We start from the raw sequence: 53,032 nt of genomic DNA, 5'->3' as shown, positions 1-53,032 counted from the left end.
AGCCGCAGATAGGGGCGCGCAGCGGTCGGTGCGTAGCGGTCGACCCAGTTGCGCGAATAGGCGTCAGCGACGCTGCCGTCGTCCTGCGGCTCTGGCGGAGGGGCGTGGTCTTGCATATATCGGCCTCATGGACGCGAAGATCAGGCTTTATGTAGAGCACCCTTTGGGGGAGGCGCAAACGGTTCCTCTGGACCGCGCGCAGGCGCATTACCTGTTTGGCGTGATGCGTCAGACGGTGGGCGCGCAGGTGTTGCTGTTCAACGGTATGGACGGCGAATGGCGCGCCGAGGTGGTCGAGGTGGGCAAACGCGGGGGCACGCTGCGCTGCGCGGCGCAGACACGGGCGTTGCAAATGCCCCCCGACCTGTGGCTGTGCTTTGCCCCGATCAAGAAGGCGCGCACGGATTTCATTGTCGAAAAGGCGACCGAAATGGGGGCCGCGCGCATCGTGCCCATGCAGACCGATTTTACAAACGCGGGCCGCATTCAACGCGACCGCCTTCAGGCCCACGCGGTCGAGGCGGCAGAGCAATGCGGCGGCACCTTTGTGCCGGAGGTGGCGGAACTGGTGCGCTTTGCCGCCCTGCTGGACCGCTGGGAGCCGGCGCGCCGGATCATGTTCTGCGACGAAGCGCTGGTGAGCGCGCCTGCGGGGGTGCGGGCGGATCCTGGCCCCTGGGCGATTTTCATCGGCCCCGAGGGTGGGTTTTCCGATGCAGAGCGGGCCCGGTTGAGGGCGCAGGATCACGCACAGGCGGTCTCCCTGGGTCCGCGGATCCTGCGGGCGGATACGGCGGCGGTGGCGGCGTTGACGGTCTGGCAGCAGGCGCTGGGGGATTGGACATGAGCGGCGCGCGCGGAGTGCGGTCGGGATTTAGGTATTTGGAAAAGGGTGCAGGGGGCCATGCGTTTTCACATGTGACCCTGGCGCGGAGGGATGGCGATGTTTTTCAGACCTGAGGCGAAGGCTGCGCTTTGGCGTTGGCGCGAAGTGCTGGTTGCGGGAACGCTGGTTTTGTTGGGTCTGTGGTGGCTGTTGGGGCCCGGTGGGCTGTTGATGCTGCCGGGCGCGGCGCTGCTGATTGCGGGGATTGCTTTGGGCGTTGTCGGTGTGCAGCGCGGGCGGTTTCGGGGCACCGGTGACGGTGCGGGCGCGGTGCAGGTCGACGAAGGGCAGGTCGCGTATTTTGGTCCGCTCACCGGCGGCGTCGTGGCGCTGCGCGATCTGGAACGGTTGAGCCTTGACCGGCGCGGCAGCCCTGCGCATTGGCGGCTGGACGCCGCCGGGCAATCGCCCGTGATGATCCCGGTGAATGCCGCCGGGGCGGATGCGCTATTTGATGCGTTTGCCACACTGCCCGCCTTGCGCACCGAGCGGATGCTGACCGAATTGCGGGGCGGCACCGCTCAAGCGGTCGTGATCTGGGAGCGCACCCCCTTGCGTCCGGCCCACGCCGTCCTGCATTGACGGCCCAGCGATTCTCCGCAAGGTTGCGGACGAGCCGCCGAACAGACAGGAGCCTACCACATGTCCATTCCCCAGTCCGGCGGCGGCCCGATCGAGCGACGCGAACAGCTGGCCGAGTTTCTGGCCGACGGCTGTAAGCCCAAGGCCGACTGGCGTATCGGCACCGAGCACGAGAAATTCGGCTATTGTCGCGACACCCACAAGCCTCTGCCCTACGAGGGGGAGCGGTCGATCCGGGTGATGCTGGAAGGGCTGCGGGACCGCCATGGCTGGGCGCCGGTCGAGGAGGCGGGCAAGCTGATCGGCCTCGAGAAGGAGGGTGCGAACATCAGCCTTGAGCCCGGCGGGCAGCTGGAGCTGTCGGGCGCGCCATTGGAGACGATCCACGAGACCTGCGACGAGGTGAATACCCACCTGCGGGAGGTGCAGGATGTGGCCGACGACATCGGCGTCGGCTGGATCGGCCTCGGCGCCGCACCCGAGTGGACGCACGATCAGATGGATCTGATGCCCAAGGGCCGCTACAAGCTGATGAATGACTACATGACCAAGGTTGGCACCATGGGCCGGGTCATGATGCGCCGGACCTGCACCGTTCAGGTGAACCTCGATTTCGGATCGGAAGCCGACATGGTGCAAAAGATGCGCGTTGCTGTGGCCTTGCAGCCTTTGGCGACCGCGCTGTTTGCCAATTCGCCGTTCTTTGAGGGGAAGATCAACGGGCATAAATCCTGGCGGTCGCGCGTGTGGCGCGATCTGGACGACGCGCGCACGGGCACGATCCCTTTCATCTTCGAGGACGGGTTCGGGTTCGAGCGCTGGGTGGAATACGCGCTCGATGTGCCGATGTATTTCGTCTACCGCGATGGCAAATACATCGATGCGCTTGGCCTGTCGTTCCGCGACTTCCTCGACGGCAAGCTGTCGGCCCTGCCCGGCGAGACGCCGACGCTGAGCGATTGGGCGGATCATCTGACGACGGCCTTCCCCGAGGCGCGCATGAAGAAATACATCGAGATGCGGGGCGCCGACGGGGGGCCGTGGCGCCGCCTGTGCGCATTGCCCGCGTTCTGGGTGGGGCTGATGTACGATCAATCCGCGCTCGACGGCGCGTGGGATCTGGTCAAAGGCTGGGATGCGCAGACGCGCGATGAGATGCGCGTCGCGGCTTCGGTCGACGGGTTGCAGGCACAGGTGGGCAAGGTGAACATGCACGATCTCGCCCGCGAGGTTCTGGCGTTGTCAGAGGCGGGGCTGAAGGCGCGTGCGCGCACTGGCGCGGGCGGGCTTGTCCCGGATGAGACGCATTTCCTCAATGCGCTCAAGGAAAGCGTCGAGACCGGCCGCGTGCCCGCCGATGAGCTGCTGGCGTGCTACCATGGCGAATGGGGCGGCGATCTGAGCAAGATCTACGACGCGTTTTCTTACTGACCTCAGGCTGAGGCGGCGGGTTTGAGAACACGGGAGCGGTAGTAGTCCGAGATTTCTTCCTTGCGGGCCGCCTGCATTTCCGGCGTCACGGGGCGGTCCTGATCGAACAGGACGGCGTAGCCTTGCATGGCTTTTGCATAGGGATCATCGGCCCGTTTGCCGCGCAGGGGTTTGGCGATGCTCCGCCCGATTGGTGAGCCGTGCACGGTGGTGCCGTTCTGGCCAGGCAACGCGCAGAGTGCGAGGAGCACGAGGCCACCGATGCCCGGAACCATATTGACGAGCACCCAGAAGCCCGAAAATCCGGCGTCATGCAGGCGGCGGACCGTGAGGCTGAGCAGGGGCAGGGCAAAGACGACAAGCACCCATGTGGCTGTAAACGCGGTGAAATCGATCATTGCAACGGCATTTGCCCCGTAGGTCTCAACGAGCGCCATCACCGTCATCGCGTCATAGGCAGCGGCCCCCGAAACGCACAAGACGTAGGCCAGAAAGACCCACCAGAATTCTGACCGCGTGGCGCGCCCGGAAAATTTCACAAGCTGGGTAAAGGCGAGGTTCAATGCGCTGAAGGGGCCGGTCATGGGAAACTCCTGTGGTCGGTTCAACCATAACGTGCCGCTGGTCTGTGGCCCCGGTGCGGGCGGATTGCGGCGAAAGCGCGAAGGAGAGGAAACACTGTGTTTCTGCTGGCGAAACAGGCCCCCGAGGGGGCCTGCCGCAGCGTCAGGCCGCTTTGGCGCCCGCGTCCTGCATCAGGGCGCGCAGCACGTGCACGGCGTGGGTAAAGCCCAAGCCCAGACAGAGGGCGGCCAGCCCGGTGATGCCGAGGAACCCGGCAAAGGGGACATTGGCCAGCAAGGGCAGCCCTGCGCCAATCAGGATCACCCCGCCGGTGCCGATGGCGGCAAAACCGGTGGCGATGGTCACGGCTGCGGCGCGGGCGGTTGCGCGGCTTTGCGGGCAATCGCCCAACATGGTGCCGATGCGCAGGATCATCGCGGCCAGTGCGGCAACGCCGCCAAGGGTCAGCACAATGTAGAGAAGGGCAAAAAGGGTCATGGTCGTCTCCTTTCAAAAGACTGAGGGGGAATTAGGCAAGGCGGGGAGTGGCGTAGAAATCCCGCCGCAGGCGTCGGTAGATCACACCGAAAAAGTAGGCCCAGGCGGGCGCGAAAATCATGCCGAAGCCGCTGTAGAACATGCCGAGGCCAAAGAGATCTTCGTTGCCGGTGACAAGGGCTGCGAGGATGGCGGCCAGCATCCCGACCACCATAGTCTTGAACGCGAGCCAGCCCAGATCGCTGGGATCCCCTTCGTTGTGGCGCAGGTGCCACATCAGCAACGGGGTGCCCAGCAGCAGGTACACCGGCCCCCCCATTGCCAGCGCAAAGATCGGGACGAACAGCGCCCAGAAGCTGAACAGGGTGAAGATGACCGGTCCGCCGATCAGCGCGACGGCAAAGGCCACGGGATCGATAAGGAACCGCAGGCGGCGGTCAGGGGGGCGCAGGATCAGCATTTCTTTTCCTTTCCGTGGGTAAAACGATTGTAGAGCAGGGCAAAGATTGCCGCCCAAAGCGGCGCAAGAACGGCACCGAACATCATCAGTGTGGCCGATATCCACATTGCGTCCCGGTCTCCGGTAAACAGCCAGAACAGCGGTGCGGCGGGGATCAGGATCAGCAAAGACACTAGCGCGATCAGCGCAGTCTTGAAGGGATCGGCGGGCTGTCGCCGCAGGTACCAGATCAGCGTCGGCGTCCCGATCAGCAAATAGATCGCGCCGCCAAACACCAGCATCACATAGACGACTATTAACAGCGTGTTGAGCGTGGGGATGGCCAGTGACACCAGCAGCAGCGGGCCAAGGGTCACGACGGGCGGCAGCAAAAGACTGGCGATGAAGGCGCGCCAATGAAGTGTGCGCCGTTCTGTTATTTTTGGTATTTCTGTCATGGGAGAAATCCTTGGTCAAAATTTTTAGTCGTCTTTGCCCTTCGGCAGGAAGCGGGCGATGCGCCCGCCCAGTCGGATCGCGGCCATTTGCACGCCGCGCGGCAGGCGCGACACATCGCGGTACCAGCCGTCAAACATCTGCATCGTGTCGAGTGTTTCCTTGATGCGGCCTTTGACGGCCTCGGGGGTTGCGTCCTCCTCCGCCTCGCGCTGCACGGCTTCAAGTGCGCGCAGGGTGGGCAGGTATTCGCGTTCCCGGCGGCTTTCGATCACGGTGGTGGTCAGCTCGAACATATCGCGGATCGAGGTGAAATGATCGCGCCGATCGCCCAGCTGGCGTTGCGATTTGACCATGCCAAGGCTTTGCAGTTCTTTCAGCCCGTTGGACACATTCGAACGCGCGAGGTTCAGCAGATCGCAGATCTCATCCGCCGCCAGCGGCTCGGGCGAGATGTGCAGCAGCGCGTGGATCTGCGCGACCGAGCGGTTAGTGCCCCATTTCGCACCCATGTCCCCCCAATGGAGGATAAAGCTTTGCATGGCGGGGGTCAGGTGCATGGTGGCGCCTCAGTCATTAATTTCTGTAAAGACAGAAATATCAGAAACGACAGTCTTGGCAAGCTGTTTCTTTGGCGGCGTCTCGGGCGCATAGCCCAGCACGAAGGCGATGACCTTTTCGGCGGGCATCTCGCAGGGGGCCAGCTGTGCGCCGGCGCTCAGATCATAGAGGTTGAGGCTGATGTAGTCCGATCCATCCAGCGCCTCGGCCACCAGCTTATGCGCGCGCCCGCCGCTGAAGCTGCTGCGCGTCGCGGTATAGCGCCGGTGATTGTAACTGCCGAAACTCGTGCCGAGGGGGATCATCGCCAACCGCTCGGTAAAACCGGGCGGCGCGGGTGCTCTCACCCCTTTTTGCCGATGCGCGGCTCGGTGCCTGCCTTGATCCGCGCGATGTTTTCGCGGTGGCGCCAGAACACCAGCAGCGTCAGCACAATCCCCATCACCAGACCGTGCCCGGCGCCCAGAACCACCATTAGAATTGTCGAGGATGCGGCGGCCAGCAGACCGCCCATCGACGACATGCGCGACAGACCCGCGCCCACCAGCCAGGCCAGACACACGGCCAGCCCCACGGGCCAGGCGAAAGCCAGCAAAATCCCGATGAATGTCGCGACCCCCTTGCCACCCTTGAAGCCCAGCCACACCGGGAAGCAATGCCCCAGCATCGCCATCACCGCGGCCAGCTGTGCCGCGTCCTCCCCAGTGAGCGCGCGGGCCAGCAGCAGCACAACCGCACCCTTGGCGCCGTCCAGCAGCAGCGTCGCAATCGCCGCAGGCTTGGACCCGGTGCGCAGCACGTTCGTGGCCCCAATGTTGCCCGATCCGATCTCGCGCAGGTTGCCCAGCCCCATCATGCGCGACACCAGCACGCCAAAGGGGACCGACCCCAGCAAATAGCCCGTCAGCGCCCAGAGGATCAGCAGGCTGGTCGAGGTTTCGATCAATGGCATGTCAGGCGCTCCACCGGGTTATTCATAAACGCAGGTCCCGCCGACCCATGTCGACAGCACCTTACCCTCCAGCCGCATCCCGTCAAACGGCGTATTGCGCGATTTCGACCGTAGCGTCGCGCGGTCCAGCACGAAGGGCGCGAAAGGATCAAAGAGCACCAGATCCGCGGGCGCCCCGACCTCAAGCCGCCCGGTATCCAGCCCCAGCCTGCGCGCGGGGTTCAGTGACATCGCCCGCCACAGCGTCGGAAGGTCGATCATCTCGCTGTGCCACAGGCGCAGGGCGGCGGGCAGGAAGGTCTCAAGCGCCACGGCACCCGAGGCGGCTTCTTCGAAAGGCAACCGCTTGCTTTCCTCGTCCTGCGGGGTGTGCATGGAGCTGATGATGTCGATCACGCCGCGCGCCACGGCGTCCACAACCGCCAGCCGGTCGTCCTCGTCGCGCAAGGGCGGCTTGAGCTTGAAGAACGTCCGGTAATTCGCCACATCGAGCGCGTTCAGCGTCAGGTGGTGGATGCCCACGCCCGCCGTCACGTCCAGGCCGTTGGCCTTTGCCCGCTCCAGCGAGGGCAGGGCGCGGGCGGTGGTGATCTGGTCGGCGTGATAGCGCGCGCCCGTCATCTCGACGAGCGCCATGTCGCGGTCCAGCGCCATCCGCTCGGCCATGGGCGACACCGCCGGCAGCCCGCGCAACGAGGCGAACTTGCCCGAGGTCGCCGCCGCGCCACGGCTCAGCCCCGGATCCTGCGGATGCGCGATCACCAGCGCGCCGAGGCTGCGCGCGTAGGTCAGCGCGCGTTGGAACACCTTGGTATCGGTCACCACGTGATCGCAATCGGTAAAGGCCACGGCGCCTGCGTCCATCAGGAACCCGATTTCGGTCATCTCGCGGCCCGCGCGCCCCTTGGTCAGTGCGGCCATGGGCAGCACGTGCACCGGGGAGGCCTCATTGGCGCGGCGGGTGACGAATTCCAGCGTCTCCGGGCTGTCGATGGCAGGATCGGTGTCGGGCCGGGTGATCATCGTGGTGACACCGCCCTTGGCGGCGGCCAGCCCGGCAGAGCGATAGCTTTCCTTGTGCCGCTCACCGGGTTCGCAGACCTTGACGCCAAGGTCGACAATTCCGGGCGCGAGGTATTTGCCCCCGCAATCGATGATCCGCCCCTTGGGGTTGGCCAGATTGCCCGGCGTGACCGCGCTGATCCGACCCTCATCGACCGACAAGGAGCCAAGCGTTTCGGTCCCGGCCTGCGGATCCAGCAGCGTCGCGTTGGTGAAATGCAGCGTCATGGTCTCGCCCCCGAAAGTCTGCGCTTAGGTGCCGGGTTTTGCCCGCCGGGTCAATCGCCCGTGGGCGGATGCATCCGGTCCGCCGCGCGCCGGATATGCGCCGCGACCTGCACGGGATCGGAAAGATAGGGCATCGCCAGCCGCAGGCCCGACGCCATGACCACCACGACACGCCCCCCTGACCGCTCCAGCACCTTATCAATGGCAGCGAGGGGGACGGGCGTCTCCCCTTCGCTGTCCTGTACGTTCAGATGAGTGTCGGTAAGCTGCCAGCGCAGCCCGCGCACCGCGCGCCACTTTTGCGGATCATCAACCGCAAAATACGCAATCACGAGGATCGGGCCGACCGCCATCGCCTGCCAATACCCCGTGACTGTGCCGATCCCCCAGCCCGCCAGCGCCACGATCACAGCCGTCAGCGCCGTCACGATGAACGCGCGTTTCACAAAGGTACGCAGATCGGGTCGGAAAAGCGCGAGCGGCGTGTTCATCCGGCAAAATAGACCATGCAGAACGCCAGGATAAACAGCACCAGCAGCGCTATCGTCGCCACACGGCCGGACATCTTGGGATCGGGTTTGGGTTCTTTCATGACAGGCTCCACCAGAGAAGAAGAAGGCATAGGGCGACGATCAGGACGACCCCGGCGCGCACGAGGGGCGCGCGGCGGGCAGGCTCAGACGGGGCCGTTGCACCGGAATAGGGGGCCGCGGCCTCCGACGGGAAAGGCGCTGCCGTCATGTCGGCGCGCGGCTCGCCATAGGTGGCAATCAGCGTGAGGTCCGGGTCGGGGCGCAGCGTCACGGCTTCTTGCGCCGCCACGCGCGCGTGCAAGAGCAGCACGTAGCCATCCAGCGCCTCCAGACGCGCGCGATCGCGGCGCAGATCCTCGCGGGAAATATCGTAGCCCTCGGAAAGGTAATTCGCCAGGCCAAGCGTGCCCAGATCGCTCAGCGGAAAGATCTCGATATCCCGATCGGTTACGGGATGGTTCAGGAGTGCGGTGCCCAACTCTGCCCGGTCGCCCTCGCGCAGCGCCTTGGCCACCTCGGCAATGGGGCGCGAAATTGCAAAGACGCGGATCACGCCATGCTCGCCCCTTTTCATCTCAATCTGTGTCATCTGCTTCCGTCCGTCTGTGTGCCCTTTGGTATCTAGAACGCCGTACCAAGTTGACAGCCCCTAGCCCGGCACCGGACTGGTGCGCAGTGCATCCGTCAGCGCGCCGCTATCCTGGATATATTCGAAGCCGAATTCTATATTTTTTTCATTGTCTTGCTGTACAAATATAATGCTGTTCGGCAGGGTCGGCAGCCGCCGCGGTGCGATCATCTGATCGGCGCGAAAAGCCCGCGCACGGGTCTCGTCCCCGTCTATCCGAAAGAAAAGCGCGCGCCGGTCGGTCAGCGCATACCGCGTCTGAAGCAGGACGCGCCGTTGCCGCAATGTGGTGCGCACCGGCAGCAGGATCAGCAGCGAGGCCGCCGCAAACACCCACAGCTCTGCCCCCGGTCCACGGGTCACAATCGCGATCAAAGCGGCGAGCGACAGCCCGAGTGTCGCCATCGGCGCAGGCCCGTAGAGGCGCCAGTTACGCCAATGCAGACGGGGCTGCGGGCGCCCGGTCCAAAGCAGTGTCTCGCCGGGCTCCAGCACATCCTGCCAGAAATCATTGCTCATACCGCGTGCGGCATCCGGTTGCGTGCCAGAAGATCCATCGCGGCCATGCGCACGGCGACGCCCATCTCGACCTGCTCCTGAATGACGCTGCGGTTGATGTCATCGGCAAGCGTGCCGTCAATCTCGACCCCGCGGTTCATCGGGCCGGGGTGCATCACGATGGCATCGGATTTGGCGTGGGATAACTTTTCCGCATCCAGCCCGTATCGATGGTAATACTCCCGTTCGCTGGGGATAAAGCCGCCATCCATGCGCTCTTTTTGCAAGCGCAGCATCATCACCACATCCACTTCACGCAGGCCCTCGCGCATGTCGTCGAACACCTCGACCCCGAATTCCGCGATCTGCGAGGGCATCAGCGTGGGCGGGCCAATGAGGCGCACGCGGTTTTCCATCTTGCCCAACAGGATGATGTTCGAGCGCGCCACCCGGCTGTGCGCAATATCGCCGCAGATCGCGATGGACAGACGGTGCAGGCGACCCTTCTTGCGTCGGATGGTCAGCGCATCCAGCAACGCCTGCGTGGGATGCTCGTGACGCCCGTCGCCCGCGTTCAGAACCGCGCAATTGACCTTTTGCGCCAACAAATCCACCGCGCCCGATTGCGGATGCCGCACCACCAGCAGATCGGGATGCATCGCGTTCAGCGTCATCGCCGTGTCGATCAGCGTCTCGCCCTTTTTGATCGAGGATGCCTGCATCGCCATGTTCATCACGTCCGCGCCCAACCGCTTGCCCGCGATCTCGAAACTGGCCTGTGTGCGGGTGGAGTTTTCAAAGAACATGTTGACCTGCGTGAGCCCCGCGAGGGTATCGCGGTGCTTGTTTGGCTGGCGATTGAGCGTTGCGTAATCATCGGCCAGATCCAGCAGTGTCGTGATGTCGGCCGGGCCCAACGGCTCGATCCCCAGAAGGTGACGGTGCGCAAACGACATGGGCAGGCTCCGGTGCTGTTTGCGGGCTTATAGGCACGCAGCGGGGTCCGGGCAAGGCGGGGCATTCAGCTTGGCGCGTGCAAGGCGTATGGTCGCTGCATGGAATCACTTACCCCCCATACGGCGCGTGACATGCTTGCCTGGCAGATCGAGCTTGGCGTGGATGAGTGTATCGGCGACGCACCCGTCAACCGCTACGATTTGCCCGATAAATTGGCCAAGCCTCAGGCGGCGGGCAAAGTCGGCGCCGCGCCGCCGGTGATCGCGGCAGACGATCCGGTATCGGTGGCCCGAACTGCCGCAAAAGGGGCGGGTAGCCTTGAGGCGCTCCGTGCCGCGATGGCAGCGTTCGAGCACTGCGATCTCAAGCGCGGCGCGCGCAATCTGGTGTTTTCCGACGGGATCGCGGGCGCGCCCGTCATGATCGTCGGCGAGGCGCCGGGGCGCGAGGAAGACCGCCAGGGCAGGCCCTTTGTCGGTGCGGCGGGGCAGTTGCTGGACAGGATGTTCGCGGCCATCGGCATGGGGCGCGATCGCGCCGAGGCGCCGATCTATATCACCAACACGCTGCCTTGGCGTCCGCCGCAGAACCGTGATCCCAAACCCGAAGAGATCGCGATGCTCAAACCCTTCTTGATCCGCCATATCGAGCTGGCCGATCCGAAGGTTGTGGTTTTGATGGGCAATTGGGCGTGTCAGGCCTTGCTGGAAAAACGCGGCATCACGCGGCTGCGCGGCGGCTGGACCAAGGCTGTGGATAAACCTGCCTTGCCGATGTTTCATCCGGCATATCTGCTGCGGAATGCTGCCGCAAAGCGAGAGGCTTGGAGCGATCTTCTTACGCTGAAAGACGCTGTGGATAAATGATTGATCCTGTTGTCCTGCTTGCTTTCATTCCGGCGGCGCTTGCATTGAATGCGACGCCTGGGCCGGACATGATGCTGTGTCTCGCGCAGGGGCTGCACAATGGCAGGCGGGCGGCGTGGCGGGCGAGCGCCGGTGTCTCGACCGGTGCAATGGTGCATGTCACCTTGGCGGGTCTGGGCCTTGGTGCCCTGATGAACGCCGTGCCGCAAGCATTTGATATTATTCGCTGGATTGGTGTCGGGTATCTGCTGTATCTGGCAGTGCAGGCGCTGCGCAGCCGTCGCACACGGCTTGACCCTGCCGCGCCGCGCCCTGCGCGGGCCTTTCGCGCGGGACTATTTACAAACCTCAGTAATATCAAGGTGATCTGGTTCGTTCTTGCGTTCATCCCACAGTTTGTCGATCCTGCCGCTGGGCCGGTATTCGCGCAGTTTCTGGCGTTTGGCGCGATGATTGCGGCGGGTGGGTTCGTGGTGAACGGCGCGGTCGGTGCCTCCGCCGGGCGCTGGGGGCGTGCATTGACCCGCAACAGCGGCGTGCTCGGCACCGTCACCGCCATTATCTACACCGCCCTTGCCCTGCGCCTTGCCGTGATGGAGTGAACATGAGCCGTATCGACGAAGCAATTGAATTCATTGCAATCCGTATTGCGATCCTCACCGTTTCCGACAGCCGCGACCTGACGCAGGATCGCTCCGGCGATACGCTGGTGGCGCGGCTGCAGGATGCGGGTCACACGCTGGCAGATCGCAAGATCCTCCCCGACGAGCGGGACCTTATCGCCGCACAGCTGCGCGACTGGTGCGCGGATCCGCGGATTGATGTCGTGATCTCGACCGGGGGCACGGGGCTGACGGGGCGCGATGTCACGGTGGAGGCGCACCGCGATGTCTACGAGAAAGAGATCGACGCCTTCGGCACGGTCTTTACCATCGTGTCGATGCAGAAAATCGGCACATCCGCGGTGCAATCGCGCGCCACCGGCGGGGTGGCCAATGGCACCTATCTTTTTGCCCTGCCGGGCAGTCCAGGCGCGTGCAAGGACGCCTGGGACGAGATCCTGAGCAAGCAGCTCGACTACCGCCACCGCCCCTGCAACTTTGTGGAAATCCTGCCGCGTCTGGATGAACATCACAGGCGCAAATAGAGGCAGCGCACAAAAACGCGTGATCTTGCGACGGAAACGGTTACGGGATGCGTATATGGTTTTGATGTGCGTTGCGCGGGAACGCGCTATGTATCCGGCAGGAAAACGATGAACGGGCGGTAGATGCGGTTTTTGCGACAAACCATGATCGGCTTTTTTCTGGCAGCGGTGTCGCTGGGCCTGCTGGTGTGGGCCGTGCAGATGATTGGCGGTGCGGTCCAGACGCGCATGGCCGACGCGCCCGCAGGCCCCCCCGCGCGCGAGCGTGTGTTTGCCGTCAACGTCGTCGCGGCCACGCCGGAAACCGCGACCCCGGTGCTGACCAGCTTTGGGGAAATCGGCAGTCGCCGCACGCTCGAGTTGCGCGCCGCCGCAGGGGGCCGCGTGGTGGAGCTTGCGCCCAATTTCGAGGACGGCGCGCGGGTACAGGTCGGCGAGGCGCTTTTGCGCATTGACCCTGCGGATGCGCAATCGGCGTTGGACCGCGCGCGCAGTGATGTGGCCGATGCCGAGGCAGAGGTCCGCGATGCGGACCGGGGTCTGATCCTTGCGCGGGACGAGCTGACGGCAGCGCAGGATCAGGCCGATTTGCGCGCCCGGGCCGAGCAGCGGCAGGCGGATCTGGCAGAGCGGGGCGTTTCTACAACCGCGGCGATCGAAACGGCAGAGCTTGCGACGTCGGCCGCACGGCAGGCGGTGTTGTCGCGCAGACAAGCGCTCGCGCAGGCCGAAGCCCGTGTCGATCTGGCGGCGACGCGTCTTGCCCGCGCTGAAATCGCGCTGGCGGAGGCGCAACGCGGGGTCGAGGATCTGACCGTTACCGCGCCTTTCACCGGCACGCTCAGCGCGCCCAATGTCGTCGCCGGTCGTCTGGTCAGCGCGAATGAGCGGTTGGCCGAGTTGATCGATCCAGATGATCTTGAGGTCTCGTTCCGCCTGTCGACCGCGCAATACGCGCGGCTGCTGGACGACAGTGGCAGCATCGTCAACGCACCGCTCACCGTGGCGCTGGATGTGGCGGGTGTCGACATCTCGGCGCAGGGGCGCATCACGCGCACCTCCGCGGCAGCCGGTGAGGGGCTGACCGGCAGGCTCGTCTTTGCCGCACTTGAGGCCGCGCCCGGTTTTCGTCCGGGTGATTTTGTCACCGTGCGCGTTCAGGAGCCGCCGCTGGAGAATGTGATCTCGCTGCCCGCAGGGGCCGTGGCCGCCGACGGGGGCGTGCTGGTGCTGGATGCGGAGAACCGGCTGGAACAGAGGCAGGTCGACATCCTGCGCACCCAGGGGGACAGCGTGCTGGTCCGCGGTGATATTGCCGGGCGCGAGGTCGTCGCCGCACGCTCGCCGCTGCTGGGCACGGGCATCTCGGTCCGTCCCATTCGCAGCGACGCCGCCCCGGCGCCCCAAGACCCGGAAATGCTTGAGCTGAGCGAAGAGCGCCGTGCCCGCCTCGTCGCCTTTGTCGAGGGCAATTCGCGCATGCCCGAGGAGGCAAAGGCCCGCGTGCTGGCCCGTCTGGCAGAGCCGCGTGTGCCCGCCCGCATGGTCGAGCGAATCGAAAGCCGGATGGGGGGCTGAGCCATGGCCCGCCCGATCCCCAAAAGTGCCAAGGGCATCCTGTCGTATTTCGTGCGTCACCGGACGGTTGCCAATCTGCTGCTGGTGCTGATGCTCGTTGCCGGTGCGGCCGCCGCGCCGAACATGCGCGCGCAATTCTTTCCCGATGTGATTCTCGACAGCGTCACCGTCAGCACGATCTGGGAGGGGCAGGTGCCGAAGATGTGGATGAGGCGATCAGCCAACAACTGGAAACGGCGCTTCTGGCGGTGGAAGGGGTGGAGAGTTCCGAGAGCACCTCGCGCGAGGGCTCATCGCTGGTCACGCTGGAGTTCGAGCCCAACTGGGACATGGCCCGCGCCGCCAATGACGTGCAAACGGCCGTCGACGCCGTCACCACCCTGCCAAGCGAGGCCGAGGATCCCGAAGTGCGCCGGAGTGCGTGGCGCGACAGGGTGACGGACGTGGTCATCACCGGACCCATCGGCACCGAACAGCTTGCCCGCTTTGCCGATGAATTTGTCACCCGGCTCTTTGCGGTTGGGGTCACGCGCACCACCATTCAAGGCGTGGCCGCACCGCAGACGCTGGTCGAGGTGCCCTCGGCCAAGCTGATCGCGAACGACATCACCATGGCCGAGATTGCGGCGGCCATTGCGGCAGAGGTCGATGCCGACCCCGCAGGCGATGTGACCGGCGCCAATGCCCGCGTGCGCACCGGCACCGCCAAACGGGATCCGGCGCAGATCGCCGGGATCACCCTGCGCTCCAATCCCGATGGGTCAAAGCTGCGCATCGGCGATGTGGCCACGGTGCGCGACGAGGGCGTGGACCGCGCGCGCAAATACTACGTCGGCGACGATCCGGCGATGTCGATCCGGGTGGATCGGTCAGACCGGGGCGACGCCATCGGCATTCAGGCGCAGGTCGAAACCGTCGCGGCAGAGCTGCAGGCGGGGCTGCCCGCTGGCACCACGGTCGAGCTGATCCGTACCCGCGCCGAGTCGATCACCCAACGCCTCGATCTGCTGATTGACAACGGCTTGATGGGGCTGGGGCTGGTCGTCTCACTGCTGTTTTTGTTTCTCAACGCGCGCACGGCGTTTTGGGTGGCTGCGGGCATTCCCGTGGCCATGGGGGCGGCGATTGCGTTCATGTATCTGGGCGGTCTGACGCTCAACATGATCTCGCTTTTCGGGCTGATCATCACGCTGGGGATCGTCGTGGATGACGCCATCGTGGTGGGCGAGCACGCCGATCACCGCTACCGGCTGGGCATCTACACCCCCGCCGAAGCGGCAGAGGGCGCGGCACAGCGCATGGCGATGCCGGTTTTTGCCGCGACGCTGACAACCGTGATCGCGTTCTTTGGCCTCGTCGCCGTGGGTGGGCGGTTTGGCGATCTGATCCGTGACATCCCCTTCACCGTGATTGCGGTGCTGATCGCCTCGCTGATCGAATGTTTCCTGATCCTGCCCCACCACATGAAAAACGCGCTGGCCGGCAGCGAGGGGCGCCGGCGGTTCTCCACTATGAAACTTGTGGTCGGGGCGGTTGTGAGTGCCGTTGCGGCGACGGCCGTGTCGCTCGCGCTGATCTTTGGCGCGATCTACGCGTGGCGCAGTTTTACGGGCGGCGATGTGACGACGATCACCAGCCTGATCGATGGTCGGGGCTATCTGCTGGTACTGCCGGTGGTGGTGGGGCTGGCAATTGTCCTGACACGCGGGCGCCGGGCGGTGCAGGCGCTGGGCACCCACGGGATCGACACACCCTCGCTCATAGTAAATGGCGGTTTTGTCTGGGTGCGCGAGCGGCTGTTCCGCCCGTTCATGGCGGGTGTGATTGCGGCGCGATATGTCGTTTTGGCGGGTGTTGTGGCGGTTCTGGCCAGCCAGATGGCGCTGTTCATTCGGGGCGACGTGCAATGGCGGTTCTTCAACGCACCCGAACGCGGCTCGGTCACCGGGAATTTCATCATGGCCGAGGGCGCCACCCGCGCCGACACGCTGGAAATGATGCGCGAGATGCAGCGCGCCACCAATGCCGTGGCCGAGCGGCTGCGCGCGGAGCATGGCACCAGCCCGCTGGCTTACGTCATCTCGGAGATCGGTGGCAACGGCGGGCGTGGGCTGTCGGCGGCGGATGGCAAGGATGCGGATTTGCTGGGCGGCATCTCGATCGAGCTGATTGATGCCGATCTGCGGCCCTATTCCTCGTTCGCCTTTGTTGCCGATTTGCAGGACGAGGTCGTCAATCATCCGCTGGTGGAAACCGTGAGCTTCCGCAGCTGGCGCTCGGGGCCGGGGGGCGATGCGCTGGACGTGCAGTTCTACGGCGCGGACACGCAAACGCTGAAAGCCGCGTCAGAGGCGTTGCAGGCGGCGGTCACTCAATTCCCCGAAGTCTCAGCGGTGCAGGACAATCTGGCCTACGACAAGGAAGAGCTGATCCTGGATCTGACGCCGCAGGGGCAGGCGTTGGGATTCACGATCGACGGCTTGGGCCGCACGCTGCGCAACCGGCTGGGCGGGATAGAGGCGGCGACCTATCCGCAGGGCCCACGCTCTGCTGCGATCCGGGTCGAGCTGCCAGAGGATGAGCTGACGGCGGATTTTCTGGAGCGGACGCAGATGCGCACGCCGGACGGCGCCTATGTTGCGCTGGGCGATATCGTGAGCGTCGAGCGGCGGACCGGGTTCAACACCGTGCGCCGCGAAAACGGCATCCGCGTGATTTCCGTCACCGGCGAGATTTCCGAGGACGACGCCGCCCGCGCGACCGAAATCAACGAGGCTCTCGCCGAAGAGATCCTGCCCACCATCGCCGCAGAGCAGCAGGTGGAGTACCGCCTCGCGGGCCTAAGCGAGCAGGAAGATCAGTTCCTGACCGATGCGCTGACGGGGCTGATCCTGTGCCTGACGGGTATCTTTCTGGTGCTGGCTTGGGTTTTCGGCAGCTGGACGCGGCCGCTGGTGGTCATGGCGATCATCCCTTTCGGGCTGGTCGGCACGATCTACGGGCACGCCGTCTGGGACGTCCCGCTCAGCATGTTCACCGTAGTAGGGCTTTTGGGCATGACCGGCATCATTATCAACGATTCCATCGTGCTGGTGACGACAATCGACGAATACGCGGCGGACCGGGGCCTGATCCCCTCGATCATCGACGGGGCGGCGGACCGCCTGCGCCCGGTGATGCTGACCACACTGACGACCGTTCTGGGCATGGCGCCGCTGTTGTTCGAGCGCAGCCAGCAGGCGCAGTTCCTCAAGCCGACGGTGATTACGCTGGTCTACGGTCTGGGCTTTGGCATGTTGCTGGTGCTGTTGGTCGTGCCCGCGCTGGTTGCCGCACAACACGACGTGGGCCGCCAGATCGCCGCGATGCGTCGCGGGCTGCGCGCGCCCGTGGGGGCGTTGCGGCTGGGGCTTGGCGCGATGTGGCTGACGGTACTGGGCTGGGGGGCGCTGACGCTGGGCTATGCGATCTGGCAGGGGGCGCTGCATCCGGCGCTCGCGGGGGTGCTGCCCGGCGCGCTCTCGCCCGTCGCGGCGGCGCTCGCGCTGTTTGTCGCGGGCGTGGCTGTTGTGGCGGTCGCGGGCTACGTCATCGGCGCACTGGCGATGCTGCTGCGCCGCCGCACCGCCTGATCAGCCAGCGACGCAGCCGTGCAAATCAACCGCGTGCGATCCGCCGATCACCGTGAACCGCACCGCAGAGCGATCAAGCGACAGGAGGCTGCCGCCGTTCGGGATCATCTCGGCCTGCGCTGTCAGAGTGGCACCGCTGCGGCGCACCTGCGCCTCGGACACCCAGACATCCGCGCGGCCGGCCTCGATCACCACATGCTCGCGCCCGCCGGTGTTCGGCACCCGCAAGGTGGCGGTGATCTGCAGGCCCTCGTCGGTCGATTTGAGCGTGCAGGTGGTCTGCCCCGCGCCTGCCTCCGATGCCGTATAGGGTCGCTCGGCAAGGGCGGCGGCGATGGCGGGGACAGGCTGTGTCCCGGTGGCGGCAAGCGTGCCCTTGACCCGGACACGCTCGGGGATACACACATCACGGCACACGCCGATGTCCATCGTCAGGTCCAGCTGGACCGGCTGGCCGGGGCGCCGCGCCGTCACGCTCAGCGGCAGGATCACCTGATCGGTATAGCCGACGGAGGTCATGCCGTATTGATCGAACACCATCGGCGTTGGCCAGTTCACCGCCACGCTGCGCAGGTTGCGGGAACCTCTCCAGTTGAACTGCGGCGGGATGCCCGCGTCGCCGGGGCTGCGCCAATAGGTCTTCCAACCGGGCGCGAGTGTCAGCCGCACGGCGCCGATCCGCGTGCCATCCGGGCGCTGCCAGCCCTCGATCAGCTCCGCCTCGACGGGGGAGGTGCCAATGCTTTGCGCCTGCGCGGGCAGGGCGATCGACAGTGCCGCCAGCGCGGCCCATTTCAGATAGCGTTTCATGCCCCCTATCTGGCGTTTGCGCGCCAATTTGCCAAGTCACACTTCGGTCATCGCCTGTAACGCGCGACCTGCTTGCACCGCCCGCGCGCGGCGGGCAGGGTGAGGCCATGAGCGAAACCCCGATGGACCTGTCCGGCCAGCTGCTGATTGCCATGCCGCAGATGAGCGACCCGCGTTTTTCGCGCTCGGTCAGCTTGATCTGCAGCCATGAGCCCGCAGGCGCCATGGGTCTGATCCTCAACAAACCGGTGGGCGACATGCGGCTGTCGGAGGTGTTTGACCGGCTTGAGATCGCCGCGGGTCCGCGTGGGGCTGATCCTGTGTATATCGGCGGTCCGGTCGAGACGGAGCGCGGATTCGTGCTGCACCCGGCGGGCGATGGCGCGGTGCCCGGCTCCACGCCGGTCGGCGACAGCTACGCCCTTACCGCGACGCAGGATATCCTCGAAAACATTGCGCGGGGGGCAGCGCCCCTGCGGTTCCGCTTTGCGTTGGGCTATGCCGGTTGGGGGCCGGGCCAGCTGGAAAGCGAAATCGCGCAGAACGCCTGGCTCACCGCGCCCGTCAGTACCGCGCTGGTATTCGACACCCCGACCGAGGCGTTGTGGGACGCGGCGCTCGCCGCGATCGGGATCGACCCGGTGAGCCTGTCGGGCACCGCCGGCCGCGCCTAGCGTGGTGCTGCCGCCCGGCGCAGACGGTCGTTGATCGCAACACCCAAACCCCGCTCCGGTACGGGGGCCACGGCGATTGGCTTGCCCGTGGCATCCAGCGCGTGCAGCGCGTCGAAGAGCCGCGCGGCGGCCTGCGCCAGATCCCCGGTTTCCGACAGGCTCATATCGCCCGCGATCTCGCCAAATCCCAGCATCACTTCGCCCTCGCGCGCGGTCCGCGCGTTCAGCCGCACTGCCGCACCCGGCGCGTAATGGGAGCGCAGCTGCCCCGGTGCGGTGATCCCGCCATGCGCGGGCGCGCCGGGAGAACAACCAAGGATCGCCGCCAGCTCTTCCGCCGCGACCCCGCCCGCGCGCAGCAAAACGGCGCGGCCGTCTTCCCAGCCGATGATGGTGCTCTCAACCCCCACGGCACAGGCGCCCGCATCCTGCACAGCGGCGATGCGCCCGTCGAGCCCCGCGATGACATGCGCCGCCGTGGTCGGGCTGATCCGGCCCGAAGGATTGGCCGAGGGCGCCGCGACCGGCCCGCCAAAGGCACGCAACAGCGCCCGCGCGCGTGCGTGCGCGGGCACGCGCAGCGCGACCGTCTCCAGCCCCGCCGTGACCAGCGACGACAGGCCGTGCCCTGCGCGCAAGGGCACCACCAGCGTCAGAGGGCCGGGCCAGAACGCATCGGCCAGCTTTTGCGCGTCGGCGGACATATCGGCGTAGGCCGCCGCCTGTGCCGCATCGGCCAGATGCACGATCAGCGGGTTGAAGCTGGGCCGTCCCTTGGCGGCATAGACCGCCGCCACCGCCGCCCCGTCGCGCGCGTCCGCGCCAAGACCGTAAACAGTCTCGGTCGCGAAGGCGACCAATTGCCCGGCGCCCAGCAATCCGGCGGCAGCTTTGATGCCATGCGTGTCGTCGCGCAGGATCCGGGTGCTGTCGGGCATGGCGTGTCCTTTTTGGCGGGCGGGCTCTGACGCCGCGTTTTGGTTGCGCTTGGGGCGGGGGATGCCCATCGTATTCAGGGCGTGCGGGCGGTCCACCGCCCCGCCGGACGCTTTGTTGAGAGGGAGTTCTATGACGTATCGCGCACCTGTTGAAGACTACAATTTCCTGTTTGAGCGTGTCGTGGGCCTTGGCCCGCTGCGCGCCACGGAACGCTTTGCCGAGGCCACCGATGACGTCACCCGCGCGATCCTGACCGAAGCAGGCAAGATGTGCGAAGAGGTGATCGCCCCCTGCAACGGAACGGTGATTTGCATCCCGCGCATCTTGAGAACGGGGTCGTGCGCACCTCTCCCGGCTTTGCCGAGGGCTTCAAGGCGATTGCCGAGGGCGGCTATGTCGGCATGGCCGCGCGCGAGGAAAACGGCGGGATGGGGCTGCCGATGGCGCTGACCTCTGCCGTGGGCGAGATGATGAGCGGCGCGTGCCTGTCGCTGCAACTGGCCCCCCTGATGACGCAGGGCCAGATCGAAGCGCTGGAGCATCACGCCAGCGACGAGATCAAGGCGATCTATCTGCCCAAGCTCATCAGCGGCGAATGGACCGGCACGATGAACCTGACCGAGCCGCAGGCGGGATCGGACGTCGGTGCGCTGACGTCCAAGGCCGAGCCCAACGGCGATGGCACCTACGCGATCTCGGGCCAGAAGATCTATATCTCATGGGGCGATCACGATTTTGGCGGCAACGTCTGTCATCTGGTACTGGCCCGCATCCCCGGCGCGCCCGCGGGCACCAAGGGGATCAGCCTGTTTCTGGTGCCCAAGTTCATTCCCGACGCCGACGGCAACCCCGGCAAACGCAACGGCGTGAATGTCGTGAGCCTTGAGCACAAGATGGGCCTGCACGGCTCGCCCACCTGCGTGATGGAATACGCCGAGGCGACGGGCTGGCTGGTTGGTCCCGAACAGGGCGGCATGGCCGCGATGTTCACGATGATGAACAACGCGCGCCTCGGCGTCGGCGGGCAGGGCATCGGCATCGCAGAGGCGGCCTATCAGCACGCGCTGGCCTACGCGCAGGACCGCAGGCAGGGCCGCACCTCTGGTCCCGAAGGGTCGATCCTGGGCCACGCCGACGTGCGCCGGATGCTGACCACGATGAAGGCCGACACATTCGCCGCCCGCGCCATCGGCGTATGCAACGCGGTCGCCATCGACATGGCCAACGCCACCGGCGACAAGGAATGGAAAGCCCGCGCCGCCCTGCTGACCCCATCACCAAGGCCTTCGGCACCGATACCGGCATCGCCGTGGCGGACATGGGGCTGCAGGTGCACGGCGGCATGGGCTTTGTCGAGGAAACCGGTGCCGCGCAATTCTGCCGCGACGTGCGGGTGACGGCGATCTACGAGGGCACCAACGGCATTCAGGCAATGGATCTGGTGGCGCGCAAGATGATGGACGGCGGCGAGGCGGCCATGGCCTTGCTCGACGAGATCGAAGCCGACGTCGAAGCCGCGCGCGAGGTTTTTCCGCGCCTTGCGGGCGACGTCTGGAATGCCTGCGAATCGATGCGCGAGGCGACGGAATGGCTGGTCGGGCAAAGCGATCTGCAAAACCGCTTTGCCGGTGCCGTGCCCTATCTGCACGCCTTTGCCCGCGTGCTGGGCGGGCATCTGCACCTCAAGGCGGCGGTGGCCGAACCGGGCGGCGCGCGCGAAAAGCTGGCGCGCTTCTACATCCAGCGGATGCTGCCCGAATACGCGGCCAATCTGGCGCACGCGCAGGCGGGGGCCGAGGATCTTTATGCGCTGACCGCCGATGAACTGGCCGCCTGATGGCGCTTGAATATCCCTGGCCCGAGCCGCCCAGCGGCACCGAGGCCATCGAGGTCGCGCCGGGCATCCTGTGGCTGCGCCTGCCGCTGCCGATGAAGCTGGATCATGTGAACATCTACGCGCTGGATGAGGGCGACAGCTGGACCGTGATCGACACCGGCTTTGCGTCCAGAAAATCCCGCGCGATCTGGGAAGAGATCATGGCAGGCCCCTTGGGCGGCAAGCCCGTTGGCCGCGTGATCGTCACCCACCACCACCCCGATCACATCGGGCTGGCCGGCTGGTTCCAGACCGCCCACGGGGCCGAGCTGGTCACGACCCGCACGGCGTGGCTCACCGCGCGGATGCTTACGCTCGACGTGCAGGAGGTGCCGAACGAGGAATCGCTCGCCTTCTACCGATCCTCTGGCATGGACCGCGCGATCTATGACAAACGCGCGGCGGACCGGCCGTTCAACTTTGGCGATGTGGTCGCACCGCTGCCGCTGGGCTTTACCCGGATCAAACAGGACGACACGATCACCATGGGCGGGCGCGTCTGGGACGTGCATATCGGCAACGGCCACGCCCCCGAACACGCGACCTTCTGGAGCCGGGACGACACTCTGGTGATCGCGGGCGATCAGATCCTGTCGTCGATCTCTCCCAATATCGGGGTCTACGCGACCGAACCCATGGCCGACCCCATCGGCGAATGGCTTGAGGCCTGCGAGCGTCTGGCAGGTCTTGCGCGCGCGGATCATCTGGTGCTGGGCGGGCACAAGCTGCCGTTCAAGGGGCTGCCGCACCGCATGGCGCAGCTCATCGAGAATCATCACTCCGCCCTCGACCGGCTGCTTGACTACATCGATACGCCGAAATCGGCGGGAGAGTGTTTCCAGCCGCTGTTCAAAAGAAAGATAGGAGAGGGGGAATACGGCCTCGCGCTGGTTGAAGCCTTTGCGCATTTGAGCCACCTTCATCAGGACGGCCGCGCCACCCGCACAAAGGGCGCGGACGGTGCGTGGCGGTTTCAGCGTAAGGGGTAGGGCATGGGCGACGAGATCAAGACATCCGCAGAGGCGATGGAGCAGGCCGCAGGCCCGCGCATGCACGAGGTACATACCGACGACACCACCCCCAACACCCGCGACCAGGCCCTCCCGAAAAAGGTCAAATCGCAACCGGTCGACCAGAAATCCCCGGCCCAATGGGCCTACGAGCGCACGGTCGTCTACCTCAAGAAATTCGAGGAATCGCTCGATGACCAGCACGAGGTCGCGATGGGTTTCGTGGGCGCCGACGCGGGCGTGCTGCGGATCGAGGGGATGGGCTATTTCGATCCCGACATCGTAACATTCTACGGCGCCGATCCAACGGGCGCCAAAATGCAGCTGGTCCAGCATGTCAGCCAGCTGAGCGTGGTGTTCCGCGCCTTGCCAAAGGCTGTCGAGCAAAAGGCGCCCAATCGCATCGGGTTCAAACTGGCGCAGGACCTCGATACGGCCTGACGTCGCACAGGGGCGGTTGAGGCGTGACAGCCCCGCGCAAATGCCGTAATCACCCCGCAACACGTAGCCACCACAGACCAAGGAGCCCGACATGGCAGACCATGAACACGGCAGCATGAATACCGACACGCAGGAAAAGACCTACAACAGCTTCATGAATTTCGTGACCAAAGCGGTTATCGCGATCATCGCGTTTCTTGTGCTTCTCGCGATTTTTGCACGCTAATCCATCGCAGAACGGGCCGGGGTCGGGATGAAATATACAAGTATCGCTCTGGCACTTGGCCTTGCCCTGCTGGCGGGTTGCGCCGAAAAGGGCAAGGAATCACCGCCCGAGGCTATCGAGGCCGCGATCTACCCCTATAGCGGCCAGCCAAAGCTGACGCTGTTCACCATGGTCAACAACCGCACCGGCGCGGGCGCGCATACGGCGTTGATGGTGCAACATGGCCAGTCGGTTCTGTTCGATCCCGCAGGATCGTTCGAGCACGAGCGTCTGCCAGAGCGCGGCGATGTCATCTATGGCATGTCCCCCAGCTGGGTGCGCAGCTATAAATCCGCCCACGCGCGCGAAGCGTTCCACGTCGTCACTCAGGAAATCAACGTCACGCCCGCACAGGCGCAGCGCGCCATGCAGCTGGTGCAGTCCAACGGGGCGGTGCCGAGTGCGATGTGCGCCTCTGCCACCTCGGGTATCCTGCGCCAGATCCCGGGTTTCGAGGGCATCCGTCAGGGATTTTACCCGCTCAAACTGATGGAGCAGGTGGAGGCGATCCCCGGTGTGACAACCGATCGCTATTACGAGAACGATTCAGGCGATGTGCGCGACGGTGTGCGCGCGCTAACCCAGTAGATACAGCAACCCGTAAAGCGTGATCGCCCCGCCCGCGATGGCGAGGATCACGTTTTTCGTGACCAGCCCGACGCCGAACGCCACCGCCGCCGCCGCCGCGCGCGGAATGTCGAACGCCCCATCGGTGGCAGCGGGCCAGATCACCTGTGGTGCTACCAGCGCGGGCAGGATCGCCACCGCCGTATAGCGCAGATGCCGCAGCAGCCACGCGGGCATCGCGCGATCGCCCACCAGCCCGATAAAGATGAACCGCAACGCAAAGCTGCCCACGCCAAGCCCCACGATCACGATCCAGAGCGTCGCGCTGTCGATATCGCTCATGCCGCCGCCCCCCGCCGCTCAAGCCACAGCTCGGTCTGTGCGCCGGCCATCATGCCGGCCACGCCTGCCACGATCAGCCCCAGCGAATAGGGCACCCCCGCCGCCAGCAGCGCCACGACCACGGCCACCAGTGCGGCGACCACATGCGCCGCCGTGCGAAACATCGGCGCGATCATCGCCAGAAAGCAGATGGGAATCGCAAAATCCAGCGCCCAGCTTTCGGGTACACGCGTGCCGATCAGCGCCCCCACAAAGGTAAACGCGTACCACAATGGCACCACCGGCGTGACCGCCCCGATGAAATAGGCGACGCGCTGCGGCACCGTCATCTCGGGCGCCCGCTCGAATTTGGTGATGCCCACCACATAGCTTTGATCGACAGTCACATAGGCGCAGATCGCGCGCTGCCACAGCGGGGCAGCCCCGATATAGGGCGTGAGTGACGCCGAATACATCGCCATGCGCAAATTTACCGCCAGCGCGGAGATCAGCACGATCACCGTCGGCGCATCCTCGACCATCAGTTGCAGCGCGGTGAACTGTGCTGCCCCCGCGATGACAACCACCGAAAACGCCAGCGCCTCTAGCACGTTCAGCCCGGCCTCGGTGGCGAGCACGCCGAACAGCGTCGCAAAGGGCACGATCACCAGAATGAAGGGGCTGCCGTCGTAAAGCCCGCTGAGATAGGCGGATTTGCGTCTGGAAGAGGTCATGGCTTGCCCTTAGGTTGAAACCCAGACGTAGCCTGTCACGAAGGGGGGCGCAATTGGCCCGCGACACCGATACCTCAGACTACCTGATCGCGCCCGATCCCGGCGCGCGGCGGCTGACGCGTGCGGTGGGGGGCACCGATCACACCGGCGCCGCGCTCGATATCAACGTGGTCGAGGAGCGTCCGCTGACGATTTTTCTGAACGCGCAGGAGATCGTGACGGCGATGACCATCGGGGACTATCCCGACTACCTCGCACTGGGCTTTCTGCGCAATCAGGGGATGCTGCGCGCGGACGATGAAATCACCGGCACCGACTACGACGAAGAGCTTGAGACCATCGTCATCCGCACCGCGCGGCAGACCGACTACGAGGAAAAGCTCAAGCGCAAGACCCGCACCTCGGGCTGCGCCGTGGGCACTGTGTTCGGCGACATGATGGAAGGGCTCGACGGGGTGACGCTGCCGCCCGCGCCGCTGCGCACCTCATGGCTTTATGCGCTGTCGGCCAAGATCAACCGCACGCCGAGCCTTTATCTGGATGCGGGTGCGATCCACGGCACGGTGCTGTGCCAGGGCGACCGACCGCTGGTCTATATGGAGGACGTGGGCCGTCACAACGCCGTCGACAAGATCGCGGGCTGGATGCTGTCCACCGGGGCCACGCCGGAGGACAAGATCCTGTATACCACCGGGCGCCTCACGTCCGAGATGGTGATCAAGACGGCGATGATGGGCATCCCGGCGCTCGTCTCCCGCTCTGGCTTCACCGCCTGGGGGGTGGAAATCGCGCAAAGTCTCGGGCTCACGCTGATCGGGCGGCTCAAGGGACGCCGCTTTGTCTGCCTAGCCGGAGAGGACCGCCTGATCCGCGACGCCGATCCCAACGCAATCGCCGAAGAGCCGCGCCGCGCGGGCCGCAAGGGCGCCGCATGAGCACGCCCGAATGGCAGCTTCATTTCCGCCCGACCCCGGCGGAGCTGGCCGAAGCGATGGCTTCCGTGGGCAGTACCGCCTTTCGCGGCTCCGCGCGCGCGGTGCTGATCGTCTATTGGCTTTTTCTGGGCCTGTGCGCACCGCTCGGGCTCACCTTCTTTTTCTGGGTCGGGGTGGAACTGGCGGGTGGGCCGGGCATTTCGGATCTGCCGACGGGCGGCTTGCCTGTCACCTTTGTCGTGCTTGCGCTCGCGTCCCTCTGGATCGCGCGGCGCGTGCATTTCCATACAAGCGTCGTCAGTGCGCAAAGCCGCTTTGGCCGTGCCACCGCCGCGACCATCACGCCCGATCACCTCATCATCGCGACGCAGCACAGCAGCTGGCAAACCGACTGGGCCGATGTCGAGGCCGTCACGCGCGGCCCCAAGGTCATCGCGGTGCAGGTCTCTGCCATCGCCTTTGCCCTGCCGCTGCGCGCCTTTGAGAGCCCGGTAGACGCGGACGCCGCCTACCAGACAATGCGCGACTGGGTGGCACAGACACGATGACCGACACGATTTCCCTGCGCTATACTCTAGACCGTGACATGCTGGGCCGCGCGATGCGGTCATGGGCCAAAACCCAGAACAAGCGGCCCCGGGGCCGGATGCTGCTGCTGGCGCTCGGCGCATTTGTGCTGGCGGTTGCCGTGTTGGTCGCCTTGCTGCGGCTGACACCGCTCGAGACGCGCGATCTGATCGCCGCGCTTGTGGGGTTCTACATCGGGCTGCTCGTGGCGCTGTGGTTTTCCACCGCAAGCGCGCGCAAGCTCACGCAGATGAGCTGGGCGCAACTGGACCGGCAGGGCGATATCCGCGCAACCCTCGACGCCACCGGTGCCCGGCTCGAAACCGATCTCAATCAGGGCTTCATCGATTGGCGCCTGATCGACGAGGTTTCCGCGCTCAGCGATGCCACCGTGATGCGTGCGGGCGGGCAGGTGTACACCATCCCCGATGCGGCGCTGCCCGCCGATATGACGCCCGACGCCTTTCGCGAGCGGCTGCGCGGCTGGATCGAGGGGGCGCGCGCGTGAGCTACCGCTTCACTTTCACCTCCGACCCGGCGGTCGTTCTGGCAGCGCTCAAGGCGCCCGTTGCCGGTCTTCCGCCCGTGCGCGGGATGCGGGCGGCAGTGGCCCTGCGGGTGCTGCATTGCGTTCTGCTGGTGCTGGGCGGGCTGGGGATCGCCTATGGGGCGATGCACCTCATCACCGGCGTGCCCGCGCTGCATCCTGTGTTGTTTTTCGCGGGCCTTGCCCTCAGCTATGTCGCGATCTTCGGCAGCCTGTGGATCACCCTGCCGGTCACCATCCGCCGTCAGCTGATGGCCCGCGCCAATCGCGGCCCCCTGACGATGGAAATAGACGCCGCCGGCATCCGCACCACCGCCGATCATTTCCGCTCCCATATCGACTGGTCGGGGATCGATGCGGTGACCCGCTCGAAAAAGGGGGTGATCCTGTGGTTTGGCGGCAATCGCCCGTCGATCCCGTTTACCGCCTTCGACGGGACGGCGCAGATCGACGCCTTTGTCGCGGATGCACACACATGGATGGAGAGCACGCGATGAAACAACCCCTTGGCGTGATCCTCGCGGGCGGGCAGGCGCGGCGCATGGGCGGCGGCGACAAGGGGCGGCTGATGCTGGGTGGTCAGTCACTACTGGCGCGCGTGGCCGCACGGCTGGCGCCGCAGGTGGCGGGGCTGGCGCTGAATGCCAACGGCGATGCCGCGCGCTTTGCCGATCTGGGCCTGCCTGTCATCGCCGACAGCGTCGCCGACTACCCAGGGCCTTTGGCCGGCGTTCTGGCCGGGCTTGATTGGGCCGCCGGGCAGGGGGCCGAGACCATCGTGACCGCCGCCGCCGATACGCCGTTCTTTCCCTGCGATCTGGTGCCGCGCCTGCTGCTTGCCGCCGAAGGTATGGCGCATCCGCTGGCCCTTGCCGCCACGCCGGACGCGCGGCGGGGCACCGCGCGGCATCCGACGTTCGGCCTGTGGCCGGTGGCCCTGCGCGACGATCTGCGCGCCGCGCTGGCCGCAGGTACCCGCAAGGTCGTGCTTTGGACGGACGTCCACGCCGCCGCTACCGCGAACTTCCCCGACGAGGCCGCGTTCTTCAACGTCAACACACCCGAGGATCTGGCCCACGCGGAGACCCTGCTATGAAGCTTTACGGCGTTGTCGGCTGGAAAAATGCGGGCAAGACCGGCCTGATGGAAAGACTGGTGACCGAGATCACCGGGCGCGGCATCACCGTGTCGACTGTCAAACACGCGCATCACCGCTTTGACGTGGATCATCCGGGCAAGGACAGCTTTCGCCACCGCACGGCGGGCGCGTCCGAGGTACTGCTGGCCTCGGCGAGCCGCGTCGCGGTCATGCAAGAGCTGCGCGGCGCGCCAGAGCCACCGCTGGCGGACCTGCTGCGCCGCCTCACACCCGTCGATCTGGTGCTGATCGAAGGCTACAAACGCGATGCCCACCCCAAGATCGAGGCCCACCGCGCCGTAACTGGCAATCCGTTGATCGCCCCCGATGATCCCACCGTGCGCGCGGTCGCCTCCGACACGGCACTGACGCTCGACCTTCCGGTGTTCGACCTTGACGACACGCGCGCCATCGCTGATTTCATCCTGGCCGAGGTGGGATTGTGAGCGGGTTCGACACCGTCCTCGTCGTCGATTGGTCGGCGGGAAAACGCGCGCCGAAACGCCCCAGCAAGGACGCGATCTGGCTCGGTCTCACCCGGCAGGGGGTCAGCAACGATCCGGTCTATTGCCGCACGCGGGCCGAGGCCGAGGCGTGGATCGCCGATCTGATCGCAACCGAAGGGCGCGCGGGTCGTCGCCTGCTGGCGACCTTCGATTTCCCCTTTGGCACGCCGGCCGGCTTTGCCCGCGCCGTCACCGGATCCGACGATCCCTTTGCGCTTTGGGCGTGGTTCGCCGACGCGATTACCGACGCGCCCGACGGCAGCAACAACCGCTATGATGTGGCAGAGCGGCTCAACGCGCTCTTTGACGGGCCGGGGCCGTTCTGGGGCAAATCCCACCGCGACCGCTGGCCGGGCGTGCCCTACCGCAAGGAAGGTATCCGCTTTGACACTTTCGCGGAAAAGCGCGCCTGCGATGCGGTGGCCAAGGCCGCATCGTCTTGTTTCCAGATGGCTTTCCCGCCCACTGTGGGCGGTCAGATGATGATGGGTCTGCCCATGCTGCACCGCCTGCGCGCGCTGGGGGGAGTCGCCGTCTGGCCGTTCGAGGACACGACCGACGCCCCCGTCGTACTGGCCGAGATCTGGCCGGGCCTGATCGAGGAGGCGGTGAAATCCGCCCCCGAGGACGAGATACGCGACCGCGCGCAGGTGCGCCTGCTTGCCGATGCGCTGGCGCGGCTCCCGACCGAAGAACTGGCGGCCGAGATGGGCAACCTGCCCGACGCCGCGCGGGTAGAGGCGTGGATCCTCGGCGCCCGGATCCGCACACGTCTGACCGCGCTGGCGAGCACGACCGCGCCGCCCCTGCGCAACGATTGTTTTGCCCTGCCGCCCGGCGTGCACTGGACACCGGTGGAAGAAGCGCTGGCCCATCTGCGCGCGGCCCTCACGCCGGTGACGGGGACCGAGACCGTGCCGCTTGCCGAGGCGTTGGGCCGCATCACCGCCGCCGACATCACGGCACGCCGCGCCAACCCGCCGCTGCCGAATACAGCCGTGGATGGCTACGGCTTTGCCGGGGGGCGGGATGCGGGGCTGCACCGATTGCCGCTGACGCAGGCGCGCGCCGCCGCAGGCGATGCCCCCGCGACGGTGCCTGAGGGCCACGCGATCCGTATCCTCACGGGGGCCGCGCTGCCGCAGGGGGTTGATACCGTGGTCCTGCAAGAGGATACCGTGATCGACGGCGACCACGTGAGCTTTCATGGTCCCATCAAACCCGGCGCCAACACCCGCCGCGCGGGCGAGGATTTTGCGCAAGGCGACACCGTCCTGCCCGCCGCGCGGCGCATCACGCCCGCCGATCTGGCCTTGCTCAGTGCAGCAGGTCACGCGGGCGTGCCCGTGCGTGCGCGCTTGCGTGTGGGCGTGCTTTCTACCGGGGATGAGCTGGTCGAGCCGGGCGCTGACGTCGCCCCCGGGCAGATCCACGATGCCAACCGGCCGATGCTGCGCGCGCTGATTACTGCCTTTGGCCACAGCCCCGTTGATCTGGGCCGCGCGCCCGACGACCGTGCGGCCCTGCGCCGGACCCTTGACGCGGCAGCACCCCAAGTGGACGCGATCCTCACCAGCGGCGGCGCCTCGGCGGGCGACGAGGACCACGTCTCGGCCCTTTTGCAAGAGACCGGCACGCTGAACCTCTGGCGCATTGCCGTGAAACCGGGCCGGCCACTGGCGCTGGGTCTGTGGGACGGCGTGCCGGTGTTCGGCCTGCCGGGCAATCCGGTCGCGGCGATGGTCTGCACGCTGATCTTCGCGCGCCCCGCGTTGGGCGTGCTGGCCGGGGCCGCTTGGGAAGATCCGCAGGGCTTCGACGTGCCCGCTGCCTTCACCAAGGCCAAGAAAGAGGGCCGCACCGAATACCTGCGCGCGCGTATTCGCGACGGGCGGGCCGAGGTCTTTGCCTCCGAAGGGTCGGGCCGTATCAGCGGGCTTAGCTGGGCGGAGGGGCTGGTCGCGCTAGGTTCTGAGGCACGGCAGATCACGCCCGGCGATCCGGTGCGGTTTTTGCCCTTCGCCAGCTTTGGCCTTTAGGAGATCACTATGCCCGTCAAATCCCTTGCCTTTCTGCTTCTCAGTGCGGGTGCCGCCCAGGCCGCCTGCGACGGCCCCACGCTGCGCTTTGTCGAAAGCGCCCCGCGCGATCGGTTCGAACTGACGGTGGGCGCGGCGGCGCTCACGGCGGTGGCGGTCGATCTGCGCGGCTCCGCCGGGCGGCTCATCTTTGATACCGAGGACGGCGGCACCGGGGTCGAGGTTTTCCAGCCCCTGCGCGATGAGGGCGGCACGCAAGCGGGCAGCGTGGCCGATGGCGCCGAAGCGGTGCGCGTGGCCCTGCGCGCCGCCACCCCCGGCACACGGGCGGCGTTTTCGATTGACGTGGATGACCGCAACACCGCCTCGGATCTGGGCCAGATCCGCGTGACCGGGTCAGAAATGGCGGGTGCGCGCGTGACGTTCGAGGCCGCCGACGGCAGCACGCTTACCGCGCGCTTTGACGACAGCAACCGCGCGGTGGCCTGCCCCTAATCGAACGTGCCCGCGACCCGGCCCAGCAGCATGAACGCGCGGGCCGTGCGCGTGTCCGCCAAGGCCGATATTTCGGCGTCGCTGGCGACCTTTTCGAACTCGTGGAACAACCTGTCAAAGCGGCGCAGGAAGTGGTGCGCCGTGTCGCGAAAGATCGGATCCTGCTTCATCCGTCCTGCGGTCAGCGCCAATGACGACCGATCCCTGATCCCGCCAAGCGCCGCAATAGGGCGCCCGCGCGCGCCTTGCCCGAACTGGCGCCAGACCTCGGGCCGGGCACGGTCGGGGCGCAGATCGTCCATGTAGATGCCGTCCTGGCTGAGCAGTGTCAGAATGTCCTGCGCGGCGGTAATCAGCTGTGCCGCTCCGCGATCCTTCATCGCGCGCCGCAGGGCGGCAAATCCTTCGGTGTCTTCCGCCGTCTCGGGGAAATTCAGCGCGCGGATCAGATCGTCGCCTTCGACGGGCGGCTGCATCTCTTCGGTCTGGGTGCCCAAGGCAAGCGATTGCTGCCCCTCGGGCGGTGCGGCGACAGGCGCTGCGGGCCGCGTGCGCGCCGTCTCCTCGCGGCGGGTCGAAAACGTCGCAAGCGCAGTTTCGGCCTTGCGGGTCGATTCCGCGATCTCGTCCAGCTTGCGGGTAACGGACGCTTCCGCGCCCACCGCGCCGGCCTGCGATTGCGCGATATAGGCCTGCCGGATCGCGTCAATGGCGGCTTGCAAGCGCTGGCTTTCCTCACGCATCACTCGGCTGGCCCGCGCCGCGGTGGCGGCGACCCAGATCATCGCGACTGGCATGAACACCGCCAGCATCGTCATCAGAAACCGCAATCCGCCCTGAGTGTCGTTCGGATCCGGCGCAGGCGCCAGCGCCAGAAAGAAGACCGCAGACCCCAGCAGCCACAGGGCCGACAGGGCAATCGCCACGATCTCGATCCCGGTGATGCCATCGGGGCGCGCGCGGTCGTAGATGCCCAGCGGTGTGGGCCGCGCGGCGGCGGGTTTGTCCACCTTTGGGCGCGCCATTGCGGGCTTGGCCGCTTGCGCGGTCGAGCGGGCGGGGGGAGGAGTGTCGGTCATGCGTGAACTCCGTTCAGGCGTAGACGATTTTCAGAACCTCGTAGGACTTTTCACCGCCGGGTGTCCGCACCTCGACGCTGTCGCCCTCGTCCTTGCCGATCAGCGCACGGGCGATGGGGGATTTGATGTTGAGCAGGCCCTTTTCAATGTTGGCTTCGTATTCGCCGACGATCTGATAGGTTTTCTCGGCGTCGGTATCCTCGTCAACCAGCGTCACGGTGGCGCCGAATTTGATTGCGCCAGACAGTTTCGCAGGGTTGATCACATCGGCGAGCGAGATCACGCCCTCAAGCTCCTTGATCCGGCCCTCGATGAACGACTGTTTTTCCTTGGCAGAATGATACTCGGCGTTTTCGGACAGATCGCCGTGCTCGCGTGCCTCTGCGATCGCCTTGATGATGGCGGGACGCTCGGTGGATTTGAGGTGCTTCAGCTCGGTCTCAAGCGCGGTGAACCCGCCTTGCGTCATCGGAATCTTTTCCATGGGCCTGTCCGTCATACTAAGGCGCGCCCCGGAGCGGTCTCAGGGGCGCGCGTTTGCGTTGCACCTTAGATGACGCAAACCCCCGCCCGATTGCAAGCGGAATAGGCGGGCAAAGCGGCGGCGCGCCGCCTAGGCCGTGGCGTCCTCAAGGTACATCAGGCGCGCCATCATCGCCGTCAGACCGATGCAGCCCGTGCCCAGCACCAACGCCGTCCACGGCCAGACACGCATCCCCTGCGCCCGTGCCCTTGGCATCAGAAGGGCGAGGGCAACGGCGACCGCCAGCAGCAGATCGAACCAGATCTGCACACCCCAGGCATTGCGCGTATGCTCGGTCCAAAAGCCGGTCGGCCCGCCGCTGGCCACGGCGTAAAGCGAATATGCGGCAAACAGCGCACTTGCCACGGCGGGCACCTGCCAGAGCGCGGGGCCGCTTCGCAGCAGCAGGGCAAGTACAAAAAGACCCATCGCGGCGGCGGCTGCGACTGGCAAAATCTGGAAGGCGGTCATAATGTTATCCTCTGACGTGAATGTAGCGATTGCTACGTTCACATAATGTAGCGGTCGCTACAAGTCATGAATGGAGCCGGCATGGCAAAACGCACGCGAAACGATCTGCTTGATGCCATGGCGGAACATGTGCTCGCCGAGGGGCTCAATACCGCGAGCCTGCGGCCGCTCGCCCGGGCGGCAGGCACCAGCGACCGGATGCTGATCTATCACTTCGGCTCAAAGGAGGGGCTGATCGACGCGCTGCTGGGTCATCTTGCGGCTGCTCTCTCCGCGCGTCTGGATCACGCGTTTGCCGGGCACCGCTTTGCCAACCGGGGGGAGGCGTTGCAGGCCGTGGTTTCCCTCATGCGCGCACCGCAACAGGCGGGCTATGGCCGCGTCTGGCTGGATGTGCTCAGCGCCGCCGGGCAGGGATCGGCCGCGCACCGGTCGGCGGCGCAGACGATCCTGCAAGGCTTTATCGACTGGCTCGCCCGGCGACTACCCGCACAGGACGCGGCGCCACAGGAAACCGCAGCGGCGTTGATGACGCTGGTCGAGGGGGTGGTGGTTATGGATGCCGCGGGCCACAGCGCCGCCGCCGATCGGGCGGTCGCACTGCTCGGCCCGCGTCTCGATCAGGCGTAGCTGACGACTTCGTATTCGATCCCGTCCGCATCGTGGAAATAGAACCGGCGTCCGGGCTCATAGTCGCCGTGGTTGCCGGTCTCGAATCCCTGCGCCTTGATCGCGCGTTCCATCGCGTCCAGATCCTCCACGACGACCGCAATGTGATTGAGCCCGCCCGCCTGGGAATAGCTGCTCGACGCAGGGGTCGGCGCGTCGCCGGGTGTATACAGCGCGAGGTACTGCGCATCGCTGCCCACATGCATGGTATAGCCCGCGCCGTTCATGGCGGCACCTTCCCAACGGATCCGCCAGCCAAAGATCTCGCACATCCAGGCGGCGGTGGCGCGTGCGTCGGTGACAGTGAAATTTGCGTGTTCAAGTCGTGCAGTCATGGCGGAATTCCTTTGCGTTCCGGTGTGTCTGCCCTTTACAATAATTTCTAAACCTAACTTTAGGTCAAGCTATTTTTTCATGGAGGCTGCATGGCCCTGAACGAAGGTCTTTCCATTGGAGCCTTGGCGGCCCGCACCGGTCTCGCAGTCTCCGCAATCCGATATTACGAGGCGCAGGGCCTGATCAGCCCGTGGCGCAACGCGGGCGGGCAGCGGCGATTTGCTCGTGCGGATCTGCGGCGGCTCAGCTTTGTGATGATCGCGCAGCAGTTCGGCTTTACCCTGCCTGAAATCCGTGCCCAACTTGATCTTTTGCCCGACGGGCGCACCCCGACCAAGGCGGACTGGGGCCGAATCTCAACCGCATTCCGCGATCATCTGGACGCCCGGATCGAGACGCTGACCCGTCTGCGCGACAATCTTGACGGCTGCATCGGCTGCGGCTGTCTCAGCCTTGAGGCTTGCGCGCTCTACAATCCCGGCGACGGCGCGCGCAGCAAGGGGCAGGGGCCGCGCTATCTGATGGGGGACCGTCCGGGGGAACCATAACGCCGCCCGGGCATTGGTCTGCCATGTCCGATGTCTCTCCCCCCGCAGCGCCCGGTCTGATGCGCTTTCTCGGGGCGCTCGCAATCCTCGGGGCGCTGACGCTGGTCGTTGGCAATATCGTAGCGTCCGCCGTGGTGCCGGGGCACGATTGGGTCGCCGATACCGTCAGCGATCTGGCCGCGGGCCGGTACGAAATCATTCAGGACGTCACGCTTTATGCCTATGCCGCCGCCGCCATGGCGCTGGGGCTGGGGCTTGCGCATCTTCACCCCGGCGCACGTGGCTGGAGCGGGGCCATCCTTGCGCAGATGTTCATAGCACTTTGCGTCATCGTGATCGGCGCGCGCAATGAATACGGCGACGGCGACAACGACGGCATCGTGATCCACATCTACGTCGTCTACGCCATGGGGGCCGCCTATGTCGCCGGCTTTGCCGCTTCGGCCCTTGCTTTGCGCGAGGCCGCGCCGGGGCTGGCGCGCGGCAGCTGGCTAGCCTCGGGCCTCTGGGCGGTCGGCGCGCCCGTGTTCTTCATGATAGGCACCGCCTATGACGGCGCGTTCGAGCGTGCGCTGGGCATCGTCAGTGTCGCATGGACCTGCGCGATGGGCGGCTGGTTTATCCGCCTCTCGCGCGGGTGACTGCACGATTTAGGAGCATTTGCGCCAAGCTGCGACGATTTTAACGCCCCGTTCCAATTGCATTGCGCCCGCCGCTCCACTACCTCACTGCAAAGGATTTTCTTGCGAAGGGAGCGCCAAGGATGGCCGAGGTCGAACGCGAAGCGATGGAATATGACGTGGTGATCGTCGGGGCGGGGCCTGCGGGCCTGTCTGCAGCGATCCGGCTCAAGCAGCTCGATCCCGACTGCAACGTCGTCGTGCTCGAGAAAGGTTCCGAAGTGGGCGCGCATATCCTCTCCGGTGCGGTGCTTGATCCCTGCGGCCTCGACGCGCTGATCCCCGATTGGAAGGAAAAAGGCGCGCCGCTGAACGTGCCCGTGACCGAAGATAAATTCTATGCGCTGGGCGAACAGGGCCAGCTGCGCATCCCCAATCTGCCGATGCCGCGCCTGATGAACAATCACGGCAATTATATCGTGTCGATGGGCAACGTCTGCCGCTGGATGGCCGAACAGGCCGAAGAATTGGGCGTCGAGATCTTCCCCGGCATGGCCTGCTCCGAACTGGTCTACGGCGACAAGGGCGAGGTCAAAGGCGTCGTGGCTGGCGTATTCGGCCTCGAAGCGGACGGCAGCATTGGTGAGAACACCGAAGTCGGCATGGAGCTGCACGGCAAATACGTGTTCCTCTCAGAAGGCGTGCGCGGATCGCTGTCCAAACAGGTGATCGCGAAATACGAGCTCGACAAGGGCAAGGAGCCGCAGAAATACGGCCTTGGCATGAAAGAGATCTGGGAAATTGATCCCGCCAAGCACAAGGAAGGCTCCGTCACCCACACGATGGGTTGGCCGCTGGACAAGAAAGCGGGCGGCGGATCCTTCATCTACCACCTTGAAAACAATCAGGTCTACGTCGGTTTTGTGGTGCATCTGGGCTACAAGAACCCGCATGTCTTCCCCTACATGGAATTCCAGCAGTTCAAACATCACCCTATGGTGGCAGAGCTGCTTGAGGGCGGCAAACGCGTGGCTTATGGCGCGCGGGCGATCACCGAAGGCGGCTATCAGTCGATGCCCAAGATGGTCGCACCCGGCGTGGCGCTGCTGGGCTGTTCGGTGGGCATGGTCAACGTGCCGCGCATCAAGGGCAACCACAACGCGATGCTGTCGGGCAAGGCCGCGGCCGAAGCCGCCTATGCCGCCATTCAGGACGGCCGCTCGGGCGACGAGCTGCCCGACTACGAGACCGAAGTGCGCGAGGGCGCCATCGGCAAGGATCTGTGGAAGGTGCGCAACGTCAAACCGCTGTGGTCGAAATTCGGCCTCACGGCCTCGCTCGCCATCGGCGGGATCGACATGTGGAGCAACGAGCTGTTCAACTTCTCGATCCTCGGCACGATGCACCACGGCAAATCTGACGCCGACGCGACCGAACCCGCGTCCAAGCACAAGGAAATCAAATATCCCAAACCCGACGGCAAGCTGTCCTTTGACCGCCTGACCAACGTGGCGTTCTCCTTCACCAACCACGAGGAATCGCAGCCCGCGCACCTGACGCTCAAGGATGCGGATGTGCCGGTGAACGTGAACCTGCCCAAATACGCGGGCCCCTCGGCGCGCTACTGCCCGGCGGGCGTTTATGAATTTGTGACCGAAGAGGGCAAAGACCCGCGTTTTGTCATCAACTTCCAGAACTGCGTGCACTGCAAGACCTGCGACATCAAGGATCCCAGCCAGAACATCGTCTGGACAACACCGCAGGGTGGCGACGGGCCGAACTACCCGAATATGTGATCAATTGTAGCAGTCTCCCGCCGATTTTGGCGGGGGGCTGCCATTGCGCCAAGGCGCAAAGCTGTTAGCGTTGAGGGCGATTAACAAGAGGCCCGAGTGATGCAAAAACTTCTCCAGACTGTATGTGTGATGGCCCTTGGGTTGGCGGGGGCCGCGCAGGCCAATTCACTTGCGGGCTCCTATCTCGCCGGGCGCAGCGCGGCGGTGCAGCACGATTACGCCACTGCCGCCGATTACTACAGCGCGGCGCTGGCCCGCGATCCCGGCAATGTCGAACTGATGGAAAGCGCGGCCCTCGCGCGCCTTGCGATGGGTCGCGTGCAACAGGCACTGCCGCTCGCGCGCCAGATCGTGGCGGCGGGCCAGACCAGCCAATCTGCGCGCATGGTGATCACCGCCGGGTTGGTGGACGAGGGCAATTATGCCCGCCTGGCCGAGCGTGAAGTGCTCGACGAGGGGATCAGCCCTTGGGTCGACGGACTGGTACGCGCGTGGTCCCTGATCGGGGACGACCGCCCCGAAGAGGCGCTCGCGGCCTTTGACGCGATCAGCCAGGATTCCGGCATGCAGGGCATCGTCGCCTATCACAAGGCGCTCGCGCTGGCGACGCTGGGCCGCTATGACGCGGCGGAGGCGCTGTTTGAAAGCGGGGAGGTCGGCGGCGCCGCGCGGACCCGGCGCGGCGTCATCGCCCATGTCGAGATCCTGTCGCAACTTGGTCGCAATGACGCCGGCCTGCGCGAGATCACGGATAACTTCGGCACCTCCTCGGATCCCGAACTTGACGCCCTGAAACTGTCGCTTGAGGCCGGGGAAACGCTGCCCTTCACCCACGCGCCCACTGCCCGCGCCGGTCTGGCCGAAGTGTTCTATACCTTCGCCGCCCTTCTACGCGCCGAACAGGCGTCCGAATACTACACCCTGCTTTATGCCCGCATCGCCCGGCACCTGCGCCCCGATCACGTCGATGCGCTGCTGCTCGCCGCCGATCTGCTGGAAACGCTTGAGCAATACGAGCTTGCCATCGCCGAATACCGCGCGGTGGATGCCGACGATCCGGCCTTTCACGTGGCCGAGCTGGGGCGCGCGGCGGCCCTGCGGCGGCTGGACCGCTCCGATCAGGCGATCGAGGTGCTGGAACAACTGACGCGCACCCACGGCGATCTGGCCGTGGTGCATTCAACCCTCGGCGATACCCTGCGCGGGCAGGATAAATTCGCGCAGGCTGTCGCTGCCTATGACACCGCCCTGTCGCTGAGCGACCCGGAGGATGACCGCCGCTGGTTCCTGTACTTCTCGCGCGGCATCGCCAAGTCACGCAGCGACGATACCGTCGCCGCCGAAGAGGATTTTCGCGCGGCCCTCGCCATCAACCCCGATCAGCCGCAGGTGCTCAACTATCTCGGCTATTCGCTGGTCGAAGAGCAACGCAAACTCGACGAGGCGCTCGATATGATCGAACGCGCCGTCGCCGCCAGCCCCGACAGCGGATACATCGTCGACAGCCTTGGCTGGGTCTACTACCGCCTTGGCCGCTACGACGAAGCGGTCGTGCAGATGGAACGCGCGGTGGAGCTTGAGGCCGTCGATCCGGTGGTCAACGACCACCTGGGCGATGTTTACTGGGCCGTGGGCCGCGAGCGTGAGGCGATGTTCCAGTGGCAACGTGCACTTTCGTTCATTGATTTCGGCGGCACCGACACCGAAGCGGAGCCGGAGCGTATCCGCCGCAAGATCGAAGTCGGCCTCGACAAGGTGCTTGAGGAAGAAGGCGCGCCGCCCCTGCAACAGGTCGCCAATGACGGCTGAGGTCTTTGCGCCCGCAAAGGTCAACCTTACCCTGCACATCACCGGCCAACGCGCGGACGGCTACCACCTGCTCGACAGTCTGGTGGTGTTTGCCGACATCGGCGACAGGCTCTGGCTTACCCCCGGCGCGCGGATGCGCATCACAGTCGAGGGGCCGTTTGCCGATGGCGTGCCGACCGATGCCGGAAACCTCGTGTGGCGCGCGGCGCAGGCGGCGGGCTGGACCGGGCATATCCGATTGCAGAAAAACCTGCCGCACGGGGCTGGCATCGGCGGTGGTTCTTCGGATGCGGCGGCGGTGCTGCGCCACCTCGGGGCGGGCGAACACGCGCTGAGCCTTGGCGCGGACGTGCCGGTTTGCCTCTCGCCCGCGCCCCAGCGCATGCAGGGTATCGGAGAGGCCCTTACCCCCGCACCCGCCCTGCCGCCGATGCAGATCCTCCTGGTCAATTCCGGCGCGCATGTGCCTACGGGGCCGGTATTCACCGGGCTCGCGCGTAAGGACAATCCGCCGATGGGGGATTTGCCGGTGGGCGCCGATTTTGCGGGTTTCATCGATTGGCTGGGCGCGCAGCGCAACGATCTTGCCCCCCCCGCGCAGGCGCTTGCCCCGCAAATCGCGCAAACGCTTGGGGCGTTGGAAGGCGCCCCCTTCGCGCGCATGTCAGGCTCGGGCGCCACGTGCTTTGCGCTGTTTGAGACGGGGGCCGAGGCCCATGCCCACCGCCTGCAAAAGGCGCATCCCGATTGGTGGATTGCAGCGGGGGAGGTTTTGTCTGGGTGATCCGCCCAAAGTCGTGCAGGGTGGGGGCATATTCCCACAGGAGGCGACCCATGCAGCGATATGAATTGACCCTTGGCGCCATTGCGTTCGCGATCACGGCCTTGGCAAGCCCCGCCGCCGCGGCGGTCAACTGCGGCTATTTCGACGGGACATGGCGCGGGACCATGCAGGGCTCCATCAACGGCGGGACCGCCATGACCATCAGCGCGTGCTCGGTTGCGTGGCAACTCCCGTCCGAAGACGGCCGCGTCAACGAATGCACCCTGCGCGAACGCAAGGGGCAGGTGGAGTACAAATGCTCTCTGGGCTCACGCGGGGTCGTGCAGGCAAATGGCAACAGCCTGACCTTCCAGAACGTCTATACCGCCAAGCAACACGGCGCCTATACGGTCCGCGTCAACCGGCAGTAGCGTTCAGGTGATGCGGCTGACGACGTAGTCTGCCAGATCGCGCAGCATGTCCTTGATCGGATGATCGGGCAGGGGGCAAGGGCTGCCACTGCGCGCGCCGCATGCCCGCGCGCGTCCCGTTCGGTCGCCTCCAGCGTGCCGTATTTCGCCATCAGCGCCAGCGCATGCGCCAGATCACCGTCCTCTTGGCGACCCTTTTCAATCGTGCGCACCCAGAACGCGCGCTCTTCGGCGTCGGCCTGTGCTACCGCCTTGATCACCGGCAGCGTCAGCTTGCGCTCGCGGAAATCGTCGCCGATGTTCTTGCCGGTCGCACTGGTGTCGCCGCGATAGTCCAGCAGATCATCCACGATCTGAAACGCAATCCCCAACGCATCACCGTAGTCGAACAGCGCGCGCACATGCGTCTCGGGCGCATCGGCGATCACGCCGCCCACTTCGGTCGCCGCAGAAAACAGCGCCGCCGTCTTGCCGCGCACCACCTGTAGATACACGGCTTCATCCGTCGCCAGATTGCGCGCGGCGGTCAGTTGCAGCACTTCGCCCTCCGCAATCGTGGCGGCGGCATTCGACAGGATCCGCATCACCGGCATAGATCCGGGTTCGGTCATCAGCTGGAACGCCCGGGCAAACAGATAATCCCCCACCAGCACCGACGATTGATTGTCCCACAGCAGGTTCGCCGTGGGCCGCCCACGGCGCTGTTCGCTTTCGTCCACCACATCATCGTGCAGCAGCGTCGCGGTGTGGATGAACTCCACCGTCGCGGCCAGATGCACGTGAAAGGGCCCGGCGTAGCCACACATGCGCGCCGCCGCCAGCGTCAGCATCGGGCGCAATCGCTTGCCGCCCGCCTCGACCAGATGCGCGGTGACCTGCGGGATACGCGGCGCGTGCTCCGACGCCATCCGCTCGCGGATCAGCGCGTTGACCGCCGCCATATCCTCGGCCAGGGCCTCGGCCAGACGGTCGTGCGGTTTCTGGATCGTCTCAAGGCTCATGCGGCCCCTCCTCTGCGCCTCGACAATAGCGCGTCCACGGCGTATTTCACGGGCATGAAAGAACTTCTGCGCAGCACCGATCCGACCATTATCGCTTTCGCCTCGGCCCTGCTTGAAGGCGAGGATATAGCTTGCTTTCAGATGGACGTAAATATGAGCATCCTCGAAGGGGGCATCGGGATTTTTCCGCGCCGTCTGATGGTGCGCACGGATGATCTGGACGCGGCACAGCGCGTCATGCACGACAACGAGATCCCGCTGGGATTGTGAGCGCGGCTGACGTCACCGTCGATGATTTCCTTGGGGGGCGCGTGCGCCTGATCCAGCCGCGCAAGGGCTACCGCGCGGGCATCGATCCGGTGCTGTTGCAGGCGAGCGTTGACGCGCGCGCGGGTCAGCGCGTGCTGGAGCTTGGCTGCGGGGCAGGGGCCGCCATCGTGTGCCTCAACGCGCGCATACCGGGGCTGACCCTCACCGGGGTGGAGCGGGAGCCGCTCTACGCCGATCTTGCCCGCCGCAACTGTGCCGCGCTTGAGGTGGTCGAGGCCGATCTGGCCGATCTGCCGCTCTGCATCCGCCAGCGCCAATTCGACCACGTCATCGCCAACCCGCCCTATTGGTCGCGCAGCGCCTCCGTGCCCGGCCAAGACAGCGCCAAAGAGGCCGCCTTTGACGAGCGGACGCCGCTGCGCTTGTGGGTCGAGGTTGCGGCGCGGCGCCTCGCGCCGAAGGGGCTGATGCATTTCATCCACCGGGCCGAGCGTCTGCCCGATCTGATCCGCGCCCTGCCGCATGACATGGGCAGTATCGAAGTGTTGCCCATCGCGGCGCGCACGGGCCGCGCCCCGCACCGGATCATCCTGCGCGCGCGCAAATCGGGGCGCGGCGATTTCCGCCTGCATCCCGCGCTGATCCTGCACGAGGGCGACAGCCACACCGACGGTGACCGCTATACCGCGCCCGTACGCGCGGCCCTGCGCGAAGGCGCCGCGCTGGAATTCTAGGCAGCCGTTAAGCGATTGTTTACCACCGCGCGCGTTATGCTGCGGGGCGGCGTGACTTTGCGGAAAGGTCGTGCTTCACTAGAGGTCTAAACACAACAAATGGAGGACGTATGACAATGAACAGTCACCTTGAGGCGTTGAAGAAAAAACATCATGACATGGATGAGGCGATTGAGGCCGCGCAGCGCGCACCCGGCGTAGACGGGTTGGAAGTTGCCACGATGAAGAAACAAAAGATGCGGCTGAAGGAAGAGATCACGCGCCTGTCGCGCTGATCACCCCCGCGATCCGCTGGCCCGCGCGGCGATGACCGCCCCGCCAGTAATCAACAGCGCCGCCCACAGCAGTGTCATGCTGGGGGTGGCCACCCCGGCCGCGATCAAGGCCAGCGTGGACAACAAGGGCGCGGCGTAGGACGACGTGCCGAGCAGCTGAATATCACCGCGCTTACAGCCGATATCCCAGACATAGAACGCGAGCCCCACCGGGCCGAGGCCCAGACCGGCAACAGAGGTCCAGCCCAGCGTCGTGGCGGGCAGCACCGTCTCCTCAAACGCGAAATGCAGCGGCAGCGATAGCGCGGCCGTACCCAGACAGAACACGGTGACACTGGCCGTAGGCGCGTCGCCCACCAGCCGCGACAGCACCGAATAGCTGGCCCAGGTGAACGCCGCCAGCAGCGCCAGCCCGTAGCCCGGCAGCGCCTGCGCGCTCAGCCCCAGACCGCCGCGCGCGATGATCAAGGCGGCGCCCGCAAACCCCAGCACCGCGCCGATCACATGCCCCGCGCGCAACCGCTCGGACGGCAGCAGGCCCGAGAAGACGACGATCAGCAACGGCCAGAGATAGGCGATCAACCCGGCCTCCGCCGGGGGCGCCAGCCGCAGGGCCGAGAAATACAGTAAATGATAGGCAAAAAGCCCCAGCGTGCCAAAGACATAGACCCGCAGCGGCACCCGCGCCATTTGCCCCCACGACCCCGTGACCGCCGCCCAGATCAGGCCGACCACACCCCCGATCCCGAAACTCATCGCATTCAGCAGCAGTGGCGGCACCGGGGCGGAGCCTACGGTGAACAGCGCCAGCAGCGCCCAAAGCAGCACGGCGATAAATCCGATGGCGGTGGCACGTTTCAATTCGCTACTCCGTCGCGGCGGGGATCAGCGTCAGGGCGTCGGTGATATGCGCCGTCTTGTCAATCTCGCGCAGGATCCAATCGCGAAAGGCCGCGATCTGTGGCCTGGTCTCTTGCCCCTCAGGGCACAGATACCGAAATCGCGCGCCGGTCAGCAGCGCGGTGGGAAAGGGCGCCACCAGCCGCCCGTCGTCCAGATCCTTGACCACCAGCGCGCGCCGTCCCAGCACCACGCCCACGCCCGCAAGGGCCGCATCAATGGCGTGATCCGCCTGGCTGAATCGCGGCCCGGTCACCGGCGCAAAATCAACGCCCATCGCGGCAAACCACGCGCCCCAATCCACCGGCGGATCCAGAAAACTGATCGAATCGTCAAAGATGATCGGCGCGTCGCGCAGCGCCTCCGGCGTGGGATAGCGCGCGGCCAGCTCGGGCGTCATCACCGGCATGATCCATTCTTCCGCCAGCGGCATCACGTACAAGCCCGGATCGCTGCCGCGCCCGAACCGGATTGCCACGTCTACATTGTCGCGCCCGAAATCCATCCGGTGCAGCGACGCGGCAAAGCGCAGCTCAATCTCCGGGTGCGCCTGCGCGAACTCAAAGAGGCGCGGCGCCAGCCATTTCGCGGTGAAGGCAGGCCCCGCCGTCACCGTCAGCGTCTGCGTATCCTGTGTGCGCTGCGCCGCCCGCCACGCGGTTGCCAACGTCTGAAACCCCTCCGCCGCCCCCTGCGCCAGTGCGCTGCCCGCCTCCGTCAGCTCAACCGCGCGGTTCAGGCGGCGGAACAGCGGCGCGCCCAGATGCTCCTCAAGGGATTTGATCTGAAACGACAGGGCGGCGGGCGTCACATTCAACTCCGCCGCCGCTTTGGCGAACGACATATGCCGCGCGGCGGCGTCAAAGGCCCGCAGGGCGGTCAAAGGGGGCAGACGGTTGCTCATAGTCAATTAAGTACAGCTTAACCGAACCGCGTGAAAGTCTCGTTTGTCGGCCAGCATTCAAAGGCGCATATTGGTGTCAAGTTAGACACACTGAAGCGAATGGAGCCCACCATGTTCGAAGCAACAACAAACCCCGCCGCCCGCAACGCCATGCAAAACGCCCACGCCGCCCGTGGCGCCGCGATGTTCGGCTTTTTCTCCTGGTTGCGCCGCCCGGCGCGCCGCTAAGGTTTTCCGCTGACAGGTCCGCGGCCTGGCTTACGGAATGAAAAAGGGCCGGTGGATCGCTCCACCGGCCCTTTTTGTATTCTTTGCCAAAGCCTTACACGAAGAATTGCGCGCCGTTCGCCGAAATTGTCGAGCCGTTGATAAAGCCCGCGTCGTCGGCCACCAAGAACGACACCGCCCGCGCGATTTCCTCGGGCTCGCCCAGACGGCCCGCCGGGATCTGCGCGATGATGCTCTCGCGCACCTTCTCGGGCACGGCCATGACCATGTCGGTGCCGATGTAGCCGGGGCAGATCGCGTTGGCGGTGATATTGGCGCGCGCGCCTTCCTGCGCCAGCGATTTCACGATGCCCAGATCGCCCGCCTTGGTCGCGGCGTAGTTCACCTGCGCGAACTGGCCCTTCTGACCGTTGATCGAGGAGATCACGACGATGCGCCCGAACTTACGCTCGCGCATGCCGGGCCAGATCGGGTGGATCGTGTTGAACACGCCGGTGAGGTTGGTGTCGATGACCTGATGCCACTGCTCTGGCGTCATCTTGTGGAACGGCGCGTCACGGGTGATGCCGGCATTCGCGACAACGACCTCGATCGGGCCCAGATCCGCCTCGACCTGCGCGATCCCGTCCTTGGAGCTGTCGTAATCGGCGACGTTCCACTTGTAGGTCTTGATCCCGGTCTCGTCGGTAAAGGCGGCGGCGGCCTCGTCGTTGCCCGCATAGGTGGCGGCAACGGTATAGCCGTCAGCCTTGAGTTTCTTTGAGATGGCAGCGCCGATCCCGCGGCTGCCTCCGGTGACAAGTGCGACTCGCGACATGTGTATCCTCCCGATAGTAATGTTATTTCTAGAACAGGCGCCAGCACGCAACAAAATTACGTGCTGGCTTCTGACTTAAGGCCGTTCGAGGCACATGGCAACACCCATACCGCCGCCGATGCACAGTGTGGCGAGGCCTTTTTTCGCGCCGCGCCGCTTCATCTCGAACAGGAGCGTGTTGAGGATGCGCGCGCCGGAGGCGCCGATGGGGTGGCCGATGGCGATGGCGCCACCGTTCACGTTCACGATTGCCGGATCCCAACCCATGTCCTTGTTTACGGCACAGGCCTGCGCGGCAAAGGCCTCGTTGGCCTCGACCAGATCCAGATCCTCGGGCTTCCAGCCCGCTTTTTCCAGCGCCTTGCGGCTGGCATAGATCGGGCCCACGCCCATGATCGACGGATCAAGACCCGCAGTGGCGTAAGAGGCGATGCGCGCCAGCGGCTCGATGCCGCGCCGCTCGGCTTCCTCGGCGCTCATCAACAAGGCACCGGCGGCGCCGTCGTTGAGGCCAGAGGCATTGGCCGCCGTGACCGATCCATCCTTGGTAAAGGCGGGGCGCAGTTTCTGCATCGCTTCCATGGTGGCGCCGTGGCGGATGTATTCGTCCTTGTCGACGATTGTGTCGCCCTTGCGGCCCTTCACGGTGTAGGCAAAAATCTCGTCGTCGAACTTGCCCGCCTTCTGCGCGGCTTCGGCCTTGTTCTGCGAGGCGACGGCGAATTCATCCTGCTGGTCGCGGGTGATCTGCCATTTGTCGGCCACGTTTTCGGCGGTCTGGCCCATGTGATAGCCGTTGAACGCATCCCACAGGCCGTCCTTGATCATCGTATCGACAAGCTTCATATCGCCCATCTTTTGACCGGCGCGCATCGCCTGCGCGTGCGGCGACAGCGTCATGCTTTCCTGACCACCCGCGGCGACGATATTGGCGTCGCCCAGCTGGATGTGCTGCGCGCCCAAAGCCACGGCCCGCAGACCCGAACCGCACACCTGATTGATGCCCCAGGCCGCCGATTCGATGGGCAGCCCGGCGTTCACATGCGCCTGACGCGCAGGGTTCTGCCCCTGTGCGGCGGTCAGCACCTGACCCAGGATCGTTTCCGACACGTCGGCGGCGTCAATGCCCGCGCGCGCGACGATTTCCTTGAGCATGGCAGCGCCAAGGTCGTGGGCGGGCGTGGTGGCAAACGAGCCGCCAAAGCTGCCCACGGCCGTGCGGGCGGCGGAAGCGATTACAACGTTGGTCATGAAGTGAGGTCCTCTCAGGTTGACACATGGCTGGAGGACTGTGATCGCGCGGCACGGATCCGGCGCGCCAATCCCCCCGCCTTCTGGCAAGGGGAATATCCTATCGTCCGCCTCTGGGCAACCTGAGGAGGATCACCCCGCCGCGCGCATCTGCGTCTCGCGCATCCAGTCGGGCCGGGTTGTGGGCGCGGCAAAGTAGTAGCCTTGCAGGCAATCAACCCCGATTTCCGCCACGCAGGCGGCGTCGTCGGGGTTCTCGATACACTCTGCCACCGTCAGCATGTCGAAATGATGCGCGATCGACACCATCGCGCGGGTCAGCGCCTGATTGTCGGGATCATTGGCGATCCCGCGGATGAAACTGCCGTCGATCTTGAGCATGTCAAAGTAGAAGTCCTTGAAATACCGGATCGCGGTGTAGCCGGCGCCAAAATCATCCAATGCAAAGCAGATGCCGCGCTGCTGCATCCGCTCCATGAAATCGGTCACGAGTTCCGGCATCGTCATGGCCGAGCTTTCGGTCACTTCCAGGATCAGCCGGTGCCCGATGCCCGGATCGGCGGTCAGAAACCGGTTGAGCGTGTTCATCCACGGCCTGTAGCCGACCGACCGCGCCGACATGTTGATCGACAGCCGCAGCAGCGGATTGTCGCGCAGCGCGCTCAGCCCGTGGCGCAGCGCAAGCACGTCAATCTGGCGCCCGATCTCTGTCGTTTCGATCTGGGGCATGAATTCGGCGGCGGGAATCACCCGCCCGCCGGGGTCGAGCACGCGGATCAGCCCCTCGTAAAAGCCGACCTTGTCGGGCTGATCGGTGCGCATGACCGGCTGATAGGCCAGCAAGGTCTGGCGATGCTCGATCGCGTCGGCCACCATGTCCAGCGTGCTCTGGTCGCGCAGAGCCACGGCATAGTTCAGCGGATTGTCCGCCCCGGGGGGCATATCGGCACGGAGTCTTTTGTTCATGAGAGATCACTTCGTCCTTGTGACGGCTGCGGTGGGATGCACCATTGCGCAGACCCGCTAAGGAGCGGTTAAACATCCAATTGGCGCGATCTTTGGGAGAGCACCGCATGACCAGATGCGCATGGGCAGGGCCCGAGCAGATCTACATCGATTATCACGATACCGAATGGGGCGTGCCCGAATACGACAGCCGCGCGCTGTGGGAAAAGCTCGTGCTTGACGGGTTTCAGGCGGGGCTCAGCTGGATCACCATCCTGAAAAAGCGCGAAAATTTCCGCGCGGCGTTCGAGGGGTTCGATCCCAATGTCATCGCCGCATGGGGCGAGGAGGAGGTCACCCGCCTTCTGGCCGATCCCGGCATCATCCGCCACCGCGGCAAGATCGAGGCGACCATCACCAACGCCCGCGCGTGGCAGCGGGTCGAGCAACGCGAAGGCTTTGCCACAATGATGTGGGCCTATGTGGACGGGGTGCCGCGGCAAAACAGCTTTGCCACGCAGGACGCGGTGCCGCCCAAGACGGCGCTGTCCGAGCGGGTGTCGCGCGATCTCAAGAAGGCGGGCTTCAAGTTCTGCGGCCCTACCATCGTCTATGCGTGGATGGAGGCCTGCGGGCTGGTCAACGATCACCTGACGACCTGCCCGCGCCACGCGCCCTGCGCGGCGCTCGCCCGGCCACCCCATTGACACCGCCCCGCGCCCCCGTATAAGCGCGCATTCATTGGTGTTGGTGGCCCCCGCAAGGGGATGCCTGTCGGGGTACAAACCCAAAGGACAACGCCCTTTACCGCCCCACCGGGGGCCTCAAAAGGAGAACAGCCGTGACCAAACGCACCGCTGCCAAGTACAAACTCGACCGCCGCATGGGCGAAAACATCTGGGGTCGCCCAAAATCCCCCGTCAATCGCCGCGAATACGGCCCCGGCCAGCACGGCCAGCGCCGCAAGGGCAAACTGTCCGATTTCGGCATCCAGCTGCGCGCCAAGCAAAAGCTCAAGGGCTACTACGGCGACCTGACCGAAAAGCAGTTCCGCCGTATCTACGGCGAAGCCGAGCGTGTCAAAGGCGACACCGGTGAAAACCTGATCGGCCTGCTGGAGCGTCGCCTCGACGCCGTCGTCTACCGCGCAAAATTCGTGCCGACGATCTTTGCCGCGCGCCAGTTCGTCAACCACCGCCACGTGCGCGTGAACGGCAAACTCGTCAATATCCCCTCCTACCGCGTGAAAGAGGGGGACGTGATAGAGGTCCGTGACCGCTCCAAGCAGATGGTGTCGCTTATCGAAGCCACCCAGCTGCCCGAGCGTGACGTGCCCGATTATATTGAGACCGACCACTCCAAGATGACCGCGACCTTCGTGCGCACCCCCACCCTGGGCGACGTGCCCTACCCGGTGATGATGGAGCCGAACCTGGTCGTCGAATTCTACGCCAAGAACTAAGGCACGGGCAGGGGGCACGGCCCCATTCCCAACGCTGCAAAAGCCCCGTCCCCGCGACGGGGCTTTTTTCGTTTGGGCACGGTGCGTCGTTTATTTTCGGGCAGCGCCATATTCTGGGCCGATTTTGCGCCGATGTTAATCTTTACGGGCGTAAAGCAGTCCGGGGAGGGCCGAACCCGTCGGATTTCCTCAGAACCGGGCGCGCCGCATGGAGGACGCAATGGAAAACTCGAATGCCCTGAAAATCGCCGAGAGCATCATGACGCTGACGCGCGACGCTGTGCTGCGCGACGATCCCAATGCGTTTGCCGCCTATTTCACGCTGCCCCAGATCGTCGAGACTTTCGAGGGCCGGACAGAGCTGAAATGCATCGAGGACGTGCACCGCACGTTCTGGGCCGTGCGCCGGCACTACGATCAGCAGGGCATCACGGATTTCACGCGCATCTGTACGGAAGCATCCTATAAAACGCCCAATATCATCGAATACATCTACGAATCCGTCTACTTCAAAGGGAAGATCGAACTGCCCGAACGCCCCAGCACCTACGCGATCCTGCGCCTGACCGGTGGCCAGTGGCGCATCAACTACACGATGTACGGGGTGACCAATATCAACGCCTTCTCAGACAGGCTTCTCAACCGCGGGGAGGACGATCAAACCGCTGCCTGACGGCGCCCGCCCGCGCGGATTGGCGCAGCCCCGGCATCGCCACTGGTCCGCGCCCGCCACAATCGCTATGACAGCCCCATCACGACGCTAAAGGCTGTTTGCATGACCCTTCCCATCCCGCCGCAACCCGGCATCATGGACATCGAGCTTTATCAGGGTGGCCGCTCCGCCATTGCCGGGCGCACCGACGTGCTCAAGCTCAGCTCGAACGAAAACCCCCTTGGCCCCGTGCCCGCCGCGATGCAGGCGGTGGGGCAGGTGGTGGCCGACATGCACCGCTATCCCTCGACCGACCATGCCGCCCTGCGCACGGCCATCGGTGAGGTCTGGTCGCTCGATCCCGCGCGCATCATCTGTGGCGTGGGCTCCGATGAGGTTTTGCAGTTCGTCACGCAAGCCTTTGCCGGCCCCGGCGATGAGATCATTCACACCGAACACGGGTTTTCCCTGTATCCCGTGCTGATCAAGATGGCCGGCGCCACCGGCGTTTGCGTGCCCGAGGCCGGGCGGCGCGTCGATGTCGACGCGATCCTTGGTGCCGTGACCGACGCCACGCGCATCGTGCTGCTGACCAATCCCGGCAATCCCACCGGCACCCGTTTGCCCGACGCGGATCTGGCGCGGCTGGTCGATGCGCTGCCCGAACGAATCCTTTTGGTGATCGACGCGGCCTATACCGAATACGCCGCAGGCTACGACGGAGGTGCTTCCTTTGCCGCCACGCGTCCCAACGTGCTGATGACCCGCACCTTTTCCAAGATCTACGGTCTGGGCGGTCTGCGCATCGGCTGGGGCTACGGCCCGCAGTGGATGATCGACGTGATGACCCGTATCCGCCAGCCGTTCAACCTGTCCACGGTACAGCTTGCCGCCGCCGAGGCCGCGGTGCGCGACACCGCTTGGGTGCGCGACTGCGTGGCGCTGAATGACGCGCAGCGCGCGCGGCTGACAGGCGCGCTGGGCCAGCTGGGCCTCGCCGTCGATCCGTCCGAGACAAATTTCGTACTCGCCCGCTTTGCCGATGCGGCAGAGGCGAAATCCGCCGCCGACGCGCTTGAGGCCGAGGGCATTCTCGTGCGCGGCGTTGCGGGCTACGGCTTTCCCGAGGGGCTGCGCATCACCGTGGGCGACGCCGCGCAGACCGGCCGCGTGATCGAAACACTCGGCAAATGGCGGGCAGCGGCATGAGTGTGATCTACGACCGCGTCGCCCTGATCGGGCTGGGCCTCATCGCCTCGTCGATGTTCTGGGCGATGAGGCGCGACGGGCTTGCGGGCCACGTCACGGGCTACGCCCGCTCGTCCGAGACGCGCGAAACCGCGCGCGAGATCGGCCTGTGCGACAGCGTGCACGACGATATGCTTGATGCCGTGAAAGACGCCGATCTGATCGTTCTCTGCGTGCCCGTGGGCGTGATGGGCGACGTGATGGCGCAGATCGCAGGCGCGCTCAAACCCGGCGCGACGCTCACCGACGTCGGCTCGGTCAAGCGCGGCGTCATTGACGCCGTCATGCCTTATCTGCCTAACGGCGTGCATTTCGTGCCCGGCCACCCGGTTGCGGGCACCGAACATTCCGGCCCGCGCTCCGGCTTTGCGGAGCTGTTCGAGAACCGTTGGCATCTGTTGACCCCGCCCGAAGGAACGGACGCGCGGGCCACCGCCCGGCTGCGCGACCTGTGGGAAGGCATGGGCGCCAACGTCGCCGAAATGGACCCCGACCATCACGACCGCGTGCTTGCCGTCACCAGCCACGTGCCGCATCTCATCGCCTATACGATGACCGGCGTGGCCGACGATCTGCGCCGTGTTACCGACAGCGAGGTCGTGAAATACTCCGCCGCCGGTTTCCGCGACTTCACGCGCATCGCGGCGTCTGACCCGACGATGTGGCGCGACGTATTTCTGGGCAACAAGGATGCGACGCTGGAAATTCTCGGGCGCTTCACCGAAGAACTCTTTGCCCTGCAACGTGCCATTCGGCGGGGCGACGGCGATCATCTGCACGCCTATTTCACGCGCACACGCGCGATCAGGCGGGGTATCATCGAGGCCGGACAGGACACCGATGCGCCGAACTTTGGCCGTGGGGGAGGGCCGCGCAAATGAAAAAACTCAGCCTTGCCCTGTGCCTTCTTGCCACGATCTCCTGCGCCGGGCCGGACAGCTCAGAGCGCCCGCAGGCCCGCCCCGACGCCCCCGCCGAAATCGACGCAGACGGCACCATCGACCGCTCCGCGCTCGAGCGGCGCGAGGGCGGATTTCTCAGCTCCCTGCGCCCCATCTTCCGCTCTCCCAAGGCTGCCCGCGAAATCCGGGAGCAGCAGCGCGTGCTGGCCGCCGGTGCCGTCTGCGGCGACGTCGCCATTCAGGGCGAAGCCGTGGGCCGCGTGCCCGGTCGCATTTCGGGCTGCGGCGTGGATAATGCGGTCGCGATCCGCTCGGTCTCCGGCGTGACGCTCAGCACCCGCTCGACCATGGATTGCAACACCGCCCGCGCGCTGAAAACCTGGGTCGACGGCAGCGCCAAACCCGCGCTCGCGTCAAAAGGTGGGGGCCTGCGCGAGATCAAGGTCGCCGCCCACTACGCCTGCCGCCGCCGCAACAACGCCAAGACGGGCAAGATTTCCGAGCACGGCAAAGGCCGCGCCATCGACATCTCGGGCTTCCGCCTTGTTGACGGCAGCGAGATCACCGTGCTGCGCGGCTGGAACGCGGGCGGATCGCGCAAGGCGCTGCGCCGGATGCACCGCGATGCCTGCGGCCCATTCGGCACCGTGCTGGGGCCGAATGCCAACCGCTTTCACCTCGATCACTTCCACTTTGACACCGCGCGCTACCGCTCCGGCAGCTACTGCCGTTAAGGCGCGCGGAAATCGGGCAAACGGCCCAGCGGGATGAAGCCCATGCGCATCAGCCCCCGCTCCACGCCGATCGGGATTTCCAGCGTATCGCCGCCCTGTGCGAGCGCGCCCAACACGCCCTCGATCTGGCGCCGGTTCTGCGCGGGCAGGGCACCGCTGCGCTCTGCCAGCGCAAGCATGTCGCGCCACCGCTCGGCGCTCAGCACGATCTGCCCGCTGGCGCGCCCGTCGGCGTCCACATCCAGCGCGGCACTCAGATCAAGAGAGACCGGCCCCCAGACAGCCGTCGCGTTGTCCAGATC

General features: G+C 65.5%; 66 protein-coding genes and 1 pseudogene (2 of these 67 only partly in view). 39 read left to right on the top strand and 28 right to left on the bottom strand.

Annotation, left to right across the window (positions count from 1 at the left end; translation table 11 throughout):
• Nucleotides 1–116 carry the start of a 4-hydroxybenzoate octaprenyltransferase gene (gene ubiA, locus KDD17_RS11645; protein WP_212703812.1) on the bottom strand. It extends 859 nt beyond the left edge of the window, so 116 of the gene's 975 nt are visible here — the first part of the coding sequence; its start codon is at nt 114–116; the stop codon falls past the left edge of the window.
• 11 nt (nt 117–127) lie between these two features.
• Between ubiA and KDD17_RS11640 the strand changes: the two genes are divergently transcribed.
• The 3 genes from KDD17_RS11640 (at nt 128) to KDD17_RS11630 (ending at nt 2,899) form a co-directional block, all read left to right on the top strand.
• The gene (locus KDD17_RS11640) at nt 128–847 is read left to right on the top strand and encodes a 16S rRNA (uracil(1498)-N(3))-methyltransferase (protein ID WP_212703811.1); all 720 of its coding nucleotides are present in this window, start codon (nt 128–130) and stop codon (nt 845–847) included.
• 96 nt (nt 848–943) lie between these two features.
• On the top strand, nt 944–1,468 hold the full coding sequence (locus KDD17_RS11635) for a hypothetical protein (RefSeq protein WP_212703810.1): 525 nt from the start codon (nt 944–946) through the stop codon (nt 1,466–1,468).
• A 60-nt stretch (nt 1,469–1,528) separates the two neighbouring features.
• Nucleotides 1,529–2,899, top strand: a complete 1,371-nt coding sequence (locus KDD17_RS11630; protein ID WP_212703809.1) for a glutamate--cysteine ligase — start codon at nt 1,529–1,531, stop codon at nt 2,897–2,899.
• 2 nt (nt 2,900–2,901) lie between these two features.
• Here KDD17_RS11630 and KDD17_RS11625 read toward each other — a convergent pair whose 3' ends face one another.
• From KDD17_RS11625 to KDD17_RS11570, 12 genes are all read right to left on the bottom strand, one after another.
• Nucleotides 2,902–3,483, bottom strand: a complete 582-nt coding sequence (locus KDD17_RS11625) for a DUF805 domain-containing protein (RefSeq protein ID WP_212703808.1) — start codon at nt 3,481–3,483, stop codon at nt 2,902–2,904.
• A gap of 142 nt (nt 3,484–3,625) precedes the next feature.
• Complete coding sequence (locus KDD17_RS11620; protein ID WP_212703807.1) at nt 3,626–3,961, bottom strand: hypothetical protein; 336 nt, start codon at nt 3,959–3,961, stop codon at nt 3,626–3,628.
• 31 nt (nt 3,962–3,992) lie between these two features.
• The gene (locus tag KDD17_RS11615; protein ID WP_212703806.1) at nt 3,993–4,421 is read right to left on the bottom strand and encodes a hypothetical protein; all 429 of its coding nucleotides are present in this window, start codon (nt 4,419–4,421) and stop codon (nt 3,993–3,995) included.
• Entirely contained in the window at nt 4,415–4,858 is a 444-nt protein-coding gene (locus KDD17_RS11610; RefSeq protein ID WP_212703805.1) for a hypothetical protein, read from the bottom strand. Before KDD17_RS11610 ends, KDD17_RS11615 begins: the two co-directional genes overlap by 7 nt.
• Nucleotides 4,859–4,882: 24 nt before the next feature.
• Nucleotides 4,883–5,416 (bottom strand): GbsR/MarR family transcriptional regulator, encoded by a 534-nt coding sequence (locus KDD17_RS11605; RefSeq protein ID WP_254796784.1) that lies wholly within the window; start codon nt 5,414–5,416, stop codon nt 4,883–4,885.
• 9 nt (nt 5,417–5,425) lie between these two features.
• Nucleotides 5,426–5,764 (bottom strand): hypothetical protein, encoded by a 339-nt coding sequence (locus tag KDD17_RS11600; RefSeq protein ID WP_348541456.1) that lies wholly within the window; start codon nt 5,762–5,764, stop codon nt 5,426–5,428.
• Entirely contained in the window at nt 5,761–6,369 is a 609-nt protein-coding gene (gene plsY, locus KDD17_RS11595) for a glycerol-3-phosphate 1-O-acyltransferase PlsY (protein ID WP_212703804.1), read from the bottom strand. The genes KDD17_RS11600 and plsY overlap by 4 nt, the downstream gene beginning before the upstream one ends.
• Nucleotides 6,370–6,387: 18 nt before the next feature.
• Entirely contained in the window at nt 6,388–7,659 is a 1,272-nt protein-coding gene (gene pyrC, locus KDD17_RS11590; protein WP_212703803.1) for a dihydroorotase, read from the bottom strand.
• A gap of 50 nt (nt 7,660–7,709) precedes the next feature.
• Nucleotides 7,710–8,150 (bottom strand): hypothetical protein, encoded by a 441-nt coding sequence (locus tag KDD17_RS11585; RefSeq protein WP_212703802.1) that lies wholly within the window; start codon nt 8,148–8,150, stop codon nt 7,710–7,712.
• 97 nt (nt 8,151–8,247) lie between these two features.
• Complete coding sequence (locus KDD17_RS11580; protein ID WP_212703801.1) at nt 8,248–8,781, bottom strand: hypothetical protein; 534 nt, start codon at nt 8,779–8,781, stop codon at nt 8,248–8,250.
• 60 nt (nt 8,782–8,841) lie between these two features.
• Nucleotides 8,842–9,339, bottom strand: a complete 498-nt coding sequence (locus KDD17_RS11575) for a hypothetical protein (protein WP_212703800.1) — start codon at nt 9,337–9,339, stop codon at nt 8,842–8,844.
• The gene (locus KDD17_RS11570) at nt 9,336–10,274 is read right to left on the bottom strand and encodes an aspartate carbamoyltransferase catalytic subunit (protein WP_212703799.1); all 939 of its coding nucleotides are present in this window, start codon (nt 10,272–10,274) and stop codon (nt 9,336–9,338) included. Before KDD17_RS11570 ends, KDD17_RS11575 begins: the two co-directional genes overlap by 4 nt.
• 99 nt (nt 10,275–10,373) lie before the next feature.
• Here KDD17_RS11570 and KDD17_RS11565 point away from each other — a divergent pair, with 99 nt between their 5' ends.
• From KDD17_RS11565 to KDD17_RS11545, 5 genes are all read left to right on the top strand, one after another.
• A complete protein-coding gene (locus KDD17_RS11565; protein ID WP_212703798.1) occupies nt 10,374–11,141 on the top strand; it encodes a uracil-DNA glycosylase in 768 nt (255 codons plus the stop codon).
• Complete coding sequence (locus tag KDD17_RS11560; RefSeq protein WP_212703797.1) at nt 11,138–11,743, top strand: LysE family translocator; 606 nt, start codon at nt 11,138–11,140, stop codon at nt 11,741–11,743. Before KDD17_RS11565 ends, KDD17_RS11560 begins: the two co-directional genes overlap by 4 nt.
• Nucleotides 11,744–11,745: 2 nt before the next feature.
• Nucleotides 11,746–12,288, top strand: a complete 543-nt coding sequence (gene moaB, locus KDD17_RS11555) for a molybdenum cofactor biosynthesis protein B (protein WP_212703796.1) — start codon at nt 11,746–11,748, stop codon at nt 12,286–12,288.
• Nucleotides 12,289–12,411: 123 nt separating this feature from the next.
• Complete coding sequence (locus KDD17_RS11550; RefSeq protein ID WP_212703795.1) at nt 12,412–13,866, top strand: efflux RND transporter periplasmic adaptor subunit; 1,455 nt, start codon at nt 12,412–12,414, stop codon at nt 13,864–13,866.
• 203 nt (nt 13,867–14,069) lie between these two features.
• Complete coding sequence (locus KDD17_RS11545; RefSeq protein WP_254796783.1) at nt 14,070–17,498, top strand: efflux RND transporter permease subunit; 3,429 nt, start codon at nt 14,070–14,072, stop codon at nt 17,496–17,498.
• On the opposite strand, the gene KDD17_RS11540 is transcribed toward KDD17_RS11545, so the two are convergent.
• Nucleotides 17,499–18,308: a protein-disulfide reductase DsbD domain-containing protein gene (locus KDD17_RS11540; protein WP_212703794.1), complete on the bottom strand. Its 810-nt coding sequence runs from the start codon at nt 18,306–18,308 to the stop codon at nt 17,499–17,501. It lies immediately after the preceding gene.
• Between the two features lie 107 nt (nt 18,309–18,415).
• Here KDD17_RS11540 and KDD17_RS11535 point away from each other — a divergent pair, with 107 nt between their 5' ends.
• Nucleotides 18,416–18,982, top strand: a complete 567-nt coding sequence (locus tag KDD17_RS11535) for a YqgE/AlgH family protein (protein WP_254796782.1) — start codon at nt 18,416–18,418, stop codon at nt 18,980–18,982.
• Here the strand turns inward: KDD17_RS11535 and KDD17_RS11530 are convergent.
• Nucleotides 18,979–19,920 carry an L-threonylcarbamoyladenylate synthase gene (locus tag KDD17_RS11530; RefSeq protein WP_212703793.1) on the bottom strand — a complete coding sequence of 314 codons (942 nt, stop codon included), beginning with the start codon at nt 19,918–19,920 and terminating at the stop codon, nt 18,979–18,981. The genes KDD17_RS11535 and KDD17_RS11530 overlap by 4 nt on opposite strands.
• 130 nt (nt 19,921–20,050) lie before the next feature.
• On the opposite strand from KDD17_RS11530, the pseudogene KDD17_RS11525 reads away from it, so the two are divergent.
• The 5 genes and pseudogenes from KDD17_RS11525 to KDD17_RS11505 all read left to right on the top strand — a co-directional run bounded on the left by KDD17_RS11525 (nt 20,051) and on the right by KDD17_RS11505 (nt 24,101).
• Nucleotides 20,051–21,758, top strand: a pseudogene (locus tag KDD17_RS11525) (acyl-CoA dehydrogenase).
• Nucleotides 21,758–22,786, top strand: a complete 1,029-nt coding sequence (locus KDD17_RS11520; RefSeq protein WP_212703792.1) for an MBL fold metallo-hydrolase — start codon at nt 21,758–21,760, stop codon at nt 22,784–22,786. The pseudogene KDD17_RS11525 and the gene KDD17_RS11520 overlap by 1 nt, the downstream one beginning before the upstream one ends.
• A 3-nt stretch (nt 22,787–22,789) precedes the next feature.
• Nucleotides 22,790–23,248: a hypothetical protein gene (locus tag KDD17_RS11515; protein WP_212703791.1), complete on the top strand. Its 459-nt coding sequence runs from the start codon at nt 22,790–22,792 to the stop codon at nt 23,246–23,248.
• A gap of 91 nt (nt 23,249–23,339) precedes the next feature.
• On the top strand, nt 23,340–23,474 hold the full coding sequence (locus KDD17_RS11510) for an aa3-type cytochrome c oxidase subunit IV (RefSeq protein WP_212703790.1): 135 nt from the start codon (nt 23,340–23,342) through the stop codon (nt 23,472–23,474).
• A gap of 27 nt (nt 23,475–23,501) precedes the next feature.
• Entirely contained in the window at nt 23,502–24,101 is a 600-nt protein-coding gene (locus KDD17_RS11505; RefSeq protein WP_212703789.1) for a hypothetical protein, read from the top strand.
• On the opposite strand, the gene KDD17_RS11500 is transcribed toward KDD17_RS11505, so the two are convergent.
• A complete protein-coding gene (locus tag KDD17_RS11500) occupies nt 24,090–24,422 on the bottom strand; it encodes an AzlD domain-containing protein (protein WP_212703788.1) in 333 nt (110 codons plus the stop codon). The two genes, KDD17_RS11505 and KDD17_RS11500, sit on opposite strands and share 12 nt — an antisense overlap.
• The gene (locus KDD17_RS11495; RefSeq protein WP_212703787.1) at nt 24,419–25,135 is read right to left on the bottom strand and encodes an AzlC family ABC transporter permease; all 717 of its coding nucleotides are present in this window, start codon (nt 25,133–25,135) and stop codon (nt 24,419–24,421) included. The genes KDD17_RS11500 and KDD17_RS11495 overlap by 4 nt, the downstream gene beginning before the upstream one ends.
• Before the next feature lie 53 nt (nt 25,136–25,188).
• On the opposite strand from KDD17_RS11495, the gene KDD17_RS11490 reads away from it, so the two are divergent.
• Genes KDD17_RS11490 through KDD17_RS11455 form a run of 8 tightly spaced genes read left to right on the top strand, consistent with a single transcriptional unit; the run spans nt 25,189 to nt 31,362 of the window.
• A complete protein-coding gene (locus KDD17_RS11490) occupies nt 25,189–26,070 on the top strand; it encodes a formate dehydrogenase accessory sulfurtransferase FdhD (RefSeq protein WP_212703786.1) in 882 nt (293 codons plus the stop codon).
• Nucleotides 26,067–26,618: a hypothetical protein gene (locus tag KDD17_RS11485; protein WP_212703785.1), complete on the top strand. Its 552-nt coding sequence runs from the start codon at nt 26,067–26,069 to the stop codon at nt 26,616–26,618. Before KDD17_RS11490 ends, KDD17_RS11485 begins: the two co-directional genes overlap by 4 nt.
• On the top strand, nt 26,615–27,145 hold the full coding sequence (locus KDD17_RS11480) for a hypothetical protein (protein WP_212703784.1): 531 nt from the start codon (nt 26,615–26,617) through the stop codon (nt 27,143–27,145). Before KDD17_RS11485 ends, KDD17_RS11480 begins: the two co-directional genes overlap by 4 nt.
• The gene (locus KDD17_RS11475; RefSeq protein WP_212703783.1) at nt 27,142–27,681 is read left to right on the top strand and encodes a YcxB family protein; all 540 of its coding nucleotides are present in this window, start codon (nt 27,142–27,144) and stop codon (nt 27,679–27,681) included. The genes KDD17_RS11480 and KDD17_RS11475 overlap by 4 nt, the downstream gene beginning before the upstream one ends.
• Entirely contained in the window at nt 27,678–28,280 is a 603-nt protein-coding gene (gene mobA / locus KDD17_RS11470) for a molybdenum cofactor guanylyltransferase MobA (RefSeq protein WP_212703782.1), read from the top strand. The genes KDD17_RS11475 and mobA overlap by 4 nt, the downstream gene beginning before the upstream one ends.
• On the top strand, nt 28,277–28,768 hold the full coding sequence (gene mobB / locus KDD17_RS11465) for a molybdopterin-guanine dinucleotide biosynthesis protein B (RefSeq protein ID WP_212703781.1): 492 nt from the start codon (nt 28,277–28,279) through the stop codon (nt 28,766–28,768). The genes mobA and mobB overlap by 4 nt, the downstream gene beginning before the upstream one ends.
• Nucleotides 28,765–30,867, top strand: a complete 2,103-nt coding sequence (locus KDD17_RS11460; RefSeq protein WP_212703780.1) for a molybdenum cofactor synthesis domain-containing protein — start codon at nt 28,765–28,767, stop codon at nt 30,865–30,867. Before mobB ends, KDD17_RS11460 begins: the two co-directional genes overlap by 4 nt.
• A 9-nt stretch (nt 30,868–30,876) precedes the next feature.
• Complete coding sequence (locus KDD17_RS11455; protein WP_212703779.1) at nt 30,877–31,362, top strand: aggregation factor core; 486 nt, start codon at nt 30,877–30,879, stop codon at nt 31,360–31,362.
• Here KDD17_RS11455 and KDD17_RS11450 read toward each other — a convergent pair.
• From KDD17_RS11450 to KDD17_RS11440, 3 genes are all read right to left on the bottom strand, one after another.
• Complete coding sequence (locus KDD17_RS11450) at nt 31,359–32,387, bottom strand: hypothetical protein (RefSeq protein WP_212706223.1); 1,029 nt, start codon at nt 32,385–32,387, stop codon at nt 31,359–31,361. The two genes, KDD17_RS11455 and KDD17_RS11450, sit on opposite strands and share 4 nt — an antisense overlap.
• 67 nt (nt 32,388–32,454) lie before the next feature.
• The gene (greA, locus tag KDD17_RS11445) at nt 32,455–32,925 is read right to left on the bottom strand and encodes a transcription elongation factor GreA (RefSeq protein WP_212703778.1); all 471 of its coding nucleotides are present in this window, start codon (nt 32,923–32,925) and stop codon (nt 32,455–32,457) included.
• Nucleotides 32,926–33,054: 129 nt separating this feature from the next.
• Entirely contained in the window at nt 33,055–33,435 is a 381-nt protein-coding gene (locus tag KDD17_RS11440; protein ID WP_212703777.1) for a hypothetical protein, read from the bottom strand.
• 81 nt (nt 33,436–33,516) lie between these two features.
• Between KDD17_RS11440 and KDD17_RS11435 the strand changes: the two genes are divergently transcribed.
• Nucleotides 33,517–34,065: a TetR/AcrR family transcriptional regulator gene (locus tag KDD17_RS11435; protein WP_212703776.1), complete on the top strand. Its 549-nt coding sequence runs from the start codon at nt 33,517–33,519 to the stop codon at nt 34,063–34,065.
• On the opposite strand, the gene KDD17_RS11430 is transcribed toward KDD17_RS11435, so the two are convergent.
• The gene (locus KDD17_RS11430) at nt 34,056–34,439 is read right to left on the bottom strand and encodes a VOC family protein (RefSeq protein WP_212703775.1); all 384 of its coding nucleotides are present in this window, start codon (nt 34,437–34,439) and stop codon (nt 34,056–34,058) included. The genes KDD17_RS11435 and KDD17_RS11430 overlap by 10 nt on opposite strands.
• Nucleotides 34,440–34,529: 90 nt before the next feature.
• Between KDD17_RS11430 and soxR the strand changes: the two genes are divergently transcribed.
• From soxR to KDD17_RS11400, 6 genes are all read left to right on the top strand, one after another.
• Nucleotides 34,530–34,988 carry a redox-sensitive transcriptional activator SoxR gene (gene soxR / locus KDD17_RS11425; RefSeq protein ID WP_212703774.1) on the top strand — a complete coding sequence of 153 codons (459 nt, stop codon included), beginning with the start codon at nt 34,530–34,532 and terminating at the stop codon, nt 34,986–34,988.
• A 23-nt stretch (nt 34,989–35,011) separates the two neighbouring features.
• Nucleotides 35,012–35,629 (top strand): DUF998 domain-containing protein, encoded by a 618-nt coding sequence (locus KDD17_RS11420; RefSeq protein WP_212703773.1) that lies wholly within the window; start codon nt 35,012–35,014, stop codon nt 35,627–35,629.
• A gap of 122 nt (nt 35,630–35,751) precedes the next feature.
• Nucleotides 35,752–37,404 carry an electron transfer flavoprotein-ubiquinone oxidoreductase gene (locus tag KDD17_RS11415; RefSeq protein ID WP_212703772.1) on the top strand — a complete coding sequence of 551 codons (1,653 nt, stop codon included), beginning with the start codon at nt 35,752–35,754 and terminating at the stop codon, nt 37,402–37,404.
• A 99-nt stretch (nt 37,405–37,503) separates the two neighbouring features.
• Complete coding sequence (locus KDD17_RS11410; protein ID WP_212703771.1) at nt 37,504–39,213, top strand: tetratricopeptide repeat protein; 1,710 nt, start codon at nt 37,504–37,506, stop codon at nt 39,211–39,213.
• Entirely contained in the window at nt 39,203–39,997 is a 795-nt protein-coding gene (locus KDD17_RS11405; protein ID WP_212703770.1) for a 4-(cytidine 5'-diphospho)-2-C-methyl-D-erythritol kinase, read from the top strand. Before KDD17_RS11410 ends, KDD17_RS11405 begins: the two co-directional genes overlap by 11 nt.
• A gap of 50 nt (nt 39,998–40,047) precedes the next feature.
• Nucleotides 40,048–40,407, top strand: a complete 360-nt coding sequence (locus KDD17_RS11400) for a hypothetical protein (RefSeq protein WP_212703769.1) — start codon at nt 40,048–40,050, stop codon at nt 40,405–40,407.
• Here KDD17_RS11400 and KDD17_RS11395 read toward each other — a convergent pair.
• The gene (locus tag KDD17_RS11395) at nt 40,380–41,408 is read right to left on the bottom strand and encodes a polyprenyl synthetase family protein (RefSeq protein WP_431358122.1); all 1,029 of its coding nucleotides are present in this window, start codon (nt 41,406–41,408) and stop codon (nt 40,380–40,382) included. The genes KDD17_RS11400 and KDD17_RS11395 overlap by 28 nt on opposite strands.
• A 54-nt stretch (nt 41,409–41,462) precedes the next feature.
• Here KDD17_RS11395 and KDD17_RS11390 point away from each other — a divergent pair, with 54 nt between their 5' ends.
• From KDD17_RS11390 to KDD17_RS11380, 3 genes are all read left to right on the top strand, one after another.
• A complete protein-coding gene (locus KDD17_RS11390; RefSeq protein WP_212703768.1) occupies nt 41,463–41,678 on the top strand; it encodes a putative signal transducing protein in 216 nt (71 codons plus the stop codon).
• The gene (locus tag KDD17_RS11385; protein WP_212706222.1) at nt 41,672–42,412 is read left to right on the top strand and encodes a tRNA1(Val) (adenine(37)-N6)-methyltransferase; all 741 of its coding nucleotides are present in this window, start codon (nt 41,672–41,674) and stop codon (nt 42,410–42,412) included. The genes KDD17_RS11390 and KDD17_RS11385 overlap by 7 nt, the downstream gene beginning before the upstream one ends.
• 110 nt (nt 42,413–42,522) lie before the next feature.
• Nucleotides 42,523–42,687, top strand: coding sequence for a YdcH family protein (locus KDD17_RS11380; protein ID WP_212703767.1), 165 nt, complete (start codon nt 42,523–42,525; stop codon nt 42,685–42,687).
• Here KDD17_RS11380 and yddG read toward each other — a convergent pair whose 3' ends face one another.
• Both yddG and KDD17_RS11370 read right to left on the bottom strand, forming a co-directional pair.
• Nucleotides 42,688–43,548 (bottom strand): aromatic amino acid exporter YddG, encoded by an 861-nt coding sequence (gene yddG, locus KDD17_RS11375; RefSeq protein WP_212703766.1) that lies wholly within the window; start codon nt 43,546–43,548, stop codon nt 42,688–42,690. It lies immediately after the preceding gene.
• Between the two features lie 4 nt (nt 43,549–43,552).
• Nucleotides 43,553–44,491, bottom strand: a complete 939-nt coding sequence (locus KDD17_RS11370; protein ID WP_212703765.1) for a transcriptional regulator GcvA — start codon at nt 44,489–44,491, stop codon at nt 43,553–43,555.
• Nucleotides 44,492–44,521: 30 nt separating this feature from the next.
• On the opposite strand from KDD17_RS11370, the gene KDD17_RS11365 reads away from it, so the two are divergent.
• Nucleotides 44,522–44,719: a hypothetical protein gene (locus tag KDD17_RS11365; RefSeq protein WP_212703764.1), complete on the top strand. Its 198-nt coding sequence runs from the start codon at nt 44,522–44,524 to the stop codon at nt 44,717–44,719.
• A gap of 94 nt (nt 44,720–44,813) precedes the next feature.
• On the opposite strand, the gene phbB is transcribed toward KDD17_RS11365, so the two are convergent.
• From phbB to KDD17_RS11350, 3 genes are all read right to left on the bottom strand, one after another.
• Entirely contained in the window at nt 44,814–45,536 is a 723-nt protein-coding gene (phbB, locus tag KDD17_RS11360) for an acetoacetyl-CoA reductase (protein WP_212703763.1), read from the bottom strand.
• 75 nt (nt 45,537–45,611) lie between these two features.
• Entirely contained in the window at nt 45,612–46,787 is a 1,176-nt protein-coding gene (locus KDD17_RS11355; protein WP_212703762.1) for an acetyl-CoA C-acetyltransferase, read from the bottom strand.
• Between the two features lie 132 nt (nt 46,788–46,919).
• Entirely contained in the window at nt 46,920–47,753 is an 834-nt protein-coding gene (locus KDD17_RS11350; RefSeq protein WP_212703761.1) for an EAL domain-containing protein, read from the bottom strand.
• Nucleotides 47,754–47,860: 107 nt separating this feature from the next.
• On the opposite strand from KDD17_RS11350, the gene KDD17_RS11345 reads away from it, so the two are divergent.
• The 6 genes from KDD17_RS11345 to KDD17_RS11320 all read left to right on the top strand — a co-directional run bounded on the left by KDD17_RS11345 (nt 47,861) and on the right by KDD17_RS11320 (nt 52,730).
• On the top strand, nt 47,861–48,439 hold the full coding sequence (locus tag KDD17_RS11345; RefSeq protein ID WP_212703760.1) for a DNA-3-methyladenine glycosylase I: 579 nt from the start codon (nt 47,861–47,863) through the stop codon (nt 48,437–48,439).
• Nucleotides 48,440–48,573: 134 nt separating this feature from the next.
• A complete protein-coding gene (gene rpsD / locus KDD17_RS11340; RefSeq protein ID WP_212703759.1) occupies nt 48,574–49,194 on the top strand; it encodes a 30S ribosomal protein S4 in 621 nt (206 codons plus the stop codon).
• A 220-nt stretch (nt 49,195–49,414) separates the two neighbouring features.
• Entirely contained in the window at nt 49,415–49,867 is a 453-nt protein-coding gene (locus KDD17_RS11335; RefSeq protein ID WP_212703758.1) for a hypothetical protein, read from the top strand.
• 102 nt (nt 49,868–49,969) lie between these two features.
• Nucleotides 49,970–51,055: a histidinol-phosphate transaminase gene (gene hisC, locus KDD17_RS11330; RefSeq protein ID WP_212703757.1), complete on the top strand. Its 1,086-nt coding sequence runs from the start codon at nt 49,970–49,972 to the stop codon at nt 51,053–51,055.
• Nucleotides 51,052–51,975, top strand: a complete 924-nt coding sequence (locus KDD17_RS11325; protein ID WP_212703756.1) for a prephenate/arogenate dehydrogenase family protein — start codon at nt 51,052–51,054, stop codon at nt 51,973–51,975. The genes hisC and KDD17_RS11325 overlap by 4 nt, the downstream gene beginning before the upstream one ends.
• Nucleotides 51,972–52,730, top strand: coding sequence for an extensin-like domain-containing protein (locus tag KDD17_RS11320; RefSeq protein ID WP_212703755.1), 759 nt, complete (start codon nt 51,972–51,974; stop codon nt 52,728–52,730). Before KDD17_RS11325 ends, KDD17_RS11320 begins: the two co-directional genes overlap by 4 nt.
• Here the strand turns inward: KDD17_RS11320 and KDD17_RS11315 are convergent.
• Nucleotides 52,727–53,032, bottom strand: partial view of a DUF2125 domain-containing protein gene (locus KDD17_RS11315; protein ID WP_212703754.1) — the final stretch only. The gene runs 645 nt beyond the window's last position; the window shows 306 of its 951 coding nt (coding positions 646–951); the start codon falls outside the window, past its right edge — the gene reads right to left on this strand; it ends in the stop codon at nt 52,727–52,729. The two genes, KDD17_RS11320 and KDD17_RS11315, sit on opposite strands and share 4 nt — an antisense overlap.

Origin of the sequence: Sulfitobacter albidus, from assembly GCF_018200035.1 — a bacterium.
Classification (GTDB): domain Bacteria; phylum Pseudomonadota; class Alphaproteobacteria; order Rhodobacterales; family Rhodobacteraceae; genus Sulfitobacter; species Sulfitobacter albidus.
This window is presented reverse-complemented; position numbering and strand designations above follow the sequence as displayed.

Excerpts from the sequence above, each read along its gene's own strand:
- KDD17_RS11510 (WP_212703790.1), top strand. The coding sequence starts at position 23,340 with ATGGCAGACCATGAACACGGCAGCATGAATACCGACACGCAGGAAAAG.
- mobA (WP_212703782.1), top strand. The coding sequence starts at position 27,678 with ATGAAACAACCCCTTGGCGTGATCCTCGCGGGCGGGCAGGCGCGGCGC.
- KDD17_RS11565 (WP_212703798.1), top strand. The coding sequence starts at position 10,374 with ATGGAATCACTTACCCCCCATACGGCGCGTGACATGCTTGCCTGGCAG.
- pyrC (WP_212703803.1), bottom strand. The coding sequence starts at position 7,659 with ATGACGCTGCATTTCACCAACGCGACGCTGCTGGATCCGCAGGCCGGG.
- KDD17_RS11335 (WP_212703758.1), top strand. The coding sequence starts at position 49,415 with ATGGAAAACTCGAATGCCCTGAAAATCGCCGAGAGCATCATGACGCTG.
- KDD17_RS11345 (WP_212703760.1), top strand. The coding sequence starts at position 47,861 with ATGACCAGATGCGCATGGGCAGGGCCCGAGCAGATCTACATCGATTAT.
- KDD17_RS11380 (WP_212703767.1), top strand. The coding sequence starts at position 42,523 with ATGACAATGAACAGTCACCTTGAGGCGTTGAAGAAAAAACATCATGAC.
- mobB (WP_212703781.1), top strand. The coding sequence starts at position 28,277 with ATGAAGCTTTACGGCGTTGTCGGCTGGAAAAATGCGGGCAAGACCGGC.
- KDD17_RS11540 (WP_212703794.1), bottom strand. The coding sequence starts at position 18,308 with ATGAAACGCTATCTGAAATGGGCCGCGCTGGCGGCACTGTCGATCGCC.
- KDD17_RS11450 (WP_212706223.1), bottom strand. The coding sequence starts at position 32,387 with ATGGCGCGCCCAAAGGTGGACAAACCCGCCGCCGCGCGGCCCACACCG.
- KDD17_RS11455 (WP_212703779.1), top strand. The coding sequence starts at position 30,877 with ATGCCCGTCAAATCCCTTGCCTTTCTGCTTCTCAGTGCGGGTGCCGCC.
- KDD17_RS11630 (WP_212703809.1), top strand. The coding sequence starts at position 1,529 with ATGTCCATTCCCCAGTCCGGCGGCGGCCCGATCGAGCGACGCGAACAG.
- KDD17_RS11635 (WP_212703810.1), top strand. The coding sequence starts at position 944 with ATGTTTTTCAGACCTGAGGCGAAGGCTGCGCTTTGGCGTTGGCGCGAA.
- KDD17_RS11515 (WP_212703791.1), top strand. The coding sequence starts at position 22,790 with ATGGGCGACGAGATCAAGACATCCGCAGAGGCGATGGAGCAGGCCGCA.
- KDD17_RS11405 (WP_212703770.1), top strand. The coding sequence starts at position 39,203 with ATGACGGCTGAGGTCTTTGCGCCCGCAAAGGTCAACCTTACCCTGCAC.
- KDD17_RS11370 (WP_212703765.1), bottom strand. The coding sequence starts at position 44,491 with ATGAGCAACCGTCTGCCCCCTTTGACCGCCCTGCGGGCCTTTGACGCC.
- KDD17_RS11400 (WP_212703769.1), top strand. The coding sequence starts at position 40,048 with ATGCAGCGATATGAATTGACCCTTGGCGCCATTGCGTTCGCGATCACG.
- KDD17_RS11355 (WP_212703762.1), bottom strand. The coding sequence starts at position 46,787 with ATGACCAACGTTGTAATCGCTTCCGCCGCCCGCACGGCCGTGGGCAGC.
- greA (WP_212703778.1), bottom strand. The coding sequence starts at position 32,925 with ATGGAAAAGATTCCGATGACGCAAGGCGGGTTCACCGCGCTTGAGACC.
- KDD17_RS11535 (WP_254796782.1), top strand. The coding sequence starts at position 18,416 with ATGAGCGAAACCCCGATGGACCTGTCCGGCCAGCTGCTGATTGCCATG.
- KDD17_RS11495 (WP_212703787.1), bottom strand. The coding sequence starts at position 25,135 with ATGACCTCTTCCAGACGCAAATCCGCCTATCTCAGCGGGCTTTACGAC.
- KDD17_RS11410 (WP_212703771.1), top strand. The coding sequence starts at position 37,504 with ATGCAAAAACTTCTCCAGACTGTATGTGTGATGGCCCTTGGGTTGGCG.
- KDD17_RS11415 (WP_212703772.1), top strand. The coding sequence starts at position 35,752 with ATGGCCGAGGTCGAACGCGAAGCGATGGAATATGACGTGGTGATCGTC.
- KDD17_RS11480 (WP_212703784.1), top strand. The coding sequence starts at position 26,615 with ATGACCGACACGATTTCCCTGCGCTATACTCTAGACCGTGACATGCTG.
- KDD17_RS11395 (WP_431358122.1), bottom strand. The coding sequence starts at position 41,408 with ATGAGCCTTGAGACGATCCAGAAACCGCACGACCGTCTGGCCGAGGCC.
- KDD17_RS11575 (WP_212703800.1), bottom strand. The coding sequence starts at position 9,339 with ATGAGCAATGATTTCTGGCAGGATGTGCTGGAGCCCGGCGAGACACTG.
- KDD17_RS11580 (WP_212703801.1), bottom strand. The coding sequence starts at position 8,781 with ATGACACAGATTGAGATGAAAAGGGGCGAGCATGGCGTGATCCGCGTC.
- KDD17_RS11610 (WP_212703805.1), bottom strand. The coding sequence starts at position 4,858 with ATGACAGAAATACCAAAAATAACAGAACGGCGCACACTTCATTGGCGC.
- KDD17_RS11485 (WP_212703785.1), top strand. The coding sequence starts at position 26,067 with ATGAGCACGCCCGAATGGCAGCTTCATTTCCGCCCGACCCCGGCGGAG.
- KDD17_RS11440 (WP_212703777.1), bottom strand. The coding sequence starts at position 33,435 with ATGACCGCCTTCCAGATTTTGCCAGTCGCAGCCGCCGCCGCGATGGGT.
- plsY (WP_212703804.1), bottom strand. The coding sequence starts at position 6,369 with ATGCCATTGATCGAAACCTCGACCAGCCTGCTGATCCTCTGGGCGCTG.
- soxR (WP_212703774.1), top strand. The coding sequence starts at position 34,530 with ATGGCCCTGAACGAAGGTCTTTCCATTGGAGCCTTGGCGGCCCGCACC.
- KDD17_RS11615 (WP_212703806.1), bottom strand. The coding sequence starts at position 4,421 with ATGCTGATCCTGCGCCCCCCTGACCGCCGCCTGCGGTTCCTTATCGAT.
- KDD17_RS11325 (WP_212703756.1), top strand. The coding sequence starts at position 51,052 with ATGAGTGTGATCTACGACCGCGTCGCCCTGATCGGGCTGGGCCTCATC.
- KDD17_RS11505 (WP_212703789.1), top strand. The coding sequence starts at position 23,502 with ATGAAATATACAAGTATCGCTCTGGCACTTGGCCTTGCCCTGCTGGCG.
- KDD17_RS11390 (WP_212703768.1), top strand. The coding sequence starts at position 41,463 with ATGAAAGAACTTCTGCGCAGCACCGATCCGACCATTATCGCTTTCGCC.
- KDD17_RS11350 (WP_212703761.1), bottom strand. The coding sequence starts at position 47,753 with ATGAACAAAAGACTCCGTGCCGATATGCCCCCCGGGGCGGACAATCCG.
- phbB (WP_212703763.1), bottom strand. The coding sequence starts at position 45,536 with ATGTCGCGAGTCGCACTTGTCACCGGAGGCAGCCGCGGGATCGGCGCT.
- KDD17_RS11560 (WP_212703797.1), top strand. The coding sequence starts at position 11,138 with ATGATTGATCCTGTTGTCCTGCTTGCTTTCATTCCGGCGGCGCTTGCA.
- KDD17_RS11435 (WP_212703776.1), top strand. The coding sequence starts at position 33,517 with ATGGCAAAACGCACGCGAAACGATCTGCTTGATGCCATGGCGGAACAT.
- KDD17_RS11640 (WP_212703811.1), top strand. The coding sequence starts at position 128 with ATGGACGCGAAGATCAGGCTTTATGTAGAGCACCCTTTGGGGGAGGCG.
- KDD17_RS11430 (WP_212703775.1), bottom strand. The coding sequence starts at position 34,439 with ATGACTGCACGACTTGAACACGCAAATTTCACTGTCACCGACGCACGC.
- KDD17_RS11500 (WP_212703788.1), bottom strand. The coding sequence starts at position 24,422 with ATGAGCGATATCGACAGCGCGACGCTCTGGATCGTGATCGTGGGGCTT.
- KDD17_RS11420 (WP_212703773.1), top strand. The coding sequence starts at position 35,012 with ATGTCCGATGTCTCTCCCCCCGCAGCGCCCGGTCTGATGCGCTTTCTC.
- KDD17_RS11620 (WP_212703807.1), bottom strand. The coding sequence starts at position 3,961 with ATGACCCTTTTTGCCCTTCTCTACATTGTGCTGACCCTTGGCGGCGTT.
- KDD17_RS11520 (WP_212703792.1), top strand. The coding sequence starts at position 21,758 with ATGGCGCTTGAATATCCCTGGCCCGAGCCGCCCAGCGGCACCGAGGCC.
- hisC (WP_212703757.1), top strand. The coding sequence starts at position 49,970 with ATGACCCTTCCCATCCCGCCGCAACCCGGCATCATGGACATCGAGCTT.
- moaB (WP_212703796.1), top strand. The coding sequence starts at position 11,746 with ATGAGCCGTATCGACGAAGCAATTGAATTCATTGCAATCCGTATTGCG.
- KDD17_RS11625 (WP_212703808.1), bottom strand. The coding sequence starts at position 3,483 with ATGACCGGCCCCTTCAGCGCATTGAACCTCGCCTTTACCCAGCTTGTG.
- KDD17_RS11550 (WP_212703795.1), top strand. The coding sequence starts at position 12,412 with ATGCGGTTTTTGCGACAAACCATGATCGGCTTTTTTCTGGCAGCGGTG.
- KDD17_RS11530 (WP_212703793.1), bottom strand. The coding sequence starts at position 19,920 with ATGCCCGACAGCACCCGGATCCTGCGCGACGACACGCATGGCATCAAA.
- KDD17_RS11320 (WP_212703755.1), top strand. The coding sequence starts at position 51,972 with ATGAAAAAACTCAGCCTTGCCCTGTGCCTTCTTGCCACGATCTCCTGC.
- KDD17_RS11585 (WP_212703802.1), bottom strand. The coding sequence starts at position 8,150 with ATGAACACGCCGCTCGCGCTTTTCCGACCCGATCTGCGTACCTTTGTG.
- KDD17_RS11605 (WP_254796784.1), bottom strand. The coding sequence starts at position 5,416 with ATGCACCTGACCCCCGCCATGCAAAGCTTTATCCTCCATTGGGGGGAC.
- KDD17_RS11570 (WP_212703799.1), bottom strand. The coding sequence starts at position 10,274 with ATGTCGTTTGCGCACCGTCACCTTCTGGGGATCGAGCCGTTGGGCCCG.